The 57,671-nt window shown below is 42.3% G+C and carries 47 protein-coding genes, 1 tRNA gene and 1 riboswitch (1 of these 49 only partly in view); of the genes, 26 read left to right on the plus strand and 22 right to left on the minus strand.

Features of this window, described 5'->3' with window-relative positions:
• The 5 genes from RB622_RS07930 to RB622_RS07950 form a co-directional block, all read right to left on the minus strand.
• A protein-coding gene (locus RB622_RS07930) for an ABC transporter permease (protein ID WP_308046022.1) crosses the window boundary here: on the minus strand, positions 1 to 867 show its 5' end (the start). 1,515 nt of this gene lie to the left of the window's left edge; only the first 867 of its 2,382 coding nucleotides appear in the window; it begins with the start codon at positions 865 to 867; its stop codon lies beyond the left edge, outside the window.
• Between the two features lie 254 nt (positions 868 to 1,121).
• Positions 1,122 to 3,506, minus strand: a complete 2,385-nt coding sequence (locus RB622_RS07935) for an ABC transporter permease (protein WP_308046023.1) — start codon at positions 3,504 to 3,506, stop codon at positions 1,122 to 1,124.
• Between the two features lie 177 nt (positions 3,507 to 3,683).
• Entirely contained in the window at positions 3,684 to 6,092 is a 2,409-nt protein-coding gene (locus RB622_RS07940; RefSeq protein WP_308046024.1) for an ABC transporter permease, read from the minus strand.
• A 105-nt stretch (positions 6,093 to 6,197) separates the two neighbouring features.
• Positions 6,198 to 8,558, minus strand: coding sequence for an ABC transporter permease (locus RB622_RS07945; protein WP_308046025.1), 2,361 nt, complete (start codon positions 8,556 to 8,558; stop codon positions 6,198 to 6,200).
• 169 nt (positions 8,559 to 8,727) lie between these two features.
• Positions 8,728 to 9,405, minus strand: coding sequence for an ABC transporter ATP-binding protein (locus RB622_RS07950; protein WP_308046026.1), 678 nt, complete (start codon positions 9,403 to 9,405; stop codon positions 8,728 to 8,730).
• Positions 9,406 to 9,541: 136 nt separating this feature from the next.
• On the opposite strand from RB622_RS07950, the gene RB622_RS07955 reads away from it, so the two are divergent.
• Positions 9,542 to 9,898, plus strand: coding sequence for a four helix bundle protein (locus RB622_RS07955; protein WP_308046027.1), 357 nt, complete (start codon positions 9,542 to 9,544; stop codon positions 9,896 to 9,898).
• A gap of 142 nt (positions 9,899 to 10,040) precedes the next feature.
• Here the strand turns inward: RB622_RS07955 and RB622_RS07960 are convergent, their stop codons facing one another.
• Positions 10,041 to 11,291, minus strand: coding sequence for an efflux RND transporter periplasmic adaptor subunit (locus tag RB622_RS07960; protein WP_308046172.1), 1,251 nt, complete (start codon positions 11,289 to 11,291; stop codon positions 10,041 to 10,043).
• Between the two features lie 423 nt (positions 11,292 to 11,714).
• Between RB622_RS07960 and RB622_RS07965 the strand changes: the two genes are divergently transcribed.
• Complete coding sequence (locus RB622_RS07965) at positions 11,715 to 13,079, plus strand: sigma-54 dependent transcriptional regulator (protein WP_308046028.1); 1,365 nt, start codon at positions 11,715 to 11,717, stop codon at positions 13,077 to 13,079.
• A gap of 417 nt (positions 13,080 to 13,496) precedes the next feature.
• Entirely contained in the window at positions 13,497 to 15,446 is a 1,950-nt protein-coding gene (locus tag RB622_RS07970) for a beta-L-arabinofuranosidase domain-containing protein (RefSeq protein WP_308046029.1), read from the plus strand.
• A 175-nt stretch (positions 15,447 to 15,621) separates the two neighbouring features.
• Here RB622_RS07970 and tenA read toward each other — a convergent pair whose 3' ends face one another.
• The 4 genes from tenA to thiM form a co-directional block, all read right to left on the minus strand.
• The gene (gene tenA / locus RB622_RS07975; RefSeq protein ID WP_308046030.1) at positions 15,622 to 16,272 is read right to left on the minus strand and encodes a thiaminase II; all 651 of its coding nucleotides are present in this window, start codon (positions 16,270 to 16,272) and stop codon (positions 15,622 to 15,624) included.
• Positions 16,273 to 16,291: 19 nt separating this feature from the next.
• Positions 16,292 to 17,116, minus strand: a complete 825-nt coding sequence (gene thiD / locus RB622_RS07980; RefSeq protein ID WP_308046031.1) for a bifunctional hydroxymethylpyrimidine kinase/phosphomethylpyrimidine kinase — start codon at positions 17,114 to 17,116, stop codon at positions 16,292 to 16,294.
• A gap of 14 nt (positions 17,117 to 17,130) precedes the next feature.
• A complete protein-coding gene (gene thiE, locus RB622_RS07985; protein ID WP_308046032.1) occupies positions 17,131 to 17,757 on the minus strand; it encodes a thiamine phosphate synthase in 627 nt (208 codons plus the stop codon).
• 496 nt (positions 17,758 to 18,253) lie between these two features.
• On the minus strand, positions 18,254 to 19,045 hold the full coding sequence (gene thiM / locus RB622_RS07990) for a hydroxyethylthiazole kinase (protein ID WP_308046033.1): 792 nt from the start codon (positions 19,043 to 19,045) through the stop codon (positions 18,254 to 18,256).
• A gap of 80 nt (positions 19,046 to 19,125) precedes the next feature.
• Positions 19,126 to 19,218: riboswitch (TPP riboswitch) on the minus strand.
• 72 nt (positions 19,219 to 19,290) lie between these two features.
• On the opposite strand from thiM, the gene hxpB reads away from it, so the two are divergent.
• The 4 genes from hxpB to RB622_RS08010 all read left to right on the plus strand — a co-directional run bounded on the left by hxpB (position 19,291) and on the right by RB622_RS08010 (position 22,529).
• Positions 19,291 to 19,941: a hexitol phosphatase HxpB gene (gene hxpB, locus RB622_RS07995; protein ID WP_308046034.1), complete on the plus strand. Its 651-nt coding sequence runs from the start codon at positions 19,291 to 19,293 to the stop codon at positions 19,939 to 19,941.
• An 86-nt stretch (positions 19,942 to 20,027) separates the two neighbouring features.
• Positions 20,028 to 21,368, plus strand: a complete 1,341-nt coding sequence (locus RB622_RS08000; protein ID WP_308046035.1) for an ATP-binding protein — start codon at positions 20,028 to 20,030, stop codon at positions 21,366 to 21,368.
• A 279-nt stretch (positions 21,369 to 21,647) separates the two neighbouring features.
• Entirely contained in the window at positions 21,648 to 22,076 is a 429-nt protein-coding gene (locus tag RB622_RS08005) for a hypothetical protein (protein WP_308046036.1), read from the plus strand.
• 9 nt (positions 22,077 to 22,085) lie between these two features.
• A complete protein-coding gene (locus RB622_RS08010; RefSeq protein WP_308046037.1) occupies positions 22,086 to 22,529 on the plus strand; it encodes a hypothetical protein in 444 nt (147 codons plus the stop codon).
• 59 nt (positions 22,530 to 22,588) lie between these two features.
• Here the strand turns inward: RB622_RS08010 and RB622_RS08015 are convergent, their stop codons facing one another.
• Positions 22,589 to 24,286, minus strand: coding sequence for an amino acid permease (locus RB622_RS08015; RefSeq protein WP_308046038.1), 1,698 nt, complete (start codon positions 24,284 to 24,286; stop codon positions 22,589 to 22,591).
• 273 nt (positions 24,287 to 24,559) lie between these two features.
• Between RB622_RS08015 and RB622_RS08020 the strand changes: the two genes are divergently transcribed.
• The 5 genes from RB622_RS08020 (at position 24,560) to RB622_RS08040 (ending at position 28,311) form a co-directional block, all read left to right on the plus strand.
• Positions 24,560 to 25,345: an alkaline phosphatase gene (locus tag RB622_RS08020; protein WP_308046039.1), complete on the plus strand. Its 786-nt coding sequence runs from the start codon at positions 24,560 to 24,562 to the stop codon at positions 25,343 to 25,345.
• Between the two features lie 78 nt (positions 25,346 to 25,423).
• Positions 25,424 to 26,728 carry an ethanolamine permease gene (gene eat, locus RB622_RS08025; RefSeq protein ID WP_308046040.1) on the plus strand — a complete coding sequence of 435 codons (1,305 nt, stop codon included), beginning with the start codon at positions 25,424 to 25,426 and terminating at the stop codon, positions 26,726 to 26,728.
• Between the two features lie 26 nt (positions 26,729 to 26,754).
• A tRNA-Lys gene (locus tag RB622_RS08030) sits at positions 26,755 to 26,827 on the plus strand.
• A gap of 288 nt (positions 26,828 to 27,115) precedes the next feature.
• Positions 27,116 to 27,793 (plus strand): transposase, encoded by a 678-nt coding sequence (locus RB622_RS08035; RefSeq protein ID WP_308046041.1) that lies wholly within the window; start codon positions 27,116 to 27,118, stop codon positions 27,791 to 27,793.
• Positions 27,784 to 28,311 (plus strand): hypothetical protein, encoded by a 528-nt coding sequence (locus RB622_RS08040; protein ID WP_308046042.1) that lies wholly within the window; start codon positions 27,784 to 27,786, stop codon positions 28,309 to 28,311. Before RB622_RS08035 ends, RB622_RS08040 begins: the two co-directional genes overlap by 10 nt.
• Before the next feature lie 477 nt (positions 28,312 to 28,788).
• Here the strand turns inward: RB622_RS08040 and RB622_RS08045 are convergent, their stop codons facing one another.
• The 4 genes from RB622_RS08045 to RB622_RS08060 are packed head-to-tail and all read right to left on the minus strand — an operon-like array spanning position 28,789 to position 32,522.
• Positions 28,789 to 29,712, minus strand: coding sequence for a hypothetical protein (locus RB622_RS08045; protein ID WP_308046043.1), 924 nt, complete (start codon positions 29,710 to 29,712; stop codon positions 28,789 to 28,791).
• Between the two features lie 2 nt (positions 29,713 to 29,714).
• The gene (locus RB622_RS08050) at positions 29,715 to 31,070 is read right to left on the minus strand and encodes an MBOAT family O-acyltransferase (protein ID WP_308046044.1); all 1,356 of its coding nucleotides are present in this window, start codon (positions 31,068 to 31,070) and stop codon (positions 29,715 to 29,717) included.
• Position 31,071: 1 nt separating this feature from the next.
• Entirely contained in the window at positions 31,072 to 32,307 is a 1,236-nt protein-coding gene (locus RB622_RS08055; RefSeq protein WP_308046045.1) for a cytochrome P450, read from the minus strand.
• Positions 32,283 to 32,522 carry an acyl carrier protein gene (locus RB622_RS08060; RefSeq protein WP_308046046.1) on the minus strand — a complete coding sequence of 80 codons (240 nt, stop codon included), beginning with the start codon at positions 32,520 to 32,522 and terminating at the stop codon, positions 32,283 to 32,285. The genes RB622_RS08055 and RB622_RS08060 overlap by 25 nt, the downstream gene beginning before the upstream one ends.
• Before the next feature lie 763 nt (positions 32,523 to 33,285).
• On the opposite strand from RB622_RS08060, the gene RB622_RS08065 reads away from it, so the two are divergent.
• The gene (locus RB622_RS08065; protein ID WP_308046047.1) at positions 33,286 to 34,041 is read left to right on the plus strand and encodes a TerC family protein; all 756 of its coding nucleotides are present in this window, start codon (positions 33,286 to 33,288) and stop codon (positions 34,039 to 34,041) included.
• Positions 34,042 to 34,156: 115 nt separating this feature from the next.
• On the opposite strand, the gene acnA is transcribed toward RB622_RS08065, so the two are convergent.
• Positions 34,157 to 36,913, minus strand: a complete 2,757-nt coding sequence (gene acnA, locus RB622_RS08070; protein WP_308046048.1) for an aconitate hydratase AcnA — start codon at positions 36,911 to 36,913, stop codon at positions 34,157 to 34,159.
• Positions 36,914 to 37,109: 196 nt separating this feature from the next.
• Between acnA and RB622_RS08075 the strand changes: the two genes are divergently transcribed.
• From RB622_RS08075 to RB622_RS08095, 5 genes are all read left to right on the plus strand, one after another.
• Positions 37,110 to 37,913, plus strand: a complete 804-nt coding sequence (locus tag RB622_RS08075) for a helix-turn-helix domain-containing protein (RefSeq protein ID WP_308046049.1) — start codon at positions 37,110 to 37,112, stop codon at positions 37,911 to 37,913.
• Positions 37,914 to 38,071: 158 nt separating this feature from the next.
• The gene (locus tag RB622_RS08080) at positions 38,072 to 38,452 is read left to right on the plus strand and encodes a VOC family protein (protein ID WP_308046050.1); all 381 of its coding nucleotides are present in this window, start codon (positions 38,072 to 38,074) and stop codon (positions 38,450 to 38,452) included.
• Between the two features lie 198 nt (positions 38,453 to 38,650).
• Positions 38,651 to 40,075 (plus strand): arylsulfatase, encoded by a 1,425-nt coding sequence (locus RB622_RS08085; RefSeq protein WP_308046051.1) that lies wholly within the window; start codon positions 38,651 to 38,653, stop codon positions 40,073 to 40,075.
• A 155-nt stretch (positions 40,076 to 40,230) separates the two neighbouring features.
• On the plus strand, positions 40,231 to 40,551 hold the full coding sequence (locus RB622_RS08090) for a hypothetical protein (protein ID WP_308046052.1): 321 nt from the start codon (positions 40,231 to 40,233) through the stop codon (positions 40,549 to 40,551).
• A gap of 693 nt (positions 40,552 to 41,244) precedes the next feature.
• Positions 41,245 to 41,745, plus strand: a complete 501-nt coding sequence (locus tag RB622_RS08095) for a hypothetical protein (protein WP_308046053.1) — start codon at positions 41,245 to 41,247, stop codon at positions 41,743 to 41,745.
• A 297-nt stretch (positions 41,746 to 42,042) separates the two neighbouring features.
• Here RB622_RS08095 and RB622_RS08100 read toward each other — a convergent pair whose 3' ends face one another.
• The 5 genes from RB622_RS08100 to greA all read right to left on the minus strand — a co-directional run bounded on the left by RB622_RS08100 (position 42,043) and on the right by greA (position 46,621).
• Positions 42,043 to 43,308, minus strand: a complete 1,266-nt coding sequence (locus RB622_RS08100; RefSeq protein WP_308046054.1) for a DUF1343 domain-containing protein — start codon at positions 43,306 to 43,308, stop codon at positions 42,043 to 42,045.
• Between the two features lie 49 nt (positions 43,309 to 43,357).
• Positions 43,358 to 44,410 (minus strand): PA0069 family radical SAM protein, encoded by a 1,053-nt coding sequence (locus tag RB622_RS08105; RefSeq protein ID WP_308046055.1) that lies wholly within the window; start codon positions 44,408 to 44,410, stop codon positions 43,358 to 43,360.
• A 150-nt stretch (positions 44,411 to 44,560) separates the two neighbouring features.
• Positions 44,561 to 45,631, minus strand: a complete 1,071-nt coding sequence (locus tag RB622_RS08110; protein WP_308046056.1) for a M42 family metallopeptidase — start codon at positions 45,629 to 45,631, stop codon at positions 44,561 to 44,563.
• A 48-nt stretch (positions 45,632 to 45,679) separates the two neighbouring features.
• Positions 45,680 to 46,003: a hypothetical protein gene (locus tag RB622_RS08115; protein WP_308046057.1), complete on the minus strand. Its 324-nt coding sequence runs from the start codon at positions 46,001 to 46,003 to the stop codon at positions 45,680 to 45,682.
• A gap of 135 nt (positions 46,004 to 46,138) precedes the next feature.
• On the minus strand, positions 46,139 to 46,621 hold the full coding sequence (greA, locus tag RB622_RS08120) for a transcription elongation factor GreA (RefSeq protein WP_308046058.1): 483 nt from the start codon (positions 46,619 to 46,621) through the stop codon (positions 46,139 to 46,141).
• Positions 46,622 to 46,858: 237 nt separating this feature from the next.
• Between greA and fmt the strand changes: the two genes are divergently transcribed.
• The 3 genes from fmt (at position 46,859) to RB622_RS08135 (ending at position 49,754) form a co-directional block, all read left to right on the plus strand.
• Positions 46,859 to 47,779: a methionyl-tRNA formyltransferase gene (gene fmt, locus RB622_RS08125; RefSeq protein ID WP_308046059.1), complete on the plus strand. Its 921-nt coding sequence runs from the start codon at positions 46,859 to 46,861 to the stop codon at positions 47,777 to 47,779.
• 129 nt (positions 47,780 to 47,908) lie between these two features.
• Complete coding sequence (locus RB622_RS08130) at positions 47,909 to 48,481, plus strand: dihydrofolate reductase (protein WP_308046060.1); 573 nt, start codon at positions 47,909 to 47,911, stop codon at positions 48,479 to 48,481.
• Between the two features lie 166 nt (positions 48,482 to 48,647).
• Entirely contained in the window at positions 48,648 to 49,754 is a 1,107-nt protein-coding gene (locus RB622_RS08135) for an alpha/beta hydrolase-fold protein (protein WP_308046061.1), read from the plus strand.
• A gap of 75 nt (positions 49,755 to 49,829) precedes the next feature.
• On the opposite strand, the gene hslU is transcribed toward RB622_RS08135, so the two are convergent.
• On the minus strand, positions 49,830 to 51,227 hold the full coding sequence (gene hslU / locus RB622_RS08140) for an ATP-dependent protease ATPase subunit HslU (RefSeq protein ID WP_308046062.1): 1,398 nt from the start codon (positions 51,225 to 51,227) through the stop codon (positions 49,830 to 49,832).
• A 365-nt stretch (positions 51,228 to 51,592) separates the two neighbouring features.
• On the opposite strand from hslU, the gene RB622_RS08145 reads away from it, so the two are divergent.
• The 5 genes from RB622_RS08145 to RB622_RS08165 all read left to right on the plus strand — a co-directional run bounded on the left by RB622_RS08145 (position 51,593) and on the right by RB622_RS08165 (position 57,665).
• On the plus strand, positions 51,593 to 53,878 hold the full coding sequence (locus RB622_RS08145) for a GH92 family glycosyl hydrolase (RefSeq protein ID WP_308046063.1): 2,286 nt from the start codon (positions 51,593 to 51,595) through the stop codon (positions 53,876 to 53,878).
• Between the two features lie 268 nt (positions 53,879 to 54,146).
• Positions 54,147 to 55,325, plus strand: a complete 1,179-nt coding sequence (locus RB622_RS08150; RefSeq protein WP_308046064.1) for a PQQ-dependent sugar dehydrogenase — start codon at positions 54,147 to 54,149, stop codon at positions 55,323 to 55,325.
• Positions 55,326 to 55,396: 71 nt separating this feature from the next.
• On the plus strand, positions 55,397 to 55,804 hold the full coding sequence (locus RB622_RS08155; protein ID WP_308046065.1) for a cytochrome c: 408 nt from the start codon (positions 55,397 to 55,399) through the stop codon (positions 55,802 to 55,804).
• A gap of 637 nt (positions 55,805 to 56,441) precedes the next feature.
• Positions 56,442 to 56,870 carry a DoxX family protein gene (locus tag RB622_RS08160; RefSeq protein WP_308046066.1) on the plus strand — a complete coding sequence of 143 codons (429 nt, stop codon included), beginning with the start codon at positions 56,442 to 56,444 and terminating at the stop codon, positions 56,868 to 56,870.
• An 81-nt stretch (positions 56,871 to 56,951) separates the two neighbouring features.
• Positions 56,952 to 57,665: a DUF4198 domain-containing protein gene (locus tag RB622_RS08165; protein ID WP_308046067.1), complete on the plus strand. Its 714-nt coding sequence runs from the start codon at positions 56,952 to 56,954 to the stop codon at positions 57,663 to 57,665.
• Positions 57,666 to 57,671 lie beyond the last annotated feature (6 nt).

The raw sequence follows: 57,671 nt of genomic DNA on the forward strand, positions 1-57,671 counted from the left end.
GATAAGATTTATACTGATAATCAACAAAATAAATCCCGCGATAGTCATCGCCCCGTAAATCATACTTTTGAAAAAAGGATTCTGAAAATGTATAAAATCCTTTATTGGTGCTATATGAATTGTCCGGTCTTTCGCCCCTTCCGCAAAGTGGGTCTTGACAAATTTGGGAAACTGCGATTCCAGCTTTCCGGTATCCGTTCCCTTTTTTATTTTAAGATAAACCGCAGCAAAGGTGTTATACCAGTCGGCATTATTCCTGAAATTCTTATCCGCTTCCAGATTAGCTATCGGCACGAGCACCTCAAACTGAATGGACGAATTCGCAGGAACAGGAGCCAGCACACCAGTCACTGTAAAATTCAAAGTATCATTGACAATAACAATCTCTCCAACAGGATTTTTATCTCCAAATAAAGCAGCAGCGATATCACCGTTGATAAGAATCGACTGCCGGTCTTTTAGCGCACTTGACGAATTCCCATATTTTAGCTGAAAAGAAAAAATATCAAAAAAAGTACTGTCTACGTACTTTGTATTTCCCTGAATATCCTTGCCATTGTAATTAATCCAGACGTTGCCCCAGCCCTGGATATGCGTTCCCTTTTCTATCTCCGGATAAGTTTTGAGCAACTGATCCAAAATGGGATAAACCGTCTGGTTATAACGACTCTCCTTATCAGCCGTTTGAACAAAATAAATCTGGTCGCTGTCTTTGTGAAATGTATCAAAAGTTAAACCACGCTGAATGAACAAAATCAAAACGACCGCACTTGCCAGGCCAAGCGAAAGCCCCAGAAGATTAATGCCCGTAAAAAGGCGATTCTTCCAAAGCGAGCGAAAAGCAATGTTGATGTAGTTTTTAAACATGTTTATAGCGCATTTAGCAACTTTTAGCCACGACATAGCGGATGACTTCCCAAACAGGGACTTCGCCTTAGTTAAACATTAAATTATTATACCAAGGAAATCAACAGAATACAATAAACTGATTTACAGAATATTAATTCAAAAACAAACGAAACAAGGTGTCCGAAATCGGACACCTTGTTCATTAGCGTACTTTTATTGAAGTGAATCTTCTTCTAACCTCTTAATACCATGTAAATCAGATACTTCATAACTTATTCCGACCGCAGACTTTTCACCGGATCGACCATCGCTGTTCGTATACTTTGAAAGCCTACAGTCAATACCGCGATTGAAATTGCTAGGATTGCAGAAATCGCGAAATACCACCATGAAATCTCAATCCGGTACGGAAAATCCTGCAACCAGATGTTGATCGCATAATAGGATATCGGCAAAGAAAAAAGGATGGCAACGCCTACCAATTTTACAAAATCCGTCGATAACAAAGCCGTAATACTGGCAACGGAAGCACCCAAAACTTTACGGATGCCAATTTCTTTGACACGTGATTCCGCATTAAATGTCGCCAATCCAAATAAGCCTATACAGGATACGAAAATGGACAAAACGGCCGCCAGGGTAATCATTTGTTTCCATTTGGCTTCTTTTTCATACCGTTTCAAATTCGTAACATCCTCAAATTTATATTCAAAAGGCATAAACGGAACATGTTGACGAAATATCTTCTCCACCGTTTTGATGGTTTCAGGAATGTTCCGGGAATCCAGTTTAAGATAAACAGTACCCAGTCTGTAATTCGGATCCTGAGTCAGCAGCAGCGGTTTAATCTTTTCCTTTAACGATGCGAAATGATAGTCCTTCACAACGCCAATCACTTTGTATTTTTGATTTTTCCATTCAAAATCCACTTCTTTTCCAATCGGGTCCTTCCAGCCGGTTTCTTTTACAAATGCTTCATTGACAATCACCGATTCCACAGGATCAGACCCGAAACGCCTGGCAAAATTGCGTCCCTTAACCACAGGAATTTGCAGCGCAGGCAGGAAATTATCGTCCACACCGATGTACCCGAAGTCAATTTTCCCATGTTCCGTTTTTGCACCGGTTCCATTGTAACTGCCATTAAAAGCGGCCACGGTTTCAACACCCGCCGTATTTTCCAACTCTTGTTTCACACTTTTCATAACTTCCACACCCGGGCCTCCGCGTCCCAAACTAAACCGCATCAGGTTTTTGTCATTGTATCCTAAATCTTTATTTGTCAGATACTTAAACTGAGCATAAATAACAATCGTACCGATAACCAGGCAAATGGACAAGGCAAACTGGAAGACAACCAAACCTTTGGTGAGGTAATTTTTCTGCACAAGTTTGGTACGGTTATACAGCGTCTGAGCAGGGCTAAACCCGGATAGCACCAAGGCGGGATAAATGCCAGCCGTCAACCCCGTGATAAGGAAAAGAGCCAGATAACCTGAAATAAGTTTCACATCAAGCAAATAAGAGAGCGCCAATTGTTTGTTGGCAAGGTCATTAAAAGTTGGCAGTACAAGCTGGGTCAGCAAAACAGCAAGGGAAAAAGCGACAAAGGACAGCAAAAAAGATTCGCCCAAAAATTGGAACATCAGCTGTTTTCGCTGACTTCCCACAACCTTCCTGATACCGATTTCTTTTGCCCTTTTTAAAGATCTGGCAACCGTGAGATTGACAAAATTAATGCAGGCGATAAGCAAAATAAAAATTGCGATACCGGAAAGAATGTAGGAGTAGATCGGGCTGCTGGCATGGTTCAGGCCGTTTGCCAAATCGCCTGATTCATTATCCAGATGTATCGTCAGAAATGGCTGAAGGCCGAAACTGATCTTTTGACTAAAATCCTTGATCTTACTGATTTCTTCCGCCGACTTGGTTTTAAAAACCTGATTTAACTTCGGAACAACAGTATGATAATCCGCTTTGTCGTTCAGCAATACAAAAGTATTCATGTAAAAACCCAGCCATTCCTGATCCGTCCAGCCTCTTGATTCCTGAAATTTAAAAGGCAGCACCGATTCAAACTGAATCGATGAATTTTGAGGGCATTTTTTGGCCACACCCGAAACGTTAAACGTTTCAAACTTATCCCCTATTTTCAGATCCAGGGTTTTTCCAACAGCATCAGTCGTGTTGAAATATTTTCTGGCAACATCTTCGGATATCACGATCGAATGAACGTCAGATAAAACCGTTTGGGGATCTCCGGACAAAAGCGGTAAGGAAAATACCTGAAAAAAATTATCGTCTGCGAAAAGTATTTCTTCATTCAACAGGTCGTTGCCTTTTTTGGTAACGAAAGAGCTTCCCTGCGTCCGGACTACTTCTTTAATTTCAGGGATTTCTTCCTTGAAAGACTGGCCGTGAATGGCATTGGTGCTGCCAATCGTCCGGGTTTCCTTGTCATCGGACATCGTCACTTTTATCCGGTACAGTTGATCCTTATTTTCCTGAAAACGGTCAAAACTGATTTCATCCTTTGTATAAAGAACGATCAGCATGCAGCAGGTCAGCCCCAGCGATAACCCTGCGATATTGATAACCGAAAATACCTTATTCCTGGTCAGGTTCCGGATTGCGATTTTGAAATAGTTGGTTAGCATAGCCGTTGGCTTTTAGCTTTTAGTGATTAGCTGTTAGCCGCAGCCGACAGCTTTATTTGGGATTAAAAATTACTGACAAGTAGTGACTTATTCCAGCATAAAATATTTACTTTAATATCTACCATATTCCGGGAAACGAACCTTCAAACTACCGGACCCAAAGCTAAAAGCTAACCGCTATTCGCTCCTAAGCGACTTCACCGGATTTTTCAAAGCGGCCTTAATCGATTGGAAACTTACCGTCAGCAATGCGATGGCAATGGCCAGAATTCCTGCCAACACAAAAACCCACCAGGGGATATCGATGCGGTAAGCGTAGTCTGCCAGCCACTTGTTCATAGCATACCACGCAAGCGGAGAGGCGATGACGAAGGCAATCAGCACGAGTTTGATAAAATCCTGCGATATCAGATTAACGATTTGCGCAACGCTCGCACCGAGCACTTTCCGCACACCGATTTCCTTCACGCGCTGCTCTACCGAGAAGGAGGCCAGTCCGAATAGTCCAAGACAGGAAATCAGGATGGCAAGTCCAGCCAAAATCCCGACGATCTCGCTTACGGTATTATCTGCACGATACAATTCTGCAAAATGCTCATCCAGAAACTCGTATTCAAAATCCTCATTAGGTGCATTTTTTTTCCAGGTTGACTCAATTTCGGAGATTGCTTCGTTGGCATTTCTACCATTTATTCTGACCGACATTTCACTAAAACCCCAGTCCATATTGTTCAAAATGCAGAGTGTTTCGATTTTATGATGTAGCGAATTGAAATTAAAATCTTTTGCCACGCCAATTAAAACACCAGCCGAATCCATCCCGCCGAAACCAAATTTCTTACCGATCAGAAAATCCAGTGGTTTTCCCGGAGTATCCTTTAAGAGTTCTTTGGCCAATGTTTCATTCACAATGTAAGCCTTGCCGTTGTCGGCATCGCCTTCTTTTGCAAAATTACGCCCGACGATCACGGGAATTTTGTACAAAGTCAGATAATCAGGATCAACCACAACCTGAGAAGTAGCCATTTCTCTTACCGGGCCGTCTCCGTGAAACCGCACACCTGTTTGATGCAGGTTATTACCCAGTTTTTGTCTGGACCCTGTAACTGCGGTAACATGCTTGCTGGTTAATAATTCGTCTTTCAGTGCCTGATAACTTTTATGCAATTCTGGACTTAATGGAATCGTAATGACCGCTTCTTTATCAAAACCAACCTTAGCCTGCTGCATGTAATTGAGCTGACGAACCGTTAACACGGTAGCAATCATCAGGAATATAGCGCCTGCAAACTGACCGACCACCAATACATTCCGGAATGACATTTTTTTCTTTGCCGTTTGCATCGTCCCTTTCAAAACCGTTGCGGCATTGAAAGAGGAAAGATAGGCCGCCGGATAAAGTCCTGAAATAATGCCGACCACAACCGCCCCGGCAATCAGCGAAAGCAAAAGAAGCGGATTTGTGAAAATCGAAAAAGTCAGTTCTCTTTGACTGAGTGTATTAACATAGGGAAGCAGGAGTAAGACAAAAGGAATAGCGAGCAAAAGAGCAAAAAAACACAACATCACAGATTCTCCAAGAAACTGTAAACCCAACTGAAACCGCCCGGAACCACTTGCTTTCCGTATCCCGATCTCCTTCGCTCTGCCAGCCGACCGCGCTGTGGAAAGATTCATAAAGTTGATACAGGCAATCAGCAACACGATCAGTGCGATCACTGAAAAAACGTAGGTATAAGTCTTGTCAAATTTCTGATAATTCTGATAATCATGCGTGATACTCATCGAGTTTGCATGGACCTCTTTAAGTGGTTGAAGGAAAAGTTCATAAAATTTCCAGTTACCTTCTTTCATATTTCTTTTCAAAAAAGCAGGAAACTGTTTTTCCAGAGAAGCAACATTGGCATTTTTTTCCAATTCAAGATAGGTCACCATCCAGTTACCTCCCCAGTTATCCATCAGATCGGGTTTCGCAAAAGTACTGAGTGAAAAGAGCCCGTCAAATTGCAAGTGTGAAGCCTTGGAGATATTAGCCAGAACGCCTGTCACAATAAAACTAGTCGTGTCCCCACCGTAAATTTTGATGCTTTTACCGATCGCATCTTCCTTTCCAAATATTTTCTCAGCATTTTCTTCTGTGAGAACAACACTGTTCGGCTTTTGTAAAACGAGGTTCCTGTTTCCTTTCAATAACGGAAAATCAAACAATTGCAAAAAAGTCGAGTCTACATAAAAACCTGAATTTAAAACGAACCTCTTTTGATTATGCCAAACCTTGACTTTCGCCATCGGGCTAATCCGGGTATAGTTTAAAATTTCGGGATAATCTTTTTTGAGTGTAGGTCCCATCGGGTACATGGACAAAGCCACGTTCTGCGGCGCAACCATCCCTTCGAACTTCTGAACCTCATCCAGACGATAAATATTTTTGCTGTGAATCCCATCAAAGCTTTTTTCATAAAAAACGAACAGCATGATGACGATACAGGCCGTTATCCCAGTGGAAAGGCCAAGAATATTCAGGAGAGAATACACCTTGTGTTTCCAAAGGTTTCTCCAGGCTATTTTCAGGTAGTTCTTTATCATTTTTCAGGTTTTGGCTTTTGACGATCAGGATTAGCTTTCCGAAATTTCGGGCGTATCAGACATAAAATATTCGATTAAGAGCTAACTACCAATAACGAACCGCTCTCATTCGCTTTTTAAGCATTCCAAGGGGTTAACATTAGCCGCTTTTACCGCCTGCATACCTACCGTCAGCCAGGCTATACATAACGCAGCAGCACCTGCTCCCAGAAAATACCAGATTTCCAGACTAATGTGTAATGCAAAGCTTTGCAGCCAGTATCCGGTGATCAGGTAACTAACGGGCAATGCGATAGTGATAGCTGCAATGACCAGTTTTGTAAAATCACTGGAGAGCAGATAAACAATACTAAAAACACTGGATCCTAACACTTTACGAATGCCGATTTCTTTCAATCTTCTTTCTGCCGTAAATGCAGCAAGGCCAAATAATCCCAAACAAGAAATGAGAATTGCCAAACCTGCAAAATATTTTGAAAGTGAGGCTACGCGTTGTTCTGCCGCATATTGCGCCTGATATTCCTGGTCAAGAAATTTATAATCAAGAGAAAATCCTGGATTGTATTTTTTATAAAGTTCTCCCATCGACGCTAAAACAGGCTTTTCCTTTCCAGCTGCAATTTTAACCATGATAATATAGGTGTCACCTTGCGATAAGCGGAAAAATAACGGTTTTACCTTTTTATGAAGCGATTCAAAATGGAAGTCTTTGGCAACACCCACAATCTGCATGTCATCCCCCCAAAGTTTGATCGTTTTTCCAATAGGATCTTTTAACCCCATGAATTTGACAGCCGCTTCGTTAAAGATTATTTTGGAACTGTCCGCACTGAAATCCTTGGAAAATAAACGACCTTCTTTCATTTGAATTCCCAGTGTCTGCATCATTTCATAATTTACACCGACATTCTCAAACTCAGTTTTATTATCCTCTGCCTTACCTTCCCACCAGATCCCGAAAGTCCCCGAATCATGCCCCGTCATGTCGTGACCAATACTCGAAGCATTTACGATGCCAGGTGTATTTTTTAGTTCAGAAAGGAAAGTCTCCATTTTCGCATCATCCTCCATTTTTCCTTCCCTGGCAAAATAGACAAGGTTGTCTTTATTATATCCCAGATTTTCCGACTGGACAAATCCAACCTGTTTGTAAACAACAATCACCGAAACAATCAGGATAACAGAAATCGTAAACTGAAAAACTACGAGACCTTTTCTTGCCCAAACTTCGCCAACAGAGACATGTAACTTTCCTTTTAATACGGAGACCGGATTAAAACCGGAAAGATACAAAGCAGGGTAACTGCCTGAAATTAAACCCGTAACAATAACAACGCCAAGAAGCGAGAAAACCAGTTTAGGATCATAATGAAGTGTCAGATTCTTGCCTGTTATTTCATTAAATTGAGGTAAAAACAATAACACGATTAACACAGACAGAAAAAGCGAAAGGAAAGTCACCAGCATGGATTCTCCCAGATATTGATAAATCAGCGTTTCCCTGTATGCACCAATAGCTTTTTTTACACCAACTTCCTTCAATCTGCCCGAAGCTTTGGCAGTAGACAAATTCATAAAATTGATACACGCGATCATCAATATGAACACAGCAATGATTGAAAATAACCGGACGTATTCTATTCTTCCACCAACCGGTAAGCCGTTTTCATATTTTCCATGTAAATATCCGCTTGAATAAGGGCGAACAAATGGCGTTCGGTGCGTGACGTCACCATTACTTTTCACCTTAACCAGATTAGCAATCTTCTTATTAAACTGATCAACATCAGTCCCGGTTTTCAGCAATACAAATGCATCAGGACCTGAATTTCCCCATTTAACACTGTTTGGATACTTATCTATAAACTGTTCAAAAGAAACAACAAAATCGAACTGTTCAGAAGAATTTGGCGGCGTTCCTTTAAAAATCCCGGAAACTACAAATTGCTTTTCATGCTCAAATTCGATTGATTTCCCGATGATATTTTGTGTAGTATGAAAAAGATTCTGAGCCAGCTTTTCTGAAATGACTACGGAGTTTTTATCGTTTAAAACCTGTTTTGCATCACCTTGTTCGAGTCCATAAGAAAACATATTAAAAATATCCTTTCCCGCATACCGTCCCTTACTTCTGAAATCGTTATTTCCAACGGATAAAGTCGCCGCAAACAGCTTTGACGAAATTGCGTACTCGACTTCCGGCATCTCACTTTTCAGCGTTTCAGCCAAAGATCCAGATGTCGACTGTGCCGTGAGGATCCCCTGGGCCTGTATCCTGTTTTCCATTACCTGAAAAAGCTGACCGTCCTTTTCGTGAAATTTATCAACGTTTAGTTCATCATTAACCCAAAGGTATATCAGCAACGAACAGGCCAATCCGGCGGAAAGACCTGTCAAATTGATAAAAAAGGTACTTTTGAACCGTTTGAAGTTACGGTAGATAACGAGAAGATTGTGTCTGAACATTGTTCAAGATTTTAAGAGATGACTTTAACCCTGACTCAGAAATAGTTTTTCTCTGTCACGATCTTGTCTGGCTAATAGCGGAAAGATGAGGTTTAGTATTCCAAAAAGCTTTTGAAATACTAAACACACCCAGTAGGTATCGGAGAGTCCGGAACGTTCCGAAAATTATCTACACGTGAATTTTTTCTGTAACTACCTTACCATCAAACAAATTGACAATACGGTGAGCGAAACCTGCATCATACGGGGAGTGGGTAACCATGATGATTGTCGTACCGGCAGCATTTAACTGGCTCAGCAAAGCCATTACTTCTTCCCCGTTTTTCGAGTCAAGGTTACCGGTCGGCTCATCCGCAAGGATTGTCTTTGGTGTTGCAACAACCGCACGGGCTATGGCTGTACGCTGCTGCTGCCCCCCTGAGAGCTGTTGCGGAAAGTGATTACGGCGGTGCATCATGTTCATACGGGTAAGCGCCGCTTCTACTTTTTCTTTACGCTCCGCTGGCGGCGTTTTAAGGTATAACAATGGCAGTTCCACGTTCTCATAAACGGTTAGTTCGTCGATCAGGTTGAAGCTTTGAAATACAAAACCGATGTTGCCTTTGCGAATTTGCGCCCGCTGCCGTTCTGACATTTTACCAACTTCGGTACCATAAAACGCATACGAACCATCACTTGGATTATCCAGCAAGCCAAGAATGTTCAACAGCGTAGATTTACCACAACCGGATGGCCCCATAATGGCAACAAATTCTCCGTCTTTGATTTCCAGATCAATGCCATTGAGGGCGGTGGTCTCTACCTCCTCGGTAGAAAAGATTTTCTGTAAGTTGTCAATTTTGATCATATTTCTTAGCTGTTGGCTGCTAGCTTTTGGCTTTTAGCTTGGTTATGGGTATTTCTTACGTGTTGGCTTATTACAATTATTTCGTTACTATTCGGTAATTCTTTGTTCTCAATACAACAATTATAAACTTCAAAGAATGAAAGATTACAAAGATTTACTTGTTTGGCAAAAGAGCCACTTTTTCGCATTGGCGATTTATCAGATTACCAGAACCTTCCCAAGGGAAGAAATTTATGGTCTGACAAGTCAAATGCGACGTTGTTCAATATCGGTTCCATCCAATATTTCAGAAGGATGTGGCCGGTTGTCAGATAAAGAACTCGCTCACTTTCTTGTTATCGCGAGTGGCTCCGCCTCTGAACTTGATTATCAATTAATGCTTTCAAAAGATCTACTTTACATTGATTCTCAAGTTTACGAGCAACTAAATCAAAACCTGACAGAAATTCGAAAGATGTTGAATGCTTTCATCAAAAAACTTAATTCGAAATAGCTGTTGGCTGTTGGCTGTTGGCTGTTGGCTGTTGGCTGTTGGCTGTTGGCTGTTGGCTGTTGGCTGTTAAAAATCATTTTTCCCAACAAATGAGTTCCAATTATCTAACCTAAAAGCCAACCGCTAAAAGCTAACAGCCAAACTAAAATTCCAACACCTCATTATCCCCAAAGTTCTCATATGAACTTGTAATTACTTTTTCACCCGGTTGAAGTCCTTCAAGTACTTCGAAATATTCCGGATTTTTACGTCCCAATGTGATCTTACGTTTCGCGGCACGTTTTCCATCAGCACCTAAGACAAACACCCAATTTCCACCTGTTTCAGAGAAGAAACCACCCACCGGCAATAAAGTTGCTTTTGACGGCTGTCCCAGTTGCAAACGGATCGGCGCGGATTGTCCGCGTTTGATCAAGGCCGGCGCCCCGCCTTTCGGGAACTCCATATCCACTTCAAATCTACCGCTTAAAACTTCCGGGTAAATTTTAATAATTTTCAGATTATAGGCCTTTCCGTTGAAATCCATGCTGCCCTGCAAACCCGCAAAAATCCGTGAGATATAATGTTCATCAACACTTACCCGCATTTTAAATCCGTTCAAATCATCAATCTGACCAATGTTTTGTCCCTGATTGATGTTCGAACCAACTTCCACGTTCATCGACGAAAGCATACCGGACACGGGTGCTTTTACAACGAGGTTATCAAGCGTTTGTCTCCACAAATCGACATTCTTTTTCGTGTTGGTAAGCGTTCCTTCCAACTGCGTGATCTGCATTTTGGCATTTTCCTCCTGATACTTTTGCGATTCAATCTCAATTTCACGCTGTTTTGTCAGCCGTTCCAGCTCCCGTTTTGTTTTCAGGAAATCCGCATCCGGAATCACTTTATCTTTATATAACTTGATATTACGTTCATGGGCATCTCTCGCCTGATCAATCTGGAAATCAAGTTCACTTAAACTTTTCTGTAACGTAAAACGCTCAACCCGCAAACGCTGACGGGTATTTTGAAGGTCATTCACCAGACGGCTGGCCTCCGTTTCCGATTGCAAAAAGCTTAATTTCAAACTCTGATTTTCGAGTTTCAGAAGTACATCACCCTGCTTCACCATATTACCGCCCTCAATCAGTTTCTGGGTAACATATCCCCCCTCAATCGCATCCAGCTGAATGGTTTTCAATGGCTGTACAACACCGGTCACGACGATAAACTCATCAAATTCACCTTGTTTTACCGTTGAAATCGTCAGTTTATCCTGCTCTACATTCAGTTTGCTTCTTTTATCAACAAAGAAGAACTGGTAAACCAAGAAACTAACCAATAAAACACTTCCGGCTATAATTCCTATACGTCGGCTATTCCAGAATTTTTTTGGCTTTACTCTGTCCATTGTCGAACCTCCGGTCAAATTGGATCCGTTGCTCCCGGAAACTGGTGTTTTAACTTCCATTATATTGTCAGGCTATTTAATTTCATTTAAATCTTCTTCCCTATTTACATCCAATCACTATGCCAGAAGAGAAGAAAGATCATAACTATTTGAAAATCAATAAAAACAAATAATCAAATACGAGCCAACATGTTCGTTATCGGACACTTTTGTTCGGCTTCGGACAAGCTAAAAACATACGCTAATCGGCCTTGCTCTATGCCCCACGATGATTCAAAAGTAAGTTAGCAGCAATACTTTTGCTCATAAGTGCTTTATTAAGTTAAAAATTACACAAAAAATAGCCAATATTGCTCAATGATTTAATTATCATTGCGCCGCAACTCCAAAATTATCACCAAAATATTAGCCAAAACCCCGAATATGCTCCTCTCCGAAGCCAAAATTCTTATCATTGACGATGACGTTGACGTATTAAGTGCAGCCAAACTTTTGCTCAAACGTCACGCCAAGCTTGTAGATATCGAAAAGAATCCTCAAAAATTACCCTTTCTGGTAACCAACGGGACTTACGATCTGATTCTGCTCGACATGAATTTCACACGTGATGTGAACAGCGGAAGAGAAGGTTTTCACTGGCTCGACAGGATTCTGGATATCAATCCCAACATCAAAGTGATCATGATCACTGCCTATGGTGATATTGAAATGGCGATCCGGGCGATCAAATCCGGAGCCACTGATTTTGTGTTAAAACCCTGGGAAAATGATAAACTCGTTGCTACCATCGAGGACGTTTTAAAGGAAAAGAAAGGTGATAAATTAGCTTCCGGAGCAGAAGAAAAAACAGATAGTAAAAAAGAAAAAGTATCTTCCGACGCCATTATTGGCCAGAGTGAAGGTATGCAGCATGTTTTAAAAACATCTGAACGGGTAGCGGCAACGGATGCCAATGTCTTGATTCTGGGAGAAAACGGTACCGGAAAAACACAATTGGCACGTTACCTGCACCAGCATTCCCAGCGTTCTGAAAAACCATTTGTCGTTGTGGATCTGGGTGCGTTAAGTGACTCTCTTTTCGAAAGTGAACTTTTTGGTCACGTAAAAGGCGCTTTTACCGATGCCAAGGAAGATCGTGCCGGGCGTTTTGAAGAAGCAAAAGGCGGAACCATTTTTCTCGATGAAATCGGGAATTTGACCCTTTCGCTGCAAGCTAAATTATTGACCGTTTTGCAGGAAAGGAAGGTAACCCGCGTTGGCTCCAACAAGCCCATTCCACTGGATGTTCGTCTGATCTGCGCTACCAACATGAATATTGAGGGCATGGTTACCGATAAATCTTTCCGTCAGGATTTGTTTTACAGGATCAACACCATTGAACTCGATCTGCCTCCCTTGCGCGAGCGCTCCGAAGATATTGCACCGCTCGCAGATTTTTACCTGAAACAATTCCGTAAAAAATACAACCGTCCAGTCACGGACATCAGCAGTGCCCTGATCAAAAAAATGCAGCAGTACAACTGGCCTGGGAACATCCGTGAGCTGCAACACGCCATTGAACGAGCGGTGATCCTATCTCAGGAAAAAACCCTGCAGCCGGACGATCTTTTCCTGAAAAATTCAGGCGGACAACCCACCACGGCTACCGGCTTTGATCTGGAAGATATGGAAAAAAACATGATCATTCAGGCCCTCAAACGTTTCAACGGAAACATCACCGACGCCGCCAGGGAACTCGGGTTAAGCCGGGCTGCTTTGTATAGGCGCATGGAGAAGTACGGACTTTGAGAAGAATTTAGAATTAAATATTGCGTTGATGAAGGAGATAGTTACCATTTTTAACGGTTCCTTGTTAGCCCTTGGAATGGTCAAGATTCTACATGAAGCATTTATGACTTTTGTACCATAGGTATAGTTCGCATGGAAGTTCTTAATTAACTGTTAGTAAATTTTGTACCATAGGTACAATTCGTGGGTAGAAATTTATTCATCATGTTATTTCCACGCATTCCCATCGGAACGCTTCGTGACCAGAACAAATTTTCTACCGACGAGAGCCCCCGAAAGCAGATGAATTTCTGATTTACTAAACACCTCAAAATGCAATAGCTGAAAACCGATTGCTGGTAGCCGAAAGCCGCCCTGGCATATTTTTTACACCTTTTCCCGTTATGATACCGAACTTCTCATTTCAATCCATAACCAATGATAAAGTATTGCCAGCTTGCTATTCTTCTTTTTCTGACACAATTCAGTTTTGCCCAATATAAATCGATTCAGCCTGTACCCTTAAAAAATGTAAAACTTCACCAGGGATTTTGGCATGAACGTATGGAAACGGCGCGAAATGTGATGATCCCCCATGTTTTTCATCAATGCGAAGAAACAGGCCGGATCAACAACTTTGCCGTTGCCGGAGGGTTAAAAAAAGGTGTTTTTCAGGGTACAAGATTTGACGACTCCGATGTTTTCAAAGTCGTGGAAGGCGCTTCCTATTCGCTACAAAATCACTATGACGCCAAGCTGGACCATTATCTGGACAGTTTAATCACACTTTTCGCAGCGGCACAGGAACCCGACGGGTATCTTTACACGATCCGGACAATCAATAAGGATACAACAGGATCTTACGACTGGATTGCCGGTCCGACCCGTTATTCTTTTGAAAACGGCAGCCATGAACTCTACAATGTGGGGCATCTTTATGAAGCGGCCGTTGCCCATTTTCAGGCAACCAGTAAAAGATCTTTGCTGGACGTAGCAACCAAAAATGCTGATCATCTGGTGAGGACTATCGGGCCTAAACCGGGGCAGCTTATCGTGGTTCCCGGCCATGAGGAAATTGAAATTGCACTGGTAAAATTATACCGGACAACCAATAAAAAAGAATATCTGAACCTTGCTCATTTCTTCGTAGATATGCGCGGCCGCTCCGACAAACGTCCGCTTTTCCTGGATGAGCACCGGCTTGGGCCTTCCTATTTTCAGGATCAGAAACCGGTTGTGAAACAAAAAGAAGCCGTTGGCCATGCCGTGCGTGCGCAGTATTTGTATGCTGCCATTGCCGATATGCTCACAATTGAAGATAATCCTCAGTACAGCAATGCCATCCATCAGATTTGGGACGATGCAACCACCAAAAAGCAATACATCACCGGCGGCGTTGGAGCGCGGCAGGATGGTGAGGCTTTTGACGCGGCCTACGTTTTACCCAACGACAATGCCTATGCCGAAACCTGCTCGGCTGTTGCCAATCTGATATGGAATCACAAGATGTTCCTTTACACAGGCGAATCCAAATACATGGACGTTTTTGAGCGGGTACTGTACAACGGTTTTCTGGGTGGGATGTCTGTTTCGGGAGATCAGTTTTTTTATGTAAACCCGATGGCGTCCAACGGTCTTAATGACTTTGGGCGGGGCGTCGGTGCTACCCGCCACGAATGGTTTGGCTGCGCGTGCTGCCCTACCAACGTATCCCGTTTTTTACCATCACTTCCGGCTTATGTGTATGCAATGAAGGCCAACGAGGTTCTTGTGAATCTTTTTATGGATAGCGAGTCGGAGCTAAAGCTTGAAAACACGGCTGTAAAAATCAGCCAGAAGACGGCATATCCCTGGGATGGAAATATCAAATTGACTGTTTCTCCTTCGAAACCGGCAGCGTTTCCGGTTTCTATCCGGATCCCGGGCTGGGCAAACGGACAGGCTATTCCCGGCGACTTATACACGTATGAAAACAAACAGGCAAAGGCAATGCAGGTAACGGTTAATGGTAAAAATACGCCCGTCATCATTGAAAACGGTTATCTCAAACTTTCCCGCACCTGGAAACAAGGCGATATCATCACACTCGCGCTGGACATGCCGGTACGACGAGTCATTGCCAACGAAAATATCAAGAACAATATCGGTAAAGTAGCAATCGAACGCGGGCCCGTATTGTATTGCGCCGAAGGAAAAGATAACAATGGAAAAGCGCTTTCCATTGCCGTAACGCCGGACCAGAACTTTAACGCAGCGTATCAGAAAGATTTTCTTGGTGGACTGACCGTTCTTAAATCAACAGGAGAAAAACCTGTCACCCTCATCCCCTATTACGCCTGGGCTAACCGCGGCGCCAATGAGATGACAATCTGGTTTGATAAAAAATAAGTAAGGAGCTGTTGGCAATTAGCCATATACGATTAGCACTATAACCAGATGATTAATAGCTTATTATAAAAATCAATAATATAAACTATTTTTTTACTACTACTTAAAAAAGAATAAAAACGCCCGTCGAAGTCTGTTCATACCAACAAACCTGGCGGGCATTTTTATTAAAATATCAGATTCCCCAGCGCTCCAACTGATAGGCACTGTCCCAAAATACATATTCCAGCTTTGACGCCGTGATATAAGCTTCTGTCATCTTTTTTCTGGTGGTTTCCGAAGCATTTTCAGCCAGGTCATTACAGATTGCCAGCGCCTTATTTACCGAAACTTCAAAATCTTTCCCTGCGTAGGCATCAATCCAGTTTTGATAGGTGTTCGGCGAAGTCTGGTTGGCGTATATGTAATCACCAATTTTCTTATAAATCCAGAAACAAGGAAGCAAAGCCGCCACGGCCACCTCGAAAGATTCATAAGCACTGACGGTCAGCAAATAATTGGTATATGCAAAACATCCAGGCGCTTTACCGCTTTTAAATTCAATCTCATATTCCTGAAAATAGCTGTCGTGTAAAACACGTTCAACGATAATCGCATTTTGGGCAAAACCCAGAAATTCGAGCAATTCCTGACTCGTTCCCGCCCGCGTTCCCGCCATTGCCAGCGCCCGGGCAAAATCGGCGAGGTAAAGCGAATCCTGATAGATATAGAATTTAAACTTTTCAAGTGGTAAAGTCCCTGATTTCAATTCCTGATTAAATGGATGTTCAAGAATTTTGTTATAAACTGGCAGCGCCTCGTTCCAAAGGTGATCGGTAAAAGTCATGTATATCGTTAATTTAAAATCATAAGGATTTGATCTTCATCGCCTGCGGTGAAAAAGAATGATTAAGCGGACCTGAACCGGCACCGGTCTTGACATCCTTACCGGCGGCAATCGCACCGGCAACATATTTTTTGGCCAGCTGGATTGCATCAACCAGCGGATGCCCAAGTGCCATATAACCGGCTATGGCAGAAGAAAGTGTGCAACCCGTGCCATGTACGTTTTTACTGGCTATATAATCCGTTTCAAAGATCTGGATCAATTCATTTTTTTGGTTAAAAACATCAAAAAGCTTTGGTGCTATCAAATGTCCGCCTTTTAATAAAACACCCTGACAACCGCGGTCGACCATCTCCTGAGACGCCAGCATCATATCTTCCACATTTTCAATTTTACGGTTGACCAGAATCTGCGCTTCGTCAAGGTTCGGTGTGATGAGCGTAGCGCGGGGAAATAATTCTCTCCACAACACCTCAATCGTTTCATCCTGAATCAATTTCGAACCGCTCGTCGAAACCATCACCGGGTCGAAAACGACGAACGCAGGCTGAAACCGGTCGAGAATTTCGGCAATAACCTCCGCCGCTTCTATCGTGTTAATCATCCCGATTTTAACTGCGTCAATCTTTATATCTTCAAAAACCGCTTCCAGCTGACTTTTCAAAAATGTCGGCGGAACGGGGTGAATGGCACGCACGCCCTGAGTATTTTGAGCCGTGAGTGCCGTGATGGCCGAAGCGCCGTAAAGGCCCAGCGCAACTATTGTTTTCAGATCTGCCTGAATGCCTGCCCCTCCTCCACTATCGGAACCGGCTATGGTCAACACAGTTGGGTATCGTTGCATTTTATCAATATCGTTTAAATACGTATTAAAGATTTTAAATATCTGGCAGCTTCAAAAGGTGATTCCGCACTGCAAATGGAAGAAATAACAGCGATTCCAGTGGCTCCGCCATGCATTGCTTCTAAGGTATTCGAGGCGTTAAGACCACCAATAACAACGAGTGGATGTTTACTGTTTTCTTTTACCCATTTCAGTCCTTCCATGCCCCAGGGTTTGGAATGATCTGTTTTTGAAGGTGTGGCAAACAACGGACTTACGGCTAAATAACTCAGCTCCCAATTTTCGGCTTCGGTCACATCCTCCTTCTTCTCCGCTGACAAACCGATGATTTTTCCGGGTGGTAATATTTTTTTCAATAGGGAATAAGGCATGTCGCTCTGTCCAACATGAACACCGTCAGCATCACTTGCCAGTGCCACATCAACACGGTCATTGATAATTAAGGGGACGTTGTAGGGCGCCAATAGCGCTTTCATTCTTATCGCCCGCTCGATAAAAGCCCTGGTATCCAAAGATTTTTCGCGCAGCTGCACCATCGAAACGCCGCCTTTGACCGCCTCCTCGACAACCCAAAATATATCCCTGCCAAGGCAAGCAGATTCATCCGTTACGAGATATAGTTTTATTTGTTCATTTAACATTTTGACATCGTTATAAAATATTGTGTAGTAGCACTGTCACCTCTTCGAGGTTAATACCCTGTGGTGGATCGATTGCGGCTTTTCTATAATACTATCATCCCTTCGGGATTTTTAAGTCAGCATCGATTTTGATGATTCATATTTCTTAAAAACGAATGCGATTATTACAGGTATTATTTCACCCATCAATCCAATTTCGGGCAACAATCTTACCCCATCAACCCCAATCCCGAAGGGACGAAAGTATTGTAGCAAACCAACCAAACGCACTTGATCAAAACCCTGAAAGGGTGGCATAACCGATGCAACCAAATCAACGACAGGTTAAATTCATTTTTAAATTCATCCCCTATCAATCCAATTTCGGCAATAATCTCGCCCCACCAACCACAATCCCGAAGGGATGAAAGTATTGTAGCAAACCAACCAAACGCGCTTGATCAAAACCCTGAAAGGGTGACATAACCGATGCGACCAAATCAACGACGTGCTAAATTCATTTAACAATCGCCAAACGCTGCAACACTTCCGGCGTCACCTCTGCCAAGGCATCCAAAAATGCAATTTGGAATGACCCAGGTAACCTCGCTTTTTCAAATGCCTTTTCTCCGCAAACCCCCATTAAGGCTGCCGCCGAAACAGCCGCTTGAAAAGCATCCGCTTGAACCGCGCAAAATGCTCCCGCAACCGCCGAAGCCGAACATCCCATGCCGGTAACCCGCGTCATTAACGATACACCATTTTCTACATAGGCTATCTTTTCTCCGCTCACAATGACATCCGTTGCGCCGGAAACACTGACCACACAACCATATTGATCACTCAATAACTTTGCAGCCTGAATGCTGTCTGTGGAACTTGCCGTGCTGTCCACACCTTTTGTCTGGATATTCGCGCCAGCCAAGGCAAGAATTTCAGAAGCATTTCCACGGATCAGCGTTGGAGAGACGGTATTCAGTAACTCAGATAAAACCTGATTCCGATAAGGTGTAGCACCTGCGCCAACCGGGTCAAGAATAATGGGTTTGCTTAATTTTACCGCAGCAAGCATCGCTTTTTTCATTCCTTCAACCCAAAGTGGTGATAATGTTCCGATGTTGACCACCAGCGCACCGGCAATCACCACCATATCTTCTACCTCTTCAACGGCATGCGCCATGACCGGAGAAGCCCCAATGGCCAAAAGCGCATTCGCCGTATAATTCATGACAACAAAATTCGTGATGTTATGGACAAGAGGCGATTGTGCCCTTAGCTCTGCAAGATTTCCAGCTATATTAAATTCCATTTTTATCGGGATTTGAGAAAAAACAAACCGAATTGGCGCTTAGGCAGCGATTCCCGAAATGAGCTGACAGAAAGAAGATCTTCTCTGTAAACGCTTTTTCCTACGACAGTATCAACTGTTTCAGGTTCAAAGGGTATTTCTCAGTCCAAATTGGGACACCCCTAAAGCCATTCTTAACTGCGAATGTAGTAGTTTTGGTCATTATGTTCTTACTTACTCACATTTAAATCACTTTTTTCTTTCAAATGATTAAGGCGGCAATATTTGACATGGACGGATTGCTTATTGACTCAGAGCCGATTTGGGTAGAAGCAGCCACGGAGGTGATGCAAAAAGTAAACTTCAAATTAACCCATGACTTAAAACTTCAGACAACAGGCTTATCCATCAAGTTATTTCTGGAATTTTGTTATCGGATCCAACCCTGGAATACACCCGATCGCGCTGAGCTGGAACATGATATTTTGACGATCGCACATCGCAATATCATCGCCCATGCCAAGCCCATGCCGGGCGCAATTGAACTGGTAAAAAATCTTCATCGCGAAAATATAAAACTTGCCGTGGCTTCCGCCTCATATATGGAACTTATTGAAGCAGTCCTGAAACGGCTTGAAATCATTGATTATTTCGAAACCTGGCACTCAGGAGAACTCGAAGAACATACCAAACCACACCCTGCCGTATACATCTCGACGGCCGCCAAACTGGGTATACCTCCGCACGAGTGTATCGCTTTTGAAGATTCGTTTACCGGGCTTCGTTCCGCACACGGTGCCAAAATGATCACCATTTGCGTTCCCAATCCGGAAGTTTACGATGACCCGAAATTTGACCTGGCGCACTACAAATTGCGATCCCTGGAAGAATTTAATATTCTGGCAGTGGGTGTTTGAGAATAAATACGATATTAGCTTTCGAGAAACAGCTTCCGGCTTTTCTCGAATTTCAATTTTCCTGAACCAAGATTAATCCCAAAAAAATGACCGGTCTCCGCCATTTCAGTATCATGATTGCCGTAAGGATTACGATTATTATCCTGACCATCATCGGGCTGTTCTGGTTGACGAAATACCATACCAATGTGGGGCTAATCTGTATTTTGGGCGCGATTATTGTTTTTGTTCAGGCCTCCATGCTCTACAATTATGTGACGAAAGTGAACAGGAAACTGATTTACTTTCTTGAGTCTGTTCGCTATTCCGATTTCACGATAAACTTCCGTGCCGACAACACCATGGGGGCCACTTTTCGTGAACTTAACCAGCAATTCAATGAGGTTTTGCAGGCATTCCGCCAGGCCCGTGCGGAAAAAGAGGCGAGTCTGCAATATCTCAACACCATTGTTCAGCACATCGGAACCGGGCTTATTACTTTTGACGGAACCGGACAGGTAAACATCATCAATAGTGCGGCTTTACGCATGCTGGGTATTTACCGGCTCCATAATCTGAGCGAGCTCGAAGACAAACATCCGCGACTTTATGAGTTGCTGGCGGACCTGAGCTCCGGTGTCAGGGATTTGTACCGTACGCCGTCGGATCAGCCTCTGGCGCTGCAGGGCGCGTCTATTCAAATGCATGGAAAATGGGTACGCATTGTGGTTTTGCAAAATATCCAGACGGAACTCCAACAACAGGAAGTGGAATCCTGGCAGAATCTCACCCGTGTTTTACGCCATGAAATCATGAATTCTATGACACCGATCGTTTCCCTTGTGGGCACCATGCGGCTGATTGTCAATGAGGATATTGAAAAAAGCACAACCAATCAGGAGGCGGTCAGCGATCTAAAAGAAGCTTTGCAGACGCTCGAAAAAAGGAGCAAAGGAATGATGCAGTTTGTGAATGCTTACCGTGATTTCACTACCCTGCCCAAACCAAATTTTGCCAGTCTGAATGTGAAGGAATTGCTTCATGAGGTAATACAGCTGCTTCAAACGGATCTCACGGCGGTTGGGGTTTTATGGCAGGTCAATGTAAAACCGGATAACCTGACCATCAAGGCAGACAGCAGCCAGATTCAGCAAGTGTTGATCAATCTGATCAAAAATGCTTCCGAATCTTTTTCCGCACAAACAAACCGGATGATCTCAATTAACGCTTACATCATGGACGGCGTCACGGTTATTGAGGTGGGAGACAATGGCGATGGTATTGAACCAGAAGCACTTGATAATATTTTCATCCCTTTTTACACGACTAAAAAAACAGGTTCAGGTATCGGTCTCAGTCTTTCGCGACAAATTCTTCAGCAACACGGAGGACAGCTGAATGTTCATTCAGAAGTTGGAAAAGGCACTGTTTTCTCTTTGGTTATTTGAAGTTTTGGTTACACAGAGAGCCACGGAGATAAAGAGAGGGACGCAGAGAAAAATAACTCCGTGTCCCTCTTTTTATCTCCGTGTACCTCTGTGTAACACATTTTTAAACAAGCCCTTTCAGCCAAATAATATCCCAATCATTTTTAACATTATTTAAGTAGTAAATAGTATTAAAATGACCTAAATTAGAAATTATTCAAGCCTATTTCTTATAAATTACACTTAGCGCTTCCAACCATTTTCATCGTTTATCAGTCTTCATTGAAAACCGTCATCACAATGAAAAGCGTTTACATACTTCTGCTAACCAGTCTGGTCCTGTCAGCCTGCCAGAAATCATCTGTTGACAAAAAGGAGGAAGGCCTTATTCATTATAAGGAAACCGTTGCAATCAATGATGTTCCCAGCGCAACACTGACGTTTTTTGATATTAACGATAGCCGTTGCCCGGAAGGAGCGCAGTGTATCACTGCCGGAAGCGCAAATATTGATCTGGCTTTGGATGGCGTAACAACGGAAGGCAGAATAACCAAACATGTTAAAATGTGCCTGGGTGATTGTTTCAACTTCCAGCCCGACACCCTTGACGAAGAATTTGCAGGATTGAAATACCGGTTTATTCTGAAAGCGGTGAACCCATTTCCAAAAGTCAATACTGTACCAAACAAACCTGACTATAATATTGCATTGGTTATTGAAAAGAAATAAATAGCAAAGATGATGTACAAAACAGCCTGGCTCTTTTTGTTGATAGTCTTTTTAACATCCTGCAAAACCGAAAAAGTATCGCTGAAAGAAGGCTCCCGGACATTTTATTACCAGCAGCCGGATTTAACGGATCCAAAATCGCAGACACTGGTTACTTTGACACAGGTCGAAGATGCCCGTTGTCCTGAAGATGTCAATTGCATTTGGGGCGGATATGTTTCCGTCAACCTGGAATTTGACCTTCGTGGATTAAAAAAGAAACAGAATTTAAAACTGTGCTTCGGTTGTCCGTCTCCAAAACCCGGCGATACGCCAACACCCGCTGATTCGGATATCAATCTGGAAGGAACAAAATATCACTTAACCCTCCAATCCGTCAAACCAAACCCTAACACAAAAACGCCTCCCAAAAAGGAGGACTACGAAGTTATCATTCAAATCGATAAGTTATAGAAAAGGGTTTTATGATGCATAAAAACATCATAAAACCCTTTTTCTAATTCTTTATCCCCTCAATCCTCATTCCCGGCCAGCTTACTCTTTCTGTATCCATAACCAAAATAGATCACAAGACCGATTGCAAGCCAAACGACAAAAATGAACCAGTTGGAAGCACCAAGTTCAGTCATTAAGTAAAGATTTGTCAGGATTCCGGCAACGGGAAGTACCGAAAAATTGTATTTAAAGCTTAATACTGACAAGGTTATCCACGCTATCCAGAATATTATTGTCAGCAGTTTGTGTTCAAAAATTTCACCTATTGTCAGCGCTTGCCATTCTGCTACAACACTTTGGCCATAAAAAGCCAATCCCAGCATGGCCGCCAACAAACTAAATCCTACCAGAAATTTCCCGTTGATATAAGGTACCCTAAATTTTGACCGCTCTGAAATTCCGGAATGGTCCAAATAAAGTACCCCGCTGCATACCAGGATAAAAGCGAAAAAAGTACCGACACTGGTTAAATCCACGAAGAAATCCATTTTGAAAAACAAAGCCGGAATACCTACCACCAAACCGGTTACGATGGTTGCGAACGAAGGCGTCTGATATTTCGGGTGAATTTTTGAAAACTTTTTCCATAGCAAACCGTCACGGCTCATGGTCATCCAGATTCTCGGCTGTCCAAGCTGGTAAACCAGTAATGCACTGGTAATGGCAATAACCGAACTTACGGAAATTAAACCAGCCATGAAATCAAGGCCAATGTTTTGAAACACAAAAGCCAAAGGATCGCTCACATTCAGCTCTTTATAATTGACCATACCCGTCAGTACCAGCGTTATCAGTACATACAAAACCGTGCAGATCAACAAACAATAGATCATGGCTTTGGGCATATCCCGCTGCGGATCTTTGCATTCTTCCGCCGTTGTAGAAATAGAATCAAAACCAATGAAAGCAAAAAATACGGCGGCAACTCCGCTTAAGACGCCTTTTACACCATTGGGGGCAAAGGGTGTCCAATTTTCAGGTTTTACATAAAACGCTCCGGCAAAGATTACAAGCAATACCACGCCGATCTTCAAAGCCACCATGATGTTACTCGCCGTTCTCGATTCGCGGATACCGATGTAAACCAGGCTCGTTACCAAAGCCGTGATTAGTCCGGCAGGAAGGTCAAGAATAAGATGAACCCCGCCAATGACCGGCGCGATTTCGTAGGCATGGGCGGCCAGTTTTTCGGCTCCGCTTAATGACGCGATACCGCTAGCCTGCAATTTGGCAAAAGCAGCAGCAGCCGAACCCGGATCAATGGTAAGATAACCAGGAATGACAATCCCGAAACCTTCCAGCATACTGACAAAGTATTTTGACCAGGAAATAGCCACGACCATGTTGGAAACGGCATATTCGAGGATAAGCGCCCAGCCGATAATCCAGGCAAACAATTCCCCAAAAGCGACGTAAGCGTATGTATAGGCACTGCCCGACACAGGCACCGTGCTGGCAAACTGCGCATAAGAAAGTGCTGTAAAAACACAGGCAATTGCCGTAAAAACAAATAAAAGCGAAACAGCAGGCCCCCCATTATAACTTGCCAGCCCAATGGTACTGAAAATCCCGGCTCCGACAATGGCCGCAATTCCCAGAGAAACCAGATCACGTACACCCAATATTTTGGCCAAACCGCCACTTTCATTCGCATGCGCATCCAACAGGATCTGATCAACTGTTTTTTTACGAAATAGAGAAGCGTTTTTTTTCATTAGGTTTGAGATTACTGGCGAGTTTTATTCGTTACAAAAAAGCGAAAATACTGATATTCCTATATCATCATGTTATACGGCCAAAATTTGTTGAATTAATCATCCAATTTCCAGAGATAATTCCTTGTTTTTGGTTATTACACGGTCAAATTCAAAACATTTGTTCAGTATCGTCTGGCATTGTATTGAAAGTGATCTTTTTGCAGTTCTGTTCTCACAATTTAACTTTATATTTACTGATACTTCCTACCACGCCCCGACTACGTATTCGTTATGAAATGTGTACTGATTTCTCCTCTTATCGTATCCATATTTTTAAATAGTACGCTCGCGCAGACCGTACCGTCTTATTCCACCGCGCAGGCATATTCATACAATGACCACCGCCAGCTCAGACCTTTTTCAGAGGCCTATGATCAGCAATTTGGCTCTATTGAAACCGACGTGTTCTTACAAAAGGAGATTCTTTATGCCGTCAATAATGCGGTGGATGCGTCTCCGTCCCGCATGTTAAGCAAGTTATACCTGCAACCCGTTTCAGAACATTTGGATAGAAATGCGGGACAAATCTATACGCTGTGGGATAACACTTTACAGCTTATTTTTGATTTAAAAACGCCCGCGAAGGAAACATTACCTGCCTTGATCAAAGAACTTGAAAAATTTAAAAACCTCACAGAGCCGAATGGGACGGTTAAAATCATTATCACTGGAAATATTCCTTCGCCTGATTCATTTGACCAATATCCTTCTTATATTAGTTTTGAAGGAGTACCTGATGTGGCCTATACCCCGAAACAACTGACACGTATTGCGCTGATCGGGCAGTCATTTCAAAAATATACCCGTTGGAATGGTGAAGGGCCATTGCCGAAAAATGATCGTCAATCAATCATGAAGGTGATCCAGAAAGTGCATGAGACCGGAAAAAAAATTCGGTTTCGCGACGCACCGGATAACATCAATACCTGGAAAATAATGATGGGCCTTAAAGTCGATTATCTGGGAACAGGCAAAGTAATACAAATGGGGGATTATCTGCGTACCGCGCCTCGCTGATAAATTAAATCCCAATCCAAATAGGCCGAATAACGATTTCAAGAGTAATATTTACAATTCTACCTAAATCATTCGTGCATGTCCCAAGACCAGGTTGTTGCGCTCAAAAAAGTTTTAAAACCCATACATCTTTGGGCCATTGCAGTAGGACTGGTTATTTCCGGTGAATATTTTGGTTGGAATTATGGCTGGGGCGTGTCGGGAACCATTGGTTTTTTAATTGCCACGCTGCTTGTTACGGTCATGTACGTAACCTTTATTTTTAGTTTTACAGAACTGACAACATCCATTCCGCAGGCAGGCGGACCGTTTGCCTATGCCCACAGGGCGTTTGGCTGGTGGGGCGGACTCATTGCAGGTTATGCCACCCTCGTCGAATTTCTCATCGCACCGCCGGCCATTGCCTTTGCTTTAGGCAGTTACACGCATTTTCTCTATCCATCTGTTACCGTCCTGGAAATTGCCTTTGCCTGTTATGTGATCTTTATCGGCATTAACATGCTGGGCATTAAAGAATCTGCTTTATTTTCGTTGGTCGTCACTTTACTGGCCGTTGGCGAACTGCTTTTATATGTTGGTATCATCTCTCCGCACTTTTCCTACGAAACCTTTGTCACAGATCCCATGCCCTTTGGCTGGCAGGGCGTATTTGCGGCACTGCCTTTTGCCATCTGGTTTTATCTCGCCATTGAAGGCGTGGCCATGGTTGCAGAAGAAGTCGAAGATCCCAAACGTACCATCTCGAAAGGTTATATTCTCGGCATACTGACGCTTGTAGTCCTGGCACTTGCCGTGATGATTTGTACGGGTGGCGTTGCACATTGGAAATTGTTAAGCACCATCGATTACCCCCTGCCTGCAGCACTTGGCATTGTGTTGGGCCGGGACAATAGCTGGACGCAGCTCTTTGCGAGTTTGGGTCTGTTTGGGCTTGTCGCTTCCTTCCACGGAACCATCATCGGTTATTCCCGCCAGATCTTCGCCCTGGCACGGAGCGGTTATCTCCCCTCTTTTTTAGGTCAGGTCAATTCCCGTTTTCAAACGCCACACTGGGCGTTGCTGACAGGTGGATTTATTGGCTGTCTCGCGCTGAGTCTCGGCACGACGGATCAGGTTATTATTTTGGCCGCACTTGGTGCAGTCGTCATGTACATTATCAGCATGGCCGCACTATTTGTTTTACGAAAAAAGGAACCACTTCTGGATCGTCCTTTTATCGTTCCGGCCTATCCCTATTTCCCCATGATAGCACTTGTTTTATCTGTGGTATGTCTGATTGCTATCGTTTGGTATAACCTGCTGCTAAGCCTCTGGTTCTTTGGCGGACTAGTCATACTGGTGGCTCTATTTGTTTTAACCGGAAAGTATAAAAATCTAAATTAATAATAGTACTTTACAGTCACCTTTCCGACTCCGTAGCTCAGCTGGTAGAGCAACAGACTCTTAATCTGTGGGTCCTGAGTTCGAACCTCAGCGGGGTCACATTACAAGATATTATCTAATTATAAATCAATGTCTTATGTAATTTTTCATACATATTGCAGAAACAAGAACCAAAATGGTTAAAAGCCATCTCCGGTTCTACACCGGCCTAAAATAGCGTATTATCGCGTCGCAATCAGGTGTTTTTGCTTTTAAGAGGGCGGCCTTTATCGTAATAAGTAATTGATTAGTAGTATTTTGTGAAAATAATTAACCCCGAATAGGTCAAGATTTGACATTATTCGGGGTTTTGCTTATCTTAAGGTTACGACACGTTAACATAAGCACATGCAAATTACTCTATTTTCCCCGGATTCGTACAACTCTCCTAAATTGCACATTTTCAAGAATACGGAACTTGGTCGCATTCAGGACTGTATCGATTGGGACGGCTTGACCGAACTACTTCCTGAAAAGAAAACATTACGAGGTGCACTTTCCTGGTTGCCACCAAAAGGGTTGTTTGGAATGATGGTTTTGAAGCATTACACAGGCCTGAGTGATCAGAAACTACTTGACAGGTTCAACACAGATTGGGGCATGCAGCTATTTTGTGGTATTTTATTGGCTGAAAATGATTCAATTAAAGATAACTCCTTTGTGTCAAAAGTAAGAAGCTATCTTGGACATCATGTTGATATGCAGGCAGTGCAAACAGTATTGATTTCTGCCTGGAGAAAGGAAATTCCTGATAAAAATGTGCTTTTGATGGACGCTACCTGTTACGAAGTACATATGCGTTTTCATACTGATGCAAAGATCCTGTGGGAAGCTTGTGAACGGTCCGCCGCCCAGCGGTGGGTATGGGAAAAGCAGATTCCAGCTCTTTGCGAACTTCATGGAATTCGTCAACCGCGTTCGAAATACAAGGAGCAAAAAAGAAAACAAATGTGTTTAGCGAGCAGAGAAAAAAGTCTTACAGGAAAACAAGGACTAGAGGGAGTGCGCTACTTAAATTGCTTCTGAAAGGGATTAACGCATATCAACAGCTCCTTAATCAAGTGAAAGCAAGTGGGTTGACAGACAAGGATGCTACCACTATCAAGACCATTAAAACGGTTTACCAACAGCAGTATCACCATTTTCATTACCCAAAAGTTAAAATAAAAGAAAGAATTGTCAGTATCCTGGAACATGTTAGTTACAAAGCCTTTAACGAATGTAAGAGGCTTAAAATAAGTACATTGAAACATAGGAATTTATTTGGAGGATGCTCTCATTTGGCTGGGGATGCCACAAATGAAAATCGAAAATTTACAACCAAGGAAGCGATCGTTACTAATTTTGTAAGAAAAGGGAGAGGAAAGGACGATAAGCCTACCAAACAAATTAAAGCATTGCTCAATAAGGAACGATCTACTCGTTTAGAGGGGAGCTTTGGAAACGAAAAGGAGCAATACCTACTCAGAAAAATCAAAGCCAGAAACAGAAGTAGTTTGGCTCTTTTTTGGAGTACTTACAGCCAATTCCGTATTAATCGCTAAACGTCGGCAAAGGCAACAAGAGCTCAAAAGAGCGGCCTAACTCGGTCTTAAAAATCTAAATTAGCACTCTGCAAACTTGTAAGAGCAGGACAATTTATGTACGATCAAGCACCTTTTTTTTAAAACATACTAAGATCGCCGGCACATAGTTGAACTATTCCAAGTTTGTACCGGCGATCGAGAAAAATCATAGCTGCGATTTAAGTTGACTCCTGCTAAAATGTCAACTCTAATCGAATTTTCAAGGTTGCCCTACTTATCATTTAGGACATCAGCCATAAAACAACTGGTTTAATTTCCTCAAATCACCTGGTATAAAGTTCGAAAATTCACTCAGCGGGGCCACATTAGAATACCATAAACAACTACAAATGAAATATTTATAACATCCCTAATGGATATTTCAGAAGAAAAAACGATTTACACGGAAGGCCAAAACACGAAAACTGGATTTCCGAAGAAAAATACCGCACCTTCTCAAAATTGACTTCCCGTCGTCGCAATAATATCTTTAAATAATTCCAAAGTGTGCAGGTGGGCACCTCGGGCATTGAGGTGATTTAAGTCTCTAAGAAAAAAATCACTATGGATTTTTTCTAAAAAAGCTGCCGAATAAATCCATTTATTCGTAGCAGGAATGTTTTTATAAATGGGTAACGTTTGACTTCGTTCGCTTGCCTTATCAATTGTTACCGGTAAAATAAATTTCACTTTGATATGCTTTTGTTTACCCCTATTAATCACCTTCCTAAGCATCACAAGGTATTTTTGCTGAAAAATAGTTAAATCATTGGAAGTTGATGTCAGGTCATCCTGAGTGATGATTGAAGAAGTGCCCCCATGAAAATTAAGCTCATCTGCGTAATATTCTATTTCGTTTAAAATTCTTTCTTCATCTGAAAAATGATTTTTTATTTCCAGTCTAAAATTAAAAAACTGTAAAATCAGCTCATTTAATTCCGCGAATGAAAACCTTAAAGCAAAATGCTTCTTTAATATTTCTAAGGATTCCTCAAATGAATAAAAATATTGGTGTTGGTTGGGTGGAGTAATTAATAAATCGGATAATTCTACATAAATCAGACTATTTTTAGGCGAAACTTCAATCAGCTTTTCCGCTGTTCTGCAATTATACAGAATGCTGGACCTGTTATTTCCCAGGTTGTAAAATTGTCTTACTGAATCAATTTTTTCTAACTGGTCCACTGCTATCCCCATCCTCATTCGACTGGAGCCTACGAAAAATATCTTTGGCGACGTCTTCTTATGGCTTTCTGTATATTTCAATAAATTTTGAAAGGGGTCACTACTTGACCTCGTTTTTATTATTAATGCAGCCATCAATAATATGATAGCCAGCGATATAAACTTGGCGATGGATTTTCTAATACCCTTTTCCATTGTTAAAAACGAACATAATAGGCATCACTACTTGTTGGTATCCCCATCGTCACGATGAGTAAAATAAGCGAAAGATAAAAACACCACCTTACAGGCATATGCAACGAACCAATGTATTCGTCTATCCTCTTTTCGCCTGCTTTTCGATTAATGTAATCCATCAAAACGAACGGAGGAATTATATACATAAATTGCTTCGCAATAACCCAGTTGTCCACGGCAGCCGAATGGTTAAAGGAAAACAGGGCCTGCATCGAGCCTGCCAAATCATTCGTTCTAAAAATAATGGCCAAAAACGAAGCTCCCATGATATGATAAGCAATACCCAATGACTCTCTCATCCGGTTAGGCAAGAAAGCAAAATGCGGCCTCCAACGATTTTCGGTCAAAATCCAACCCGCGTTGAGCATTCCCCAAACCAAAAATTTGATTGACAATTCATGCCACAACCCGATTAAAACAAAAGTAAGTACCATTAAAATATTGTTCTGCCATTTGGCGCGAAAATACTTGCTTAAAGGATAAAAGAAGTAGTCTCTAAACCAGTGGTTAAGCGTAACATGCCAACCCGCCCAGAAATGTTTTCTGGAGTGAGAAGCGTAAACCTGGTTTCTAAAATTGGATTTAAGTCTTATGCCAAAGATTTGGGAAACGCCTTGAAAAATATCCACATAGGAACTAAAATCACAATAGAGATATAAAAAAAAAGCGAAACCGCCTATGTAAACGTAAGGCCCCTGATACGTCCCCGTGTCCTTAAAAATAGTTTCCACGGTAATACTTAGCCTCTGAGCCAGTACAAAATGTTTGAAAAGTCCCCATAAAACCAACCTGAAACCATTCGATAAATTTAAATTATTCAAAGAAATGTTTTCCTTGAACTGACCTGCAATTTCCCGGTATCTGTGCAACGGACCGATAAAGATATAGGGTAAATAGATTAAATACAATAACAGCAGGAAGTAGTTGGTTTCAGGTTTTAGATATCCCTTTTTTATGTCAAACAAATAGCTCAGGCCATTAAAGCTGACATAAGAAATACCGATCAGTTTAAAATAGTCGCTGGTTTGCAGTTTTGAAGTGAGGTAGATTTTGTCAATCAGTAATGGTGTCAGACAAAGTGCTATGATAACGAAATAATGTATTTTACCTGGCAGCTTATGGAGATGTTTTCCCGATTCAAAAACCAGAATAGAGAAAACAATAAGGATCAAAAAAGCGATTTTCGCAATAAAAAGATAAAATAGCAGACTGAGAATTAGTAAAACATGGTATTTCTTTTTCTCCTCGTTGAAAAGAAAAATTCCTGTTACGCCCAGCAAAATAAAAAGAAAAAGAAGAGTAAAATTGAGAACCATGCTATTTGATCCGGATGGCATTTAAAGTCTTGATTCCCCGCATAAAGATCGATTGATACCATTCCACCTTGGATTCTTCATCCAAACGATAGTTTTTTAGAATTTTCGCCAAAGGATATAATAGCGATCTCAACTCAATTCTCGCTAATTTTGCCCCCATGCAAGAATGAAGCCCATTGCCGAATGATAAGTGCGGATTCCTGCTCCGGTTAGGGATGATTGTTTGCGGGTTTTCAAATACAGCCGGGTCCCGATTGGCCGACGACAAGCACAGGAATATCCTTGAATTTGCGGGTATAAGTATTCCGTCAATTTCCAACGGATATTTGTTGATCCGGATTGTATATTGCTGAGGGGTTGCAAAACGGAATAGCTCCTCGGCCAATATATTAATTTGCTTGGTGTCTGCATTGAGAATGTATTCCAGTAATGCATCATCCTTCAGGAATTCATAAATGCAAATTGTCAGCGTATCAACGGTTGTCTCGTTGGCTGCAAAAAACAAAATGATAACGATCGAAATAAGCTCATCATCAGTAAAAGGAGTATTCATTTCCCGATTGACTGACTTCAGGCGTGAGATTAATGCCGTATCCGGAAGGTCTTCTCTTGCGAAATCAAGGCGAATCGTATCAAATAGCCATTTGGCGTCTGCATTGTATTCCTGATATTTTTTTATCGACACAAAAATATCCTGCGAATTGGCTAATGAATGCGAAACTTTCTTCAGTTTTTCATAGTCAGACCAATCGCCTGATTCAACCTGGTATAGTGCGCTAAAAATCAGCGAAGGAAGCACAGAAGCGATATCCGAAAAATCTGTCTTCTCCTGATTAAAAAAGTCATTGAACCACACTTCCAATGATGCATCAACAATAGCGTTCAAGGGAAAGGTGTCCAAAACTTTTTCCAGGAGGTTGTGCGCCAGTTGATGTTGGTCATCATCCAAATACATCAACCATTTTTTTGTGCTTTTGGACAAAAAAGGGCATTGACCTGTATTTTTTAAAATAACAGGTTCTTTATTTTCAAAAAATCCGGACAGATCCGCTGTTATGAAATCATCACTACGAAGAATGTGCTTAACATCATTGTAACGAAACACTACCCATTCATTAAATATCCCTTTTTGAACAGGATTATTTAGCAGGCACTCATTTAAGTGCGGGTAAGGATCTTGTAAATAGGATGGCGTGCCAGGGCTCCATTTTGTCATTTCTCCTTTTTGAGAATCCATTCGATAACGGCATCAATCGTTTCAAATTCGCTAAAAATGTTGGGTTCGATGTAGAAGCCAACCAAATCCTCCAAGTCTTGTGTAAGGGATATCGCTGAAAGGGAGTCCAGGCGATAACTTTCTATTGGAGCGTCAAGTAAAATCTCATCTTTGCTGGTCCCTGTTTCTTCGGATAACTTTTGTTTAAACCAATCGGCAAGTAATTCTTTTTCCATAGATTATCGGGTAAACGTTGTTCTTTTTTCTTTTATGAATTTCTGTTGATTATCTCTCACTAAAATGGTTCAGGTAGGTATTTCATCATTCAATTTACAATACTGAATACAACAAACATTACAAGTTTGCCGTGTTTGATACAACGCATCCAAAACTATCACATCCGTGATAGTTTTGGTAGGCAATATTTTCAAGTATTGATCCGCTCTAACAATGGTTCAAATACAATAATACGCCCCATATGAATTGGGTCCCTTGGCATTTCCAGCCTAATATCGACTAAATGTACAAAAAATGGGCAATAAAATTATAAGCACTCAAAAAATGCACCTGAGTCATATATACGCAGCCGTGAGACAGACACAAAAATAACTCACACTACATTGATTATCAGTAATTTACAAAACTACCAATACACATACTTCCTTGAATATTTTCTATAAAAATTCAATAGAAAAACTACTAATGTAACTTTCCTTTCAATGCTAAGTCATTTTTCTGAAGTTCAGCCCCTGATCAAAAAGGAGCTCTAGACATAAGCACATCAGTCAAGTAATGACCGTATCCAGATCACCGACAGTGATTTATCTCATAGTCCATATTCCTTCCAATAAACAGTTGCCGGGCTTTACTTTTCAAGGAAGTGAAAAATATTTCTCTTTCACTTCCTTGTCAGTCCAATATTGGCTTATTTTACAGCGTTGAACTTTCACTGGCACGATTTTACAGCCTGCAAATTAACTTTTCTCTAACCAGTAATTCATGGATTTCGAAATCATAGTATCCCTGCTCACCCTAGTAGCGCTTGAAGCCGTATTAGGCATAGACAATGTCATCTTCATTTCAATCATTGCCGCCAAACTCCCCGAAGAGCAGCAAAAGAAAGCACGAAAATACGGCTTGATATTGGCTGGTGTGCTCCGCCTCGTCCTGCTGCTGCTCATTTCCTTTATCCTCAAACTGGATGAAGATCTGTTTGTTCTCTTTGGAAATGGATTTTCCGGGAAAGATCTGGTGCTTTTAGCCGGAGGGTTGTTCCTGCTCTATAAAAGTGCCACCGAAATTTACTACAAGATGGAAGGTGAAACGGGAGATCAAAGTAAAAACATTAAGGTAACATCCTTTGGCCAGGTTATTGTCCAGATACTGATCATGGATATGGTCTTCTCCATAGACTCGATCATCACAGCCATCGGCATGGTTAAAGAGGTTTGGGTGATGTATGTGGCCGTGATTGTCACCGTTGCTATCATGCTTTTTGCTGCCGAAAGTATAAGCAACTTTGTAAATCGTCATCCGGCTTTTAAAATGCTGGCCCTGTCATTCCTCCTTCTGATTGGATTTTCACTGATTAGTGAAGGCTTTGGTGTTGAAATACCAAAAGGATATATCTATTTCTCCATGGCGTTTTCTCTGCTCGTTGATGTTTTCCAAATGAAAATGAACAAATCCGGAGGCGATCCGGTGGCAATCCATGAGCATTATGTTGCCGAAGAAGATAAGAAAAAAAGCAATTAACCTACGGTTCTAACGCAGGTTAATATTGAAAAAACTGTTTAAAATACTTTACAAAAGAGGCATGTTAGATCAATCCGACATGCCTCTTTCTTATTGGCTTCGCTAAAAGTCAAACTCAGCGTTCTTTTCCATCAAGAAACTGCCTCAGCATATATTGAAGGATTCCCCGATTTCTGTAATAGTTGATTTCCATTTCGCTTTCCAGACGACATCTCACGTTAAACGTTTTAAAAGTACCGTCGGGATGCCGGGCAGAGACAACCAAATGCTGATTCGGTTTTATGGAATCATTGAAGCTGCCTATGGTAAATTCCTCAGTACCGTCCAGCCCTATACTTTCGCTGTTTTCACCTTCAAAAAATTGCAGCGGCACAACGCCCATCCCGACCAGATTGCTCCGGTGTATTCTTTCAAAACTTTCCGCGATAACCGCCCGGATCCCCAAAAGATAGGTTCCCTTGGCAGCCCAGTCGCGCGAAGAACCGCTGCCATACTCCTTGCCTGCGATCACAAGCAACGGTGTATCCGATGCTTTGTATTTCAGTGATGCCTCATAAACAGACATTTCCTCGCCATCCGGCAAATATTTCGTAATGCCTCCCTCTGCCGACGCCAGCTTATTTTTGATCCTTACGTTGGCAAACGTGCCCCGCACCATCACCTCGTCATTCCCCCGGCGCGAACCGTATGAGTTGAATGCTTCGTAAGAAATACCCCGCTCCGTCAAATATTTTCCGGCAGGAGATAATTTACTGAAAGAACCGGCAGGAGAAATGTGATCCGTGGTAACAGAATCGCCCAGCAAAAGCAACACGCGGGCATTGATCAAAGGGCGAATCGACTCAAGTGCTGCGGGAAGGTTTACAAAAAACGGCGCTTCCTTAACATAGGTCGATTTTGCGTCCCATTGATAAGCTTTGTCCAGGGGGACTTCAAGTTTTCTCCACAGGTCGTTACCTTCAAAAATTTCACTATAACTCTTCCGGTAAAACTCCTTTCTGACAACCCGGTTAACCACCTCATTGATTTCGTCCGTCGACGGCCAGATATCTTTCAGAAAAACAGCCCCACCTTTTGCATCAATCCCAAGAGGCTCCTTATCCATATCAAAATCCATCCTGCCCGTGATCGCATAGGCAATAACCAGCAACGGCGACATCAGGAAATTCATTTTGATCTGCGGATGAATGCGCGCCTCGAAATTCCGGTTCCCCGACAATGCCGCAGATACAACCAGATCATTTTCGGTAACCGCGTTGGCGATGGGTTCGGGCAGAGGCCCTGAGTTACCGATGCAGGATGTGCAACCATAACCAACGACATTAAATTTCATGGCTTCGAGGCTTTTGAGCAGCCCGGACTCTTCCAGATAATCTGTCACTACCTTGGAGCCTGGCGCAAGACTTGTTTTCACCCAGGGCTGAACATGCAACCCTTTTTCCAATGCCTTTTTAGCAAGCAACCCCGCTCCGATCATCACATCCGGATTGGAAGTATTGGTGCAGCTCGTAATGGCAGCGATCACCACATAACCATCACCCAGTTGAAACCGTTTTCCGTTATAATCGACATCGGATACCCGTAAATTTGAATGATCCGGCGGCGGAACCTGCGATGGTTCAACATTGCCACCTTCATCTGCCCATCGGCTTAGGGGCCTGTCCGGAAATTCTATGTATTTTCTTGCGTATTTCTTTTCAAGAATATCAGTAACAACCTCTTTAACCTTAGTCAGGATAATCTTGTCCTGTGGACGGCTCGGACCGGAAATCGTCGGAACGACCGAACCAAGATCCAACTCAACAACCTGATTATAGGTAATTGCATCCTCATTTTCCCGCCAAAGTAAATTCTCTTTGGCATATAATTCCGTACGCGTTATTACCTCCGCCGGCCTGTTGCTTTTTTCAAGATATTGAAGTGTTTTCTCATCGATTGGAAAATAAGTAATGGTACATCCAAATTCAGGAGACATATTTCCGATCGTCGCCCTGTCTGGGACGGATAATGACGCCAGGCCATCTCCAAAAACCTCCACGAATTTGCCGACAACTTTTGTTTTACGCAGCAATTCAGTAATGGTCAAAACCATATCCGTAGCCGTAGTCCCGACGGGAAGTTTTCCTGTCAGTTTCAAACCGATCACTTCGGGAACGGCAAAAAACTGGGGTTGTCCCAGCATCGCAGCCTCCGCCTCAATGCCACCGACGCCATAGGCCACAATGCCCAGACCGTTGACCATCGGCGTATGAGAATCCGTCCCTACGAGTGAATCCGGGAAAACCAGACCGTCCTTTTCAACCACACATTTGGACAAATATTCAAGGTTCACCTGATGGCATATACCCATTCCCGGAGGAACCACCGAGAAATTATCAAATGCATTTTGCGCCCATTTTAGAAACCTATAACGTTCGGTGTTCCGCTCATACTCTTTTTCTACATTATGTAAATAAGAGTCCTTGTCTCCAAAATAATCTACCTGCACCGAATGATCAATCACCAGGTCTACCGGAATAAGCGGGTTGATGCGCGACGAATCCTTCCCCTGCCGTTCCATTTCCGCCCGTAGCGAAGCAATATCAACGACAGCCGGGACACCGGTAAAATCCTGCATCAGTACACGTACAGGCATGAAGGGAATTTCCTTTTCAATCACTTGCGGTTTCCAGTTCATAAGTGCTTCCACGTGTTCTTTGGTAATCACATGACCATCAAAATTCCGCAGAACATTTTCCAGCAACACCCGTATGCAAAAAGGCAGCTTTGAAACGGCAATGCCCTTCTCTTCGAGTGCCCGCAAACTGTAAAAAGATAAAGATTTGGCACCAAGATTTATGGTTCTTCTTACATCCAGATAGTCCTGACCCATGTTACATGTTGTTTAGGGATAAAAAATAAATCACTGTCCGATCCGGACAAACATAAAATTCCGTGGTGTCCTGTTATGCCATGCACCAGATATGGTCAATATATATTCAATGAAAATAAATCATTGCAAATGATCCTGTTACGCTATTAAATTACAAAATATCAAAAAATATCTAACTTGCCAAATGAAAAATCCGATGAACATAAGACCGCTTTACACGCCCATCCAGCCGACCGTAAAACAGGCGGCGAACGGTGTTATGTATCAGGAATTTTTACCGGCTCCCTGCCTTCAAAGCTACGTTTATTGTTATTGGAATCTAAAAACGACACAAACTCTTTCGGAGCAGTTTAATTACCGTGTCGTTGCTGACGGTTGTATTGATATCTTTTTTCAGTTGGAAAATCCGCAGGAAAACTTTGTCATGGGTTTTTGCAAAAAATTTACAGAATTCCCCCTGAACAATACCTTCAATTATGCAGGTATCCGGTTTTTACCGACCATTTTCCCAGAATTGTTTAAGATAAACGCATCAGAACTTAGCAATCGTTTTGAAGATTTAAGCATCGTACTTCCTGAATTTTCCCGTTTTATAAAAGACCATTTCAATCCCCGGAATACGCCGCAGGAAATTACAGATCGGCTTGATCAATATTTCGTCAATCTGCTTTCAACCGTCAAAACGGAAAACGATCCAAGACTAAGCAATGCGTTGGATCTCATTCTTCAGAACAACGGTGTCATTGAAATTGAAAAAGGCCTCGACACCGGGCTCAGTCCAAGACAGCTCCGTCGGCTTTTTGAGTATTATATTGGTGATTCTGCCAAAACTTTTAGTCAGATCGTCCGTTTTCAAAATTTTCTGCGCACAGGCCCGTCTTCACCTTCCCCGCAAAAAAACAAACTGTTTTATGATGCCGGCTATTACGATCAGGCTCATTTCATCAGGGAATTCAAAAATTTTTATGGTGTGACCCCGGGCGAGGCATTTGGAGAATAAGTTTGTCCGATTTTTACAATACCGGGTTTGAAAAAAACAGGAATTTTGTTTTGTTAACCAACAGAACTATGAAACAAATATGCATTTTCCTCATAGCCATTAGTCTGGGCTCAAACACTTATGGACAGACAGAATCAGCCACTAAAATCCAAAATAAGATGAAATTAAACGCAGGTATTATCACCACAAAGCTGGCGGAAAGCAAAGCTTTTTACACCGATATTTTAGGTTTTGGTGTAACATTTGAAAATGATTTTTATCTCTTGCTGCACACACCGGGTCACACGTCCGAAATCAGTTTTCTGCTTCCTGATCACCCCTCTCAACAAACCTTGTTTCACAAACCGTTTCAAGGACAGGGCATGTATCTGACAATCGAAGTTGAAGATGTTGACAGCATTTATCAGGAGATCAGAAATAAAGGCATTGAAATAAAAATTGCACTCAGGGACGAACCCTGGGGCGACAGGCATTTTGCCATTGAAGATCCCAATGGAGTCGGGGTCGATATTGTTCAATATTCGCCGGACAATAAGTGATTGCTCCACAAGGGCTCAGTCGGTTCGGTAAAGCTTTATCAATAAGGCAATTGGATAATCCTCAGCCGATAAAATATTAAAACCTATCATTTAAACTTCAATTTCACCATATTCACAGGTAATTCGCTGCGGCTGATTACTTTTTAAACCAGGTAAAATTATTTATTAATGTGTCATAAGTCAGCGGGAAAGCCCTTTATGAAAACAACACTATTCATTCTAACCGCATTACTTTCACTTTGTCCGGACGGTTACGGGCAGGTAAAAAAAGTAAAACCCAATATTGTCTTTATTTTAGCCGACGATCTGGGTTATGGCGATCTGGGTGTTTACGGGCAAAAAATTATCAAAACGCCAAATATTGACCGGTTGGCAAGGCAAGGCAAGATCTTCACCCAGTTTTACGCAGGCACAACGGTTTGTGCCCCATCGCGTTCGTCTCTCCTGACGGGGCAGCACACCGGACACACCTACATCCGGGGCAACAAAGAGATTGAGCCGGAAGGTCAGCAACCTTTGCCGGATTCCGTTGAAACCTATGCCCAGCTGCTCCGTGAGGCCGGTTATGTTACCGGCGCTTTCGGCAAATGGGGACTGGGTATGGTCGGAACTTCGGGTGAGCCTGCGAAGAAAGGTTTTGACCAATTTTTCGGATACAATTGTCAGCGTCAGTCACACCGCTATTATCCGACACATCTGTGGGAGAACGACAAAAAAGTGGTTCTTACCGGAAATGATTTGCAGCACAAAGCCGTGTACGCCCCGGAGTTAATCCAGCAAAAAACCCTCGCTTTTCTCGATCAGAATAAAGACAAACCATTTTTTCTCTTTGTGCCCACCGTTTTGCCCCATGCCGAATTACAAGGTCCGGATGACCGGTTTTTGAAAATGTACAAAGGAAAAATGACAGAAAAGCCCTACAAAGGGAATGATTATGGCCCCAACGGAACCATCGCGGGCTATGCTTCCGAGCCTGATGCACACGCCACCTATGCGGCCATGGTAAGCCGGATGGATCATTATGTAGGAGAAATTCTTCAAAAACTGGACAAGCTGGGATTGACAGAAAACACGATTATCATTTTCAGCAGCGACAATGGCTCACACCGTGAAGGTGGTGCCGATCCCGAATTTTTTAATAGCTCAGGTGGGTTGCGGGGCAATAAAAGAGACTTGTATGAAGGTGGTGTCCGTGTCCCTTTTATCGTGAAATGGCCGGGTAAAATCAAAGCAGGCAGTCAAAGTAAATTTATCGGTGCATTCTGGGACCTGATGCCAACGTTCACCGAATTGGCTGGCGCATCCAAACCCAAACATTCCGATGGTATTTCAATTGTGAACGAGCTTTTGGGAAATAAAACTGCACAGCAACAGCATGAATATCTCTATTGGGAGTTTCACGAAGGCGGCGGCCGTCAGGCAGTGCGTTATGGTAACTGGAAAGCGGTCAGGCTGGATGTCGACAAAAGTCCTGACGGTACGCCTGAGCTTTATGATCTGGTAAAAGATCCTGCCGAGATGCATAACATTGCTTCAAAACACCTGGATATTGTCTCAAAAATGAAGAAATTCATGAAGGAGGCACATCGTGAAAGTGCGTTATTTCCTTTCGCCGCTAAATAAAACAGGCTGAGTCCGCTCACTAAAATCCGTTGACGATCCGTTTCACAAAATGGTCAAACGGATCATCATGTTTTCAAAAATTCCCGCGACCACAACCTAATCCGTCCCCGGGAATAATATTTGCAGTAAACATGACTATCCAAAACTGATCAATCATGAAAAAGCTAAAAACTGTTTTATTAACAATAATATTGATTGCACCATTGTTCTCTTACGGGCAAAGTACGGACTCTTACAAGAAACGAACCTATAAAAAAACCACCATTATTGACACAGCCAGGGGCGTAGACTTGCAAAAAAATCCGGTAATTAAAGAAAGTAATGTAAATTCCTCCGGCTCTATCCAAGATAACAAAAGCACCGGGCGGTCTGGTGTGGATACGACAGGAAGTTATGTACGAAAAAGGAAAAGAACAATTACCACCGGTGGCGTTATTTACCCGGACACAGCGAAGAAAAAAAGTGGCAAGCCATAAGCTATCCTGAGAGCCCCGTTTGGTAAATGCCGCATCTTTTAATAAATTATGGTTACATCAATAGTAAATTCGCTGCCATAAGTTCCTTTTATACCAGGAAACAAGTTGAGACATAGAAAAGGCTGCCGTATTCAAAAATTAGTTTTAACATATCGTTGTGAAAAGTTCACTAAAATACCAGCACTTTTATAACAAGTTATTTAACGGTTTGTAAGGCAATTCAGAAAAAACTAATCTTGTGTCACCATTTGGATAATATCGATACACACTTCCTGGATCATAGTATACACCCGCTAAATAATTTTGCCGTGGCGCTGACAGACCCGAATTTCACTGTTTACCACTAAAAACACTTAACAATCATAGAGAATTAGCAACAACACCAGCCCGTTTTTACAGGCCAGCGTTGTTCTTTCTATGATTGGATTATTGAATTGATCGTCATACGCCATAATATCTTAGCATATGTCTCGTGGTAAACGGTGCCGGTCAATGTTAATTGACCAAAACAAAACAAATAAAGCCTAACCCGCTTCAAATTTTTGTTTTCCAATAACTTAACGCACTTACTATCCCTTCGTATCTCCTGCGTCTTTTAATTTTGATTATTTTTTTGGCAAAAATTTAAGCGAACATAGTATTCTTACTACGTCCGATGCTTTTATTTGCAGTGCTCAACGTAATTCCAAAAAAATGTCGTCAAGAAAACGTAAAAGTTCAAAATTCAAAAAAATAGCAATTGAGTGGCTTAAATGGATCAGCGCAATTGTTCCGGTATTGGCTTTCATTTACATTTTGTACTATTACAAACAACTCGATTTTTTAAAGAAGGACGAAGAAGTTAAATCCGTCACGACCGTATTGGATACAAAAGATTCTGCCAAACTTGCTGAGGCGATTCAGAAAAATAAAATTAACACCGATATAAAAATCGTGGAAAATGAATGGCATCTTGTCGGAGGCGTTGCCATCCATAATATGCTGGTAGAAAATAAATCCGGTCGGTCTGCCAAGAGTTTTGAAGCAGAATTTAAATATTTATCCGACACTCAGGAGGCTTTGACAACCAAAGTCATCACCATCAAAAGAGAACTACCAGCGGGAAAATCAACAAAAATTACGGATTTAAGTGTAGGCTTTGTAAATAACGGCGCCGTAGGCTGCGATACCAAAGTTGTCACTGCGAAATTCTAAACAAGACCCCATACCCTGTAAATCAAACAGTTCTAAAAACAAGGGCCATAACACGCTGATGTTATGGCCTTTATTTTTATTCCAAAAATTTTTTTTTGGTTACTTCAATCTAAAAGGTCAATCGAAGCGTATATGAGTCGAAAGAATCTAAAGATTCTTTCGGAATTAAAACGTTAGGCATATAAATTAATGTAACCTAATGGTTACTAAAAGATAATATCTAATCTCGTTGAGTAAAAGTTAAACATCCCTGTGGTTTTACCGCAGGGATGTTTCGTATTTAAACCTATCACTTATTCAGGGATACAAAAGATATTTCTTACGCATATTTTTATAATCCGATAATCCGGGCTCCCAGCTTTTCCGGATTTCTTGTTCCGAAACACCGGCAATGATCTGTTTTTTCAGATTTTCGGTTCCTGCGAGTTTATTAATATCTCCCATTTGTTTGCTTTGAGTCATATCAAAAAATCTTGCCTTATCCGGGTACGCGTTATACATCTCGATCAACCATTTCAAATTAATCTGCTTGCTTTTGCGCAATGTCGAAACATCATATTTCCGAAGATCAAGCCCATAGCATTCCTGATTCTGGTGCAGTGGTGTTTCGCTCATGCCCTGAATACTTTTCGGTATAAAAGAAAACCCGAACTTTCCTTTTAACAACGGTGCCCCCAACACTGTAAAAGGCATATAAGTGCCTCTTCCCTGGCTGACAATGGTACCTTCAAAAGGACAAATGCTCGGATACAGCAGTATAGACTGCTGACTATTCAAGTTCGGAGAAGGGAAAACGGGCAGGTCGTAAGGGGTATCGTGGGTGTAATTAGCCACTTTAACAATTTTCAGTTTACACTGCAATTGACCTGGAAGCCATTTTTCACCGTTTAGCATTTGTGCAAATTCTCCCATCGTCATCCCATGCGTGATCGGAATTTTGTGCATACCTATACCTGAATGCAGGCGATCTTCCAGGATCGGGCCGTCTACAACATAGCCGTTCGGATTGGGACGATCCAGTATCATAAGCTCTTTATTGTTTTCAGCGCAGGATTCCATGACGTGATCAAGGGTGTTGATGTAGGTATAAAAACGGCAACCCACATCCTGAATATCAAATATGACCAGATCTACATCGGCCAAATGTTCTTTGCTAGGCTTTTTCAATTTTCCGTAAAGTGAAATCACAGAAATTCCGGTTTTAGGGTCCTTCTCGTCATTCACTTTTGCACCATTGCTGGCATTTCCCCGAAACCCGTGTTCCGGCCCGAAAATTCTTACAATATTAATACCAAGGGCCAGCAGGCTGTCTACACTGGGTGTTTTGCCAATGATCGAGGTCTGATTGACAACCATCGCCACTCTTTTGCCTTTTAAATATTTAAGGTATTCGGATGTCTGGTCGGCGCCGGTAATGACTGTTTTTGCAGGTGTTTGAATACTGTTTTCCAGCGAATCGGATGATGCTAAAAACGGACTTTTATTGCCCGTTGTGCTCGCGCAACTGCTCGTGACACTACCAATCGAAGCAAAAATGCCTAAGGCGAGAATTACTTTTTTCATGTAATAAGGTTTGGGAATGAATTGGAATGATAAAAATTTATGTACCGGACTAAAAAAGCTTCGTTTGTCCGCCTTTGATAAATTGCGAAGTATCGAGTGTAGTCAGTTCTTGATTACCAAAATATTTGCGGCAGGCCAGGGCATGCAGCTGACGAATGTGTTCTGCATATTTCCCTTCACCGCTCATACGCAGCCCAAATCTGGAATCATTGACCTGGCCCCCATGGCATTCCTTGATCTGGTTTAAGACCTTTGACGCTTTATCGGGAAAATGATAATTGATCCATTCTGCAAATAATTCCGCAATGGCCCCGTTTAGCCGCACGACCGTATAACCCGCCCAAACAGCACCCACTTCCGAGGCCGCCTGAATGATGGCAGGTATTTCATGGTCATTTAATCCGGGAATGATCGGAGCCGTCATCACGCCCATCTGCACCCCGGCTTCATGCAGTGTTTTTATCACCTGCAAACGGCGTTTTCCTGTAACCGTCCGGGGTTCCAGCTTGCCCCTTAAGTTTTCATTCAGCGAGGTAATCGAAATCGCGCCGTGTACCAGATTTAGTTTCGCTAGCTTTTCCAGCAAATCAATATCTCTTAAAATCAGGGCGTTTTTGGTGAGAATACTTATCGGATTCCTATACTTCAGACAGATTTCCAGCATCTGCCTTGTCAGCTGATATTTTTTTTCGGCCGGCTGATAACAGTCCGTATTCCCAGAAAAGAATATGGTCTGCGGCTCCCATTTTTTTGTATTAAGAAGTTTTTCAAGCAGCTGCGGAGCATTTTTTTTCACAACAATTTTCGTTTCAAAATCCAGCCCTGCCGAAAAACCCCAGTATTCATGCGAATTCCGGGCGTAACAATAAATACAGCCATGCTCACAACCCCGATAGGGATTTATAGAATTGAAATTCCGTACGTCAGGACTATCCGAAGTGCTCAGAATCGTCTTGGATATTTCCTCAATATACAAGGTTTTGACATTGGTTTCCGGCTCTTCCCATTGCTGCCAGTCTTCCTCCGTATACTCAATTTCCTGTTTCCGAAACTTATTGTTGGTATTAATCCCTGCTCCTCTGCCTCTCGCCCTGTTGTCCATGTGATGAAGTGTAAAATGTTTTTCCCAAAGCAAAGAGGAAGGGTATAGGGTTTGTGCACGCTATTTCCCTTCCCCGTTACTTTTACCAATAATCCACAGCTTCCAAAGTGAAACATCGCCAGAAATCTGCCCTATGTCCCACTCCCTCTGCTACTTTATATACCTAAAATCTTCATTTCCTTTTAAAGAAAGAAGCACGTCGTACATCAGTTGAATTACGTTTTGGACGTCGTCTTTATGTACCATTTCAACGGTGGTATGCATATATTTTAGCGGGAGAGAAATCAACGCCGACGCGATTCCTTCCGTTGAATAGGCAAAAGCATCCGTATCCGTTCCCGTCGAACGGCTCACTGCCTGGCGCTGATAAGGGATTTTCTTATCCTCCGCCACATTAATCAATAAGTCGCGCACGTTGTTCTGCACCGCTGGCCCATAACAGATCACCGGTCCGTTACCACATTTCAGGTCGCCCTGCTCTTTTTTGTTATACATCGGCGACTGCGTGTCATGCGTCACATCCGTACAAATGGCCAGATTCGGTTTCAACCTGCGGGATATCATTTCAGCACCGCGCAAACCGATTTCTTCCTGCACCGCATTAACGATGTACAGCGTAAAAGGCAGGTTCACATTATTTTCATGCAGCATCCGTGCCACTTCTGCGATCATAAAACCGCCCACGCGGTTGTCCAGTGCACGTCCGACGTAAAATTTATCATTCAGCTCATCCAGGCCGTCAACGAACGTCGCAACCGTGCCTACGTGGATACCCATTTCAAGCACCTCTTCCTTTTTCGCAGCCCCCACGTCAATGAAAAGCTCGTGTACTTTTGGCACCTGGTCTTTCGCGGTGTCACGCACATGGATCGCCGGCCAGCCAAAAACCCCTTTTACGATACCCTTCGCCGTGTGTAAATTAACCCGCATGGACGGTGCGATCGCTGCATCCGAACCACCGTTACGACGAACATGGATGTATCCGTCGTCTGAAATATAGTTTACAAACCAGGAAATTTCATCTGAATGTGCTTCAATAACAACTTTATACTCTTGTCCACCGCCAATAACTCCAACGGCCGTTCCATAAACATCAATAATCTGGTCGTCAATGTAAGGTTTGATATAATCCAGCCAGATCTGCTGTCCGGACGCCTCAAAGCCCGTTGGTGATGCATTGTTTAAATACTTGTATAAAAACGCTTTGCTTGTCTCGGTCATATTTTTTAATTTGAAATGTAATCACGTTATGTTGTCCGGAAATTCCCCTCACAAATATTTCAGAAATCCCCAGAATTTTCGGTTCTCAAGATATTCAAATTCGCGCTCATTTGCATAAGCTTCACGCTCAAAAGATATATTAAGATAAGCCAGATGATGTTGGCGGTACTGAATCAACCGGATCAGATACTCTAAAAGATACCAGATGTAAAAAGGCAGCAGGCCCAATTCAAGCTGCTGGCGCAAATGAATGCATTCATGATACAAAAGAACTTTTCCCGGTACTTTTGTCTTCAAAAATATGAAAGGAAAAATAGCCATACCTTCCACCCAGAGGAACGAAAATGTCAGCAAATATCCCTTAAATTTCATGTCCCGCTCTTTGAATCTTAACCCAATGTTAAACAAAAAATGTTGAATTACTGAAGGAACCCCATTCAATAATTCAACATTCTTTTCTGGTCGTTTCGATGCAAAACCGAGACGTATCCAGTTTGTTTTAACAACCTATGCGCTGAACCGGCTGATATCCAAAACCTCAAATTCCACCAAACCCGCCGGCACTTTTATTTCGGCCGTTTCGCCTACTTTTTTACCTAACAATCCTTTTCCGATTGGAGAACCAACGGATATTCTGCCTGCTTTCAAATCCGCTTCTTCTTCCGAAACAAGCGTATAAGTCACCTCCATGCCGTTTTTACGGTTCTTGATCTTCACTTTGGAAAGAATAGCAACCTGAGAATTATCCATAGATGATTCATCAATCACCCGTGCGCTTGACATAATCTCCTCCAGCTTGGCAATCTTCATTTCATGCATTCCCTGTGCGTCTTTTGCAGCATCATATTCAGCATTTTCACTTAGATCACCTTTGTCGCGTGCCTCTGCAATTTGTGCAGCTATGGCAGTACGGCCTTTGGTTTTCATGTCATTCAATTCATTTTTCAGCTTGTTTAATCCTTCCTCGGTATAGTATGAAATTTTAGCCATTTCTTAATTATGTTTAATATTTTCCGATGTTTAAAATTGGGGCCAGGGCAAAAAAAAAAGAACGGTTCCAAGACCGTTCTACAAGAGTTCGTTTCAACCCGTAGTAGAAGACTAGAAAACCTTAGCTTTTCGACAGCAATATCTTTTTATCTTTTCCATTGTTTTTAATATGAACGACAAAAATAGCAATATTTGTAAATGGTAACAAGCCAAAGTTGTTAAAAGAAGATACAATCCATGACCGATAAATTAAGAATCATTTTTATGGGAACGCCTGAATTTGCTGTCCCAAGCTTAAGAAGTCTGGTAGAAAGCAATTCTAATGTAATTGCTGTAATTACCGTGCCAGATAAACCTGCCGGACGTGGTCAGAAACAAACGTCATCTCCCGTAAAAATATATGCAGAAGAACAGGGAATCCCGGTCCTTCAACCTGAAAAACTCAAAAATCCTGAGTTTATTGCCCAATTAAAGGCTTTAAATGCAGATTTGCAAGTAGTGGTTGCATTTAGAATGTTACCCGAAATTGTATGGAGCATGCCAAAATATGGCACATTTAACCTGCACGGCTCTTTATTGCCACAATATCGGGGAGCAGCCCCTATCAACTGGGCTGTGATAAATGGTGAAACGGAAACGGGTGTCACCACATTTTTCATAGAAAAGGAAATTGATACCGGCAAAATTATCTTTCAGGAAAAAGATCCGATCCAGCCGGACGACGACGCAGGTTCGGTGTATGAGCGCCTGATGGAGATCGGGGGAAAACTGGTTGTAAAAACCGTCAAAGCAATCGAAGAAGGCAATTACCCTCAGGAAGCCCAGGATGAATCCCAGGAAGTAAAAATGGCTCCGAAAATTTTCAGGGAAACCTGTGAAATTGACTGGACACAGCCTGCTGAAAAAATACACAATTTCGTACGGGGACTTTCTCCATATCCAGCTGCATGGACCACATTGAACGGACTTTCCTGCAAAGTATTCAAGACAAGCGTCACCGAAGATAACGGCCCCGGCGAACCCGGTGCATTTAAAACCGATCATAAGACTTCCCTTCAATTCCGGGCCAGTGATGTATGGCTTTCGATTGACGTTTTACAACTGGAAGGTAAAAAGAAAATGGCCGTTGGCGATTTTTTAAGAGGTATTCGTTTTTAAAGATTATTTAGTACGATAATTTTAAGATCATGAAAACAATTAAATAATATCAATATTTGTTATATTGTAATAACCGATAATTCAGAGTTAATTTTGATCTTTGTTTAATAAAAAATTAATCTCCTTAATATGAAAGTTTCATTTATAGTTGTTGTCGATAAAAAAGGCGCAATGGGATGTAACAATAGATTGCTTTGGCACCTCCCTGATGAACTAAAGTTTTTCAAAGCCCAAACAACAGGTAAAACTGTTATTATGGGAAGAAAGACTTTTGAATCTATTGGGAAAGTATTGCCGAACAGAACTAATATAATACTATCAAAAAATACAAATTATGATGTTGAGGGATGTGAAATATTAAACTCAATTCCGCAATGTGAGGTTTTTTTGGAACGTAGCGGTAGAGATAAGGAAGTTTTTGTAATTGGTGGAGAGAGTATATTTAAACAAACTTTCGAATATGCAGAAAGAATACTTATTACGGTAGTTGATGATATTTATGAAGGAGCTGATACGTATTTCCCTAACTTTGATATTATCTTCAAAAAAAATGAAAATTGGAATAAACCAAAAATGTTATTGAATCATGGTGTCGATGAAAAGCATCCTTTTTCATTTAAAACCTACGAAATTTTAAGAGATAAGAGGAAAAGTAGTAAATCAAAATCTTCCGTTGATCAGTTTTCTCTTGTCTTAGCATAAAGAGTAAACATATATCTAAAGCCCCTCGCGTCATCAGATACGAGGGGCTTTAGTCATTCACTACAGTAATTTTGTTGAAAAATTCTGTTAAACTATTCATTCTGTTACCATTCGTTACAAATTTCCCGTAAATTTGACACTTATTGACCCAGTGCAACGATAGAGAATGCTTAAAGAATTAGATACGTTAAAAGATACGCTTACCATAACGTTAACGACACCAGACACAGACAACCGTCCTATATTTATTACAGGTAACTTTTGCAAATGGCTACCGGATCTGCCTCATTATCAACTAAAAAAGATCGCTCCGGGACGTTATAGCTTCGAATTTCCGTCCGATTTCGGATTCCCGTTTCCTCTTGAATATAAATACACCCGCGGCGGCTGGGATCAGGTAGAACTTGACCGTTACGGGCAGCCTTATGGCAACCGGATTATTACTGAAAACACCGGCGTCATTGCAGATTTTGTGACCAGATGGCAAATTGACAATGCCACGAAACTGGATTTAATGCCCATTATTGAGGTTTTGTCCGAAACTTTTGAAATTCCTCAACTGCATAAAGAACGCCGTGTCCACGTACTTTTGCCACACGATTATTATGCCCAACCCGATCGGAGATATCCTGTGTTATACATGACGGATGCCCAGAATCTCTTTGGCGAAGGTTCTCCTTATGGAAACTGGCAGATTGATCGTGGCCTGGCCTCATTGTCTGGTGAGGATAAGGCCAATGTGATCATCGTCGCGATTGATCATGGCGGAGACCAGCGCGTGCAGGAATTTTCTCCGTACGATAATCCGAATTTGGGAAAAGGACTGGGGAACTTGTTCCTGAAATTTGTTACAGAAACGCTCAAACAACAAATCGATGCCAAATACAGAACGCTACCTGATCGCCTGAATACAGGAATGGGGGGAAGTTCGGTGGGTGGTTTGTTAAGCATGTATGCGGCGCTGATGTATCCAAACATTTTCGGCAGGCTGATGATTTTCTCACCTTCGCTCTGGATTTCCCGTAAAATTTATTTCGATGCGATCCACTTTTTCGAACCCTTTGAAACGCGGATATATTTGTACGGCGGTGGACAGGAAGGCTCGGAAATGATCCCGAACATCACAAAATTACAGGAAACGCTCGCGAACCAGGGATTTGGATACAGCCGCGTAAAGATTAAAACATCACTGAATCCGAAAGGAAAACACTCGGAAGAATGCTGGGGAAAAGAATTTCCAAAAGCATTGAAGTGGCTCTACTCGGGAGAATAATTTTATTCTTTAACACTAAAAAACCCTAACCTGATCCTATGCGGCAGGTTAGGGTTTTTTAGTGTTAAAGAATTCTTACAGAATAAACTGACTTAAGTCTCTGTTTTTAATCAAATGAGATAGCTTTTCATTCACCAGATCAGCTGTAACTACAATACTTGAATCTGGTCCGATCACATCCGGGATATCAAACATAAAGTCATTCAAAAGCAGGCTCATAACCGTTTGCAAACGACGGGCTCCAATATTTTCGACTTCACTGTTAACCTCAAAAGCGATCCTTGCCATTTCACGAAGCGCGCCATCTTCAAATTGTAAATCTACCCCTTCGGCTTCCATCATGGCTTCATACTGTTTCGTTAAAGCATTTTTGGGTGTCTTCAGAATTTGGTAGAAATCATTTTCGGTCAGACTGCTCAGTTCAACCCGAATCGGGAAACGCCCCTGTAACTCAGGGATAAGGTCCGACGGTTTGGCCACATGGAAAGCCCCCGCTGCGATAAAAAGAATATGATCCGTATTGATCACGCCATGCTTTGTATTCACCGCGCTGCCTTCCACGATCGGAAGTAAATCGCGCTGCACGCCTTCACGGCTAACATCTGGCCCGCTCCCGCCCGAACGGCTTGAAGCAACCTTGTCGATTTCATCGATAAAAATAATACCCAGGTTTTCAGCTTTCTGGATCGCTTCCATTTTCACTTCATCCATATCGATCAGCTTTCCAGCTTCCTCATCCAACAGCAGTTTTTTGGCTTCTCCAACGGTAACCTTGCGTTTTTTACCACGGCGCGGCACCATATTTCCAATCATTTCCTGGATATTCATCATCGAAATATCGTCCATGGCCCCACCGATCATGCCCACACTGGGCGACTGGTTTTGCTGGATTTCTATCTCTATTTTCCTTTCATCAAGCTCCCCGTTGCGAATTTTTTCACGGAAACGTTCCCGTGTCCGTTGGTTCAGTTCGTTATCATCATCCGGAATAGCGCCATTGGAATCGCCGGTATCCGGGCGTGGCTTGATCACATTGCTTCCGTGAATTGGCAGAATCAATGCATCCAGAATGATATCTTCAACGGCCTGTTCAGCCTTAATTTTTACCTCTTCTTTTTTCTGCGTCCGCACCATGCCCACAGCCTGTTCCACCAGGTCGCGCACCATACTTTCTACGTCACGGCCAACATAACCCACTTCTGTAAACTTGGAAGCTTCCACTTTTACAAAAGGCGCATCCGCGATTTTTGCCAGTCTCCGTGCAATCTCAGTTTTACCAACACCGGTCGCCCCGATCATCAGGATATTATTTGGAATAATTTCTTTTTGAATATCCTCCGGACTATTCATTCGCCTCCATCTGTTCCGCAAAGCGATCGCGACATTGCGTTTTGCGTCATTTTGTCCGATTATATACTGATCCAGTTCAAAGACAATTTGTCGTGGTGTAAGGCGGTTTAAGTGTTCGGTCATAGTGGATTTATAAAATGTACTAAACTCAATTTTCAAAAGATGTGCTCAGAACGAAGAAAAACCTGTTTTCTTGTTAAAAACGTAGACATAAACCACCCTTTTAACGCTAAAATACAAGCCCGGATATTCCATCCCATCAATATATTCTGCACAGTTTAATGTATAAAAAAATGATACCACGAGGAAATAATTCGGAACGGTAATGGCGCGTGAATCTTTTTAGTAAATTGCCGCCCGAAAAGCATTTTGATCGTCGTGCATATCAGTAGTGAAATTTACTTTTAAATAAAACTAAAAGGATTTAGCAATTGATTCGTTGATCTACAAACTGCTACAATAAACATCAAAAAAGGATTTTCCCTGACATGAAAAAAATTATCTCCTGTTTCGCTTTTTTTGCCCTTTTAACCCATTCCTACGTTTTTGCACAAACCGTCCCCAAGTCAACCAATCTCGTTGATTTTGTTAATCCACTGATGGGGACTCAGTCGAAATTCAGTTTATCATCCGGTAACACCTACCCGGCCATCGCATTGCCCTGGGGGATGAATTTCTGGATGCCTCAAACGGGAAAAATGGGCGATGGATGGAGTTATATGTATGACGCTGAAAAAATCCGCGGCTTCAAACAAACGCACCAGCCAAGTCCATGGATCAACGATTACGGTCAGTTTTCGGTCATGCCGATGACGAGCCTGAAAATTGATGAAAATGCCCGTGCAAGCTGGTTTTCACACAAAGCAGAGACAGTTAAGCCAAATTATTACAAAGTATATCTGGCAGATTATGACGTTACAACGGAAATAACACCCACCGAACGTGCTGCCCAGTTCCGTTTCACCTTCCCAAAATCGGACAGCTCCTATGTCTTACTGGATGCTTTTGACAGAGGTTCTTATGTGAAAATTATTCCTTCCGAGCGCAAAATCATTGGTTATACGACAAAAAACAGTGGTGGTGTTCCGGCGAATTTCAAAAACTACTTTGTATTGGTTTTTGATAAAGATTTCAAGTTCTCATCGGCCTGGAACAACAAGAAAATTGCCAAAGACACCCTTGAAGTTAAGGCAAACCACGTGGGCGCGATTGTCCGTTTTGAAACAAAAACAGGCGAAAAAATTGGTTTGAAAGTGGCTTCATCGTTCATTAGCTACGAGCAAGCTGAGCGAAACATGACCACCGAACTTGGCAGTGATACCTTTGACCAGACACAGGAAAAAGGCCGCAAAATATGGAATCAGGAGCTTTCACGCATTACCGTTGAAGGCGACAACCTCGACGAAATCCGCACATTTTACTCTTGCCTTTACCGCGTATTGCTATTCCCAAGAAAGTTCTACGAATTTGACGCAAAAGGAAAAGTAGTGCATTACAGCCCTTACAATGGCGAAGTTCGTCCGGGTTACATGTTCACTGACAATGGCTTCTGGGATACTTTCCGCGCCGTTTTCCCTTACTTCACGCTGATGTACCCTACGATGAACGCCCACATCATGGAAGGCTTGGCTAACGCCTACGACGAAAGCGGATTTTTGCCTGAATGGGCAAGTCCTGGTCACCGTGACTGCATGATCGGTTCAAATTCAGCCTCTCTGATCACGGATTCATACGTAAAGGGTATCCGCGGCTACGACATCAATAAATTGTACGATGCAATTATCAAAAATACCAGCCATGCCGGACCAGTAAGCTCCGTTGGCCGTTTCGGACATGATTACTACAACAAATTGGGTTATGTTCCTTACGATGTAAAAATCAACGAAAACGCAGCCCGTACATTGGAATATGCTTATGCCGATTTCTGTATTGCTCAATTGGCAAAAGAATTGAAAAAACCACAGGCCGAGATTGACTTATACCTGAAAAGAAGCCAGAATTACCGTAATCTGTTTGATCCGCAAACAAAATGGATGCGTGGAAAAAATGAGGACGGAAAGTTCCAGACGCCTTTCAATCCGTTCAAATGGGGTGATGCATTTACCGAAGGGAACAGCATTCACTACACCTGGTCGGTTTTCCAGGATGTGAAAGGTCTTGTAGGTTTGATGGGTGGCGGAGAAGCGTTTGTTCAAAAACTGGATTCTGTATTTACCATGCCTCCAATTTTTGACGACAGCTATTATGGTTTCCCGATTCACGAAATCCGCGAAATGCAGATCATGAACATGGGTAACTATGCACACGGCAACCAGCCGATCCAGCACATGATCTATCTGTATAACTATGCAGGAGCACCTTCAAAAGCACAATTTTGGCTGCGTCAGGTGATGAAAAAGCTCTATCAGCCAACGCCGGACGGTTATTGCGGAGACGAAGACAACGGACAAACTTCTGCCTGGTATGTGTTCTCTTCATTGGGTTTTTACCCTGTAACACCGGGAACAACCCAATACGTAATCGGTTCGCCACTTTTCAAAAAAGCAACGATCACGATGGAAGATGGTAAGAAATTCACGATTGAATCACCAAAAACGAGCGCTGCAAACCTGTATGTTGACGGTGCAACCATGAACGGAAAACCATACGGCAATACCTATCTTGAACACAAGGATATTCAAAAAGGTGGAACACTTCAGTTTAATATGATCAGCACGCCTTCAAAAGCGTGGGGTATCAAACCGGAGGCTGCGCCGTTTTCACTAACAAAATAGTGCTCAGTTTAAGGTTACCCAGAGGGGCACGGAGTTAAAAAAGGAGGGACACGGAGAATTTTTCTTAATGAAAACTCTGTGTCTCTCCTTTTTAACTCCACGGTTCTCTGTGTAACCTTAAACACGTGGAATAATTGCTTTGAAGCTTAATAAACCTCACCATCAGCAAGCTGGATTTGATCAAATAGAAAATAAAAAAACTCCACCCGATATTCTTATCTTTGAACATTATCCATTCCCAAAAACTGTTATTATTCATCCTGAACTTATGAAAAAGAATTTTTTATCACTAAAAAAGAATATCCCTCTGGCCCTGGGAAGTATGCTGCTGTTGGCCTCACTGGGCTTAATGAGTAATAACTTTTCGCTGCCCGAAGAAAAAAAAACTGGAATATCCGAAGCTGATTTAAGAGTTGATACCGTTGCCAAAGGCCTGACTATGCCCTGGGCAACTGCATTTTTGCCGGGTGGTGAATTATTGGTAACGGAACGTGGCGGTAAATTACGACTGGTTAAAAATGGCGTGCTTGATCCTACCCCAATTTCAGGCGTCCCTGAGGTATATTACAAAGGACAAGGCGGCTTGCTTGATGTGGCACTTCACCCTGATTATGCAAAAAACGGCTGGATATATATCAGCTATTCTTCTCCAAAACAAGCCGGCGAAGAAGGTGATGACAACGGTGCCAATACCGCGCTGATCCGTGCCAAACTGAAAGACCATGCGCTGGTTGAAATTCAGCACTTATTCAAAGCTATTCCCAATGTGAAAGCCAATGTGCACTTTGGCGGACGTATAGTTTTTGACAAAAAAGGCTATGTATTCCTTTCTCTGGGCGAGCGCGGACAAAAAGAAAACTCGCAAAACCTGGGTAAAGATCAGGGAAAAGTAGTTCGCTTGCATGAAGATGGAAAAATCCCGACGGATAATCCTTTTGTAAAAACAGCAGGCGCAAGACCTGAGATATGGACTTACGGCCACAGAAATCCGCAGGGCATGGTGATTAACCCAACAACCGGCGTGATCTGGGAACATGAACACGGGCCTCAAGGCGGCGACGAGCTTAACATCATCGAAAAAGGTAAAAACTATGGCTGGCCATTGATCACCTTCGGGATTGATTATGACAACAGTATTATTTCAAAAGATACGGCTCGTGCAGGTTTGGAACAACCCGTTGTTTACTGGCGCCCATCGATCGCACCATGCGGAATGACTTTCGTAACCAGTCCGAAATTTAAGGAATGGAACGGTGATTTGCTGGTTGGTTCTTTGAAATTTGCTTATCTGCAACACCTTAAAGTGAAAGGTAACAAAGTATTGAGCCGGGAAATTATTTTTGAAAAACTGGGCCGCGTTCGTGACGTTCGTCAGGGGCCCGATGGAAATATTTATGTAGTGCTTGAAAACTCCGGAAAGATTGTTCGTATCAGTCCGAAAGCTTAAAATCACTTTTGAGAGGCTTTATCAAATCATTGATAAAGCCTCTTTTACCAATTACCAAGGCAATTATTCACATGAAATCGATATTACTACTCCTTTCAGGCATTATTTTTTGTTCGGCTGTTTTTCCGGATCAGGACGATGAACTTGAAAAAAGCATCGCACGAGGAAAAGGAATTTATTCCGAAAACTGTATCACCTGTCATATGGGCGCCGGCGAGGGAATTCCAGAGACTTTCCCCCCATTGGCGAAAGCAGATTACCTCACCAAAACACCCGAAAAAGCGATCCATGCAATCAAATTTGGTCTGCAAGGTAAAATTCTTGTAAACAACATTGCGTTTGATAACATGATGCCAGCCCCCGGACTTGATAATGAAGAAATAGCGGATGTAATGAATTATATCCTGAACGCCTGGGGAAATTCGTCTGAAAAGAAAATGGTTACGGCAAAGATGGTGGAAGCCGTGAAGGAAAAGTAACCGGTCGTCCTAATACCACGCCAATTCGGGAATCATTAAGAGGTATTTATTCATTGGGAATAGATACCTCTTTTATTTTCAACTATGTCAAAACGTTGTTGCGATTATTGATCTCGCCTTCGTCATAATGCATTGATTGAAAAAGCTAATGCCAAAACTACACCATGCGTTCCACAGGAACGCCGCGTATAACTAACTTCCTCAAAATCTTCTACCCACGAAGTCTGCCGAAGGCAGATGACTCCACCCTTTTAACCATCCCAGAGCCGAAACGATTTTTTCTGTGCCCTCGGCACAATTCGTTGGTGGAAAAGCTGAGTAAATTCAACCATGCGTTCCAACAGGAATGCTTCGTGCGGCTTACAAGCCCACAAATGGCTACCAACTAAATCTGCCCAAAGCAGACAATACAACTTTTAAATAAATCCGGAAGGCGTTACACTAAAATTACATGTCAGAATATTTATTTTTAAATATTCTAAATAAATTCTTGTTGCATATAAATTCTACACATACTTTTGAATTAATTAAATTTAGTCTAAATAATAACCATGATCATCCACGTAGCAGGCAGAAGCTCCAAGCAATTCGCGCCTGAATACTGCTACAAATTCTGATTAACCCGTAAACTCTTGTTATGTCCAAATTACAACTTAACTCCATTTCTTATTCCCGCAATGCATTTGATATCGCCATGCTGATTCTGCGCGTAGGATTTGGAATTTTAATGATACCGCATGGCTATGCCAAATACCTGGGATTTGCCGAAAAACAAAATGAATTCATGGATTTCATGGGACTTGGCCCTGCCGCTTCACTTATCCTTGCCATTTTCGCTGAACTGGTTTGCAGTGCTATGCTTGTACTCGGTCTTTTCACGCGTGCCGCCACCGTTCCGCTGATCGTTACCGCTATCGTAATCACTTTTATGGCACACGACGGCGATGTCTTCGGGAAGGCCTATGGTGGTTTCTCCTATCTCCTGGTTTACCTCGTTTTATTATTGGTGGGGCCGGGAAAATACAGTCTGGATGGGCTCATTTTATCAAAACAACCGAAATACTAATCGGCCTGTTACTAATATTTTTAAAAGTAAAACTCAATTTTTTTTCATACAAAACGCGACGGCGAACCGTCCTGATCAACAATGAAACGCAATATCCTTTTACTCGCTATCGCATTTTTCCTTCATACGGGCAGTCTTTTTGCTCACGCACTTTGGATAGAAACCAATACAACCGGTAAAGCCGGACAGAAGCAAACCATCAAAATTATTTATTCAGAGCCAAACGATAAGCCTGAAAAAATCGCTGACTGGTATTCTGATGTAAAAGAATTTACATTGTGGCTTACCGGTCCTGACAAGCAGAAGGTGAAACTTACGACCAACGCTGCCGACGATCATTTCACTTCGGAATTTACACCTGAAACAGACGGTGTTTACACCATCACAGTTAGTCACACAGCAAAAGAACTTGGCGGAAAAACAAAGTATCAGTTCAATGCAAGCGCAATCGTTGCCGTGGGGAAATCACTGGTTGGAAATGACCCGGCTCTCAATGCGAATGATATCAGCGTTTATGCTGACGCAAGCAAAACTTACAAGGTTAACAAGCCAATTCAGCTGACGGGTTTCTTCAAGGAAAAACCGTCAGAAAAACTACAAGTAGCTGTGCATGCGCCTAGCGGATGGAATAAAGAAATCAATACCGATGCGCAGGGCGTGGCTGAATTTACACCGGTCTGGGCTGGAAAGTATAGTATTGAAGCTTCCAAAAGCGAAAAAGAAGAAGGTGAACACAACGGAAAAAATTACACTTCGGTGTGGCGCTGCGCGACGCTTCTGGTTGACGTAAAATAATAACCA

Origin of the sequence: Dyadobacter sp. LHD-138 (assembly GCF_030929615.1) — a bacterium.
GTDB lineage: Bacteria > Bacteroidota > Bacteroidia > Cytophagales > Spirosomataceae > Dyadobacter.

Coding starts and splice junctions, on each gene's coding strand:
- RB622_RS07935 (WP_308046023.1), bottom strand. CDS start 3,506: ATGCTAACCAACTATTTCAAAATCGCAATCCGGAACCTGACCAGGAAT.
- RB622_RS07940 (WP_308046024.1), bottom strand. CDS start 6,092: ATGATAAAGAACTACCTGAAAATAGCCTGGAGAAACCTTTGGAAACAC.
- RB622_RS07945 (WP_308046025.1), bottom strand. CDS start 8,558: ATGTTCAGACACAATCTTCTCGTTATCTACCGTAACTTCAAACGGTTC.
- RB622_RS07950 (WP_308046026.1), bottom strand. CDS start 9,405: ATGATCAAAATTGACAACTTACAGAAAATCTTTTCTACCGAGGAGGTA.
- RB622_RS07955 (WP_308046027.1), top strand. CDS start 9,542: ATGAAAGATTACAAAGATTTACTTGTTTGGCAAAAGAGCCACTTTTTC.
- RB622_RS07960 (WP_308046172.1), bottom strand. CDS start 11,291: ATGGACAGAGTAAAGCCAAAAAAATTCTGGAATAGCCGACGTATAGGA.
- RB622_RS07965 (WP_308046028.1), top strand. CDS start 11,715: ATGCTCCTCTCCGAAGCCAAAATTCTTATCATTGACGATGACGTTGAC.
- RB622_RS07970 (WP_308046029.1), top strand. CDS start 13,497: ATGATAAAGTATTGCCAGCTTGCTATTCTTCTTTTTCTGACACAATTC.
- tenA (WP_308046030.1), bottom strand. CDS start 16,272: ATGACTTTTACCGATCACCTTTGGAACGAGGCGCTGCCAGTTTATAAC.
- thiD (WP_308046031.1), bottom strand. CDS start 17,116: ATGCAACGATACCCAACTGTGTTGACCATAGCCGGTTCCGATAGTGGA.
- thiE (WP_308046032.1), bottom strand. CDS start 17,757: ATGTTAAATGAACAAATAAAACTATATCTCGTAACGGATGAATCTGCT.
- thiM (WP_308046033.1), bottom strand. CDS start 19,045: ATGGAATTTAATATAGCTGGAAATCTTGCAGAGCTAAGGGCACAATCG.
- hxpB (WP_308046034.1), top strand. CDS start 19,291: ATGATTAAGGCGGCAATATTTGACATGGACGGATTGCTTATTGACTCA.
- RB622_RS08000 (WP_308046035.1), top strand. CDS start 20,028: ATGACCGGTCTCCGCCATTTCAGTATCATGATTGCCGTAAGGATTACG.
- RB622_RS08005 (WP_308046036.1), top strand. CDS start 21,648: ATGAAAAGCGTTTACATACTTCTGCTAACCAGTCTGGTCCTGTCAGCC.
- RB622_RS08010 (WP_308046037.1), top strand. CDS start 22,086: ATGATGTACAAAACAGCCTGGCTCTTTTTGTTGATAGTCTTTTTAACA.
- RB622_RS08015 (WP_308046038.1), bottom strand. CDS start 24,286: ATGAAAAAAAACGCTTCTCTATTTCGTAAAAAAACAGTTGATCAGATC.
- RB622_RS08020 (WP_308046039.1), top strand. CDS start 24,560: ATGAAATGTGTACTGATTTCTCCTCTTATCGTATCCATATTTTTAAAT.
- eat (WP_308046040.1), top strand. CDS start 25,424: ATGTCCCAAGACCAGGTTGTTGCGCTCAAAAAAGTTTTAAAACCCATA.
- RB622_RS08035 (WP_308046041.1), top strand. CDS start 27,116: ATGCAAATTACTCTATTTTCCCCGGATTCGTACAACTCTCCTAAATTG.
- RB622_RS08045 (WP_308046043.1), bottom strand. CDS start 29,712: ATGGAAAAGGGTATTAGAAAATCCATCGCCAAGTTTATATCGCTGGCT.
- RB622_RS08050 (WP_308046044.1), bottom strand. CDS start 31,070: ATGGTTCTCAATTTTACTCTTCTTTTTCTTTTTATTTTGCTGGGCGTA.
- RB622_RS08055 (WP_308046045.1), bottom strand. CDS start 32,307: ATGGATTCTCAAAAAGGAGAAATGACAAAATGGAGCCCTGGCACGCCA.
- RB622_RS08060 (WP_308046046.1), bottom strand. CDS start 32,522: ATGGAAAAAGAATTACTTGCCGATTGGTTTAAACAAAAGTTATCCGAA.
- RB622_RS08065 (WP_308046047.1), top strand. CDS start 33,286: ATGGATTTCGAAATCATAGTATCCCTGCTCACCCTAGTAGCGCTTGAA.
- acnA (WP_308046048.1), bottom strand. CDS start 36,913: ATGGGTCAGGACTATCTGGATGTAAGAAGAACCATAAATCTTGGTGCC.
- RB622_RS08075 (WP_308046049.1), top strand. CDS start 37,110: ATGAACATAAGACCGCTTTACACGCCCATCCAGCCGACCGTAAAACAG.
- RB622_RS08080 (WP_308046050.1), top strand. CDS start 38,072: ATGAAATTAAACGCAGGTATTATCACCACAAAGCTGGCGGAAAGCAAA.
- RB622_RS08085 (WP_308046051.1), top strand. CDS start 38,651: ATGAAAACAACACTATTCATTCTAACCGCATTACTTTCACTTTGTCCG.
- RB622_RS08090 (WP_308046052.1), top strand. CDS start 40,231: ATGAAAAAGCTAAAAACTGTTTTATTAACAATAATATTGATTGCACCA.
- RB622_RS08095 (WP_308046053.1), top strand. CDS start 41,245: ATGTCGTCAAGAAAACGTAAAAGTTCAAAATTCAAAAAAATAGCAATT.
- RB622_RS08100 (WP_308046054.1), bottom strand. CDS start 43,308: ATGAAAAAAGTAATTCTCGCCTTAGGCATTTTTGCTTCGATTGGTAGT.
- RB622_RS08105 (WP_308046055.1), bottom strand. CDS start 44,410: ATGGACAACAGGGCGAGAGGCAGAGGAGCAGGGATTAATACCAACAAT.
- RB622_RS08110 (WP_308046056.1), bottom strand. CDS start 45,631: ATGACCGAGACAAGCAAAGCGTTTTTATACAAGTATTTAAACAATGCA.
- RB622_RS08115 (WP_308046057.1), bottom strand. CDS start 46,003: ATGAAATTTAAGGGATATTTGCTGACATTTTCGTTCCTCTGGGTGGAA.
- greA (WP_308046058.1), bottom strand. CDS start 46,621: ATGGCTAAAATTTCATACTATACCGAGGAAGGATTAAACAAGCTGAAA.
- fmt (WP_308046059.1), top strand. CDS start 46,859: ATGACCGATAAATTAAGAATCATTTTTATGGGAACGCCTGAATTTGCT.
- RB622_RS08130 (WP_308046060.1), top strand. CDS start 47,909: ATGAAAGTTTCATTTATAGTTGTTGTCGATAAAAAAGGCGCAATGGGA.
- RB622_RS08135 (WP_308046061.1), top strand. CDS start 48,648: ATGCTTAAAGAATTAGATACGTTAAAAGATACGCTTACCATAACGTTA.
- hslU (WP_308046062.1), bottom strand. CDS start 51,227: ATGACCGAACACTTAAACCGCCTTACACCACGACAAATTGTCTTTGAA.
- RB622_RS08145 (WP_308046063.1), top strand. CDS start 51,593: ATGAAAAAAATTATCTCCTGTTTCGCTTTTTTTGCCCTTTTAACCCAT.
- RB622_RS08150 (WP_308046064.1), top strand. CDS start 54,147: ATGAAAAAGAATTTTTTATCACTAAAAAAGAATATCCCTCTGGCCCTG.
- RB622_RS08155 (WP_308046065.1), top strand. CDS start 55,397: ATGAAATCGATATTACTACTCCTTTCAGGCATTATTTTTTGTTCGGCT.
- RB622_RS08160 (WP_308046066.1), top strand. CDS start 56,442: ATGTCCAAATTACAACTTAACTCCATTTCTTATTCCCGCAATGCATTT.
- RB622_RS08165 (WP_308046067.1), top strand. CDS start 56,952: ATGAAACGCAATATCCTTTTACTCGCTATCGCATTTTTCCTTCATACG.